The 56,923-nt window shown below is 59.6% G+C and carries 49 protein-coding genes and 6 pseudogenes (2 of these 55 cut by a window edge); 30 read left to right on the forward strand and 25 right to left on the reverse strand.

Features of this window, described 5'->3' with window-relative positions; genetic code table 11:
* Nucleotides 1-23: the 3' portion of a DUF421 domain-containing protein gene (locus HU736_RS05565; protein WP_186700979.1), read on the forward strand. Its footprint begins 421 nt before the window's first position; 23 of the gene's 444 nt are visible here — the last part of the coding sequence; its start codon lies off the left edge, out of view; its stop codon occupies nucleotides 21-23.
* A gap of 260 nt (nucleotides 24-283) precedes the next feature.
* Here HU736_RS05565 and HU736_RS05570 read toward each other — a convergent pair whose 3' ends face one another.
* A complete protein-coding gene (locus tag HU736_RS05570) occupies nucleotides 284-580 on the reverse strand; it encodes a DUF6555 family protein (RefSeq protein WP_103437543.1) in 297 nt (98 codons plus the stop codon).
* A 296-nt stretch (nucleotides 581-876) separates the two neighbouring features.
* On the opposite strand from HU736_RS05570, the gene cyoA reads away from it, so the two are divergent.
* The 5 genes and pseudogenes from cyoA (at nucleotide 877) to HU736_RS05590 (ending at nucleotide 5,943) form a co-directional block, all read left to right on the forward strand.
* On the forward strand, nucleotides 877-1,800 hold the full coding sequence (gene cyoA / locus HU736_RS05575; protein WP_103437544.1) for a ubiquinol oxidase subunit II: 924 nt from the start codon (nucleotides 877-879) through the stop codon (nucleotides 1,798-1,800).
* A 5-nt stretch (nucleotides 1,801-1,805) separates the two neighbouring features.
* Nucleotides 1,806-3,776: pseudogene (gene cyoB / locus HU736_RS05580) on the forward strand (cytochrome o ubiquinol oxidase subunit I); the annotation flags it as partial.
* Nucleotides 3,777-3,782: 6 nt separating this feature from the next.
* Nucleotides 3,783-4,394 (forward strand): cytochrome o ubiquinol oxidase subunit III, encoded by a 612-nt coding sequence (gene cyoC / locus HU736_RS21775; RefSeq protein ID WP_103437546.1) that lies wholly within the window; start codon nucleotides 3,783-3,785, stop codon nucleotides 4,392-4,394.
* Complete coding sequence (gene cyoD / locus HU736_RS05585; protein ID WP_103437547.1) at nucleotides 4,394-4,732, forward strand: cytochrome o ubiquinol oxidase subunit IV; 339 nt, start codon at nucleotides 4,394-4,396, stop codon at nucleotides 4,730-4,732. Before cyoC ends, cyoD begins: the two co-directional genes overlap by 1 nt.
* An 86-nt stretch (nucleotides 4,733-4,818) precedes the next feature.
* On the forward strand, nucleotides 4,819-5,943 hold the full coding sequence (locus HU736_RS05590; RefSeq protein ID WP_186700977.1) for a mechanosensitive ion channel family protein: 1,125 nt from the start codon (nucleotides 4,819-4,821) through the stop codon (nucleotides 5,941-5,943).
* Between the two features lie 45 nt (nucleotides 5,944-5,988).
* Here the strand turns inward: HU736_RS05590 and HU736_RS05595 are convergent, their stop codons facing one another.
* Complete coding sequence (locus tag HU736_RS05595; protein WP_103437549.1) at nucleotides 5,989-6,207, reverse strand: hypothetical protein; 219 nt, start codon at nucleotides 6,205-6,207, stop codon at nucleotides 5,989-5,991.
* Between the two features lie 188 nt (nucleotides 6,208-6,395).
* Between HU736_RS05595 and HU736_RS05600 the strand changes: the two genes are divergently transcribed.
* Nucleotides 6,396-6,905 (forward strand): ferritin-like domain-containing protein, encoded by a 510-nt coding sequence (locus HU736_RS05600; protein ID WP_103437550.1) that lies wholly within the window; start codon nucleotides 6,396-6,398, stop codon nucleotides 6,903-6,905.
* Between the two features lie 39 nt (nucleotides 6,906-6,944).
* Here the strand turns inward: HU736_RS05600 and HU736_RS05605 are convergent, their stop codons facing one another.
* The 3 genes and pseudogenes from HU736_RS05605 to HU736_RS22145 form a co-directional block, all read right to left on the reverse strand.
* The gene (locus HU736_RS05605) at nucleotides 6,945-7,823 is read right to left on the reverse strand and encodes a manganese catalase family protein (RefSeq protein ID WP_103437551.1); all 879 of its coding nucleotides are present in this window, start codon (nucleotides 7,821-7,823) and stop codon (nucleotides 6,945-6,947) included.
* 61 nt (nucleotides 7,824-7,884) lie between these two features.
* Nucleotides 7,885-8,307 (reverse strand): con-10 family general stress protein, encoded by a 423-nt coding sequence (locus tag HU736_RS05610; protein WP_186700976.1) that lies wholly within the window; start codon nucleotides 8,305-8,307, stop codon nucleotides 7,885-7,887.
* 262 nt (nucleotides 8,308-8,569) lie between these two features.
* Nucleotides 8,570-8,717, reverse strand: a pseudogene (locus HU736_RS22145) (EAL domain-containing protein); the annotation flags it as partial.
* Nucleotides 8,718-9,010: 293 nt separating this feature from the next.
* On the opposite strand from HU736_RS22145, the gene HU736_RS05615 reads away from it, so the two are divergent.
* Nucleotides 9,011-9,154, forward strand: coding sequence for a hypothetical protein (locus HU736_RS05615; RefSeq protein ID WP_181003803.1), 144 nt, complete (start codon nucleotides 9,011-9,013; stop codon nucleotides 9,152-9,154).
* A gap of 56 nt (nucleotides 9,155-9,210) precedes the next feature.
* Complete coding sequence (locus HU736_RS05620; protein WP_186700975.1) at nucleotides 9,211-10,542, forward strand: SDR family oxidoreductase; 1,332 nt, start codon at nucleotides 9,211-9,213, stop codon at nucleotides 10,540-10,542.
* Nucleotides 10,543-10,681: 139 nt separating this feature from the next.
* On the opposite strand, the gene HU736_RS05625 is transcribed toward HU736_RS05620, so the two are convergent.
* Nucleotides 10,682-11,068: an NUDIX domain-containing protein gene (locus HU736_RS05625; RefSeq protein WP_103437554.1), complete on the reverse strand. Its 387-nt coding sequence runs from the start codon at nucleotides 11,066-11,068 to the stop codon at nucleotides 10,682-10,684.
* A gap of 265 nt (nucleotides 11,069-11,333) precedes the next feature.
* On the opposite strand from HU736_RS05625, the pseudogene HU736_RS05630 reads away from it, so the two are divergent.
* Together HU736_RS05630 and HU736_RS05635 are read left to right on the forward strand one after the other, a co-directional pair.
* Nucleotides 11,334-11,522: pseudogene (locus tag HU736_RS05630) on the forward strand (con-10 family general stress protein); the annotation flags it as partial.
* A 154-nt stretch (nucleotides 11,523-11,676) separates the two neighbouring features.
* Nucleotides 11,677-12,675, forward strand: a complete 999-nt coding sequence (locus HU736_RS05635) for an SDR family oxidoreductase (protein ID WP_411564744.1) — start codon at nucleotides 11,677-11,679, stop codon at nucleotides 12,673-12,675.
* On the opposite strand, the gene HU736_RS05640 is transcribed toward HU736_RS05635, so the two are convergent.
* Genes HU736_RS05640 through HU736_RS05650 form a run of 3 tightly spaced genes read right to left on the reverse strand, consistent with a single transcriptional unit; the run spans nucleotide 12,664 to nucleotide 16,296 of the window.
* Entirely contained in the window at nucleotides 12,664-14,352 is a 1,689-nt protein-coding gene (locus tag HU736_RS05640) for an alpha-amylase family glycosyl hydrolase (RefSeq protein WP_186700974.1), read from the reverse strand. The two genes, HU736_RS05635 and HU736_RS05640, sit on opposite strands and share 12 nt — an antisense overlap.
* Nucleotides 14,309-15,883: an alpha-amylase family glycosyl hydrolase gene (locus HU736_RS05645; protein ID WP_186700973.1), complete on the reverse strand. Its 1,575-nt coding sequence runs from the start codon at nucleotides 15,881-15,883 to the stop codon at nucleotides 14,309-14,311. Before HU736_RS05645 ends, HU736_RS05640 begins: the two co-directional genes overlap by 44 nt.
* Before the next feature lie 32 nt (nucleotides 15,884-15,915).
* Nucleotides 15,916-16,296 (reverse strand): termination factor Rho, encoded by a 381-nt coding sequence (locus HU736_RS05650; protein WP_186700972.1) that lies wholly within the window; start codon nucleotides 16,294-16,296, stop codon nucleotides 15,916-15,918.
* A 290-nt stretch (nucleotides 16,297-16,586) separates the two neighbouring features.
* Between HU736_RS05650 and HU736_RS05655 the strand changes: the two genes are divergently transcribed.
* Both HU736_RS05655 and HU736_RS05660 read left to right on the forward strand, forming a co-directional pair.
* A complete protein-coding gene (locus tag HU736_RS05655; protein ID WP_186700971.1) occupies nucleotides 16,587-16,919 on the forward strand; it encodes a hypothetical protein in 333 nt (110 codons plus the stop codon).
* A gap of 86 nt (nucleotides 16,920-17,005) precedes the next feature.
* Nucleotides 17,006-21,109, forward strand: a complete 4,104-nt coding sequence (locus HU736_RS05660; RefSeq protein WP_186700970.1) for a CheR family methyltransferase — start codon at nucleotides 17,006-17,008, stop codon at nucleotides 21,107-21,109.
* Nucleotides 21,110-21,436: 327 nt separating this feature from the next.
* Here HU736_RS05660 and HU736_RS05665 read toward each other — a convergent pair.
* Nucleotides 21,437-21,726: pseudogene (locus tag HU736_RS05665) on the reverse strand (transposase); the annotation flags it as partial.
* 53 nt (nucleotides 21,727-21,779) lie between these two features.
* Complete coding sequence (locus HU736_RS21785; protein WP_225912978.1) at nucleotides 21,780-22,085, reverse strand: hypothetical protein; 306 nt, start codon at nucleotides 22,083-22,085, stop codon at nucleotides 21,780-21,782.
* 307 nt (nucleotides 22,086-22,392) lie between these two features.
* On the opposite strand from HU736_RS21785, the pseudogene HU736_RS05670 reads away from it, so the two are divergent.
* The 4 genes and pseudogenes from HU736_RS05670 to HU736_RS05685 form a co-directional block, all read left to right on the forward strand.
* Nucleotides 22,393-22,828 (forward strand): annotated as a pseudogene (locus tag HU736_RS05670) (methyl-accepting chemotaxis protein); the annotation flags it as partial.
* Between the two features lie 438 nt (nucleotides 22,829-23,266).
* Nucleotides 23,267-25,390, forward strand: coding sequence for a TonB-dependent siderophore receptor (locus HU736_RS05675; RefSeq protein ID WP_186701011.1), 2,124 nt, complete (start codon nucleotides 23,267-23,269; stop codon nucleotides 25,388-25,390).
* A gap of 257 nt (nucleotides 25,391-25,647) precedes the next feature.
* Complete coding sequence (locus HU736_RS05680; RefSeq protein ID WP_186700969.1) at nucleotides 25,648-26,241, forward strand: GNAT family N-acetyltransferase; 594 nt, start codon at nucleotides 25,648-25,650, stop codon at nucleotides 26,239-26,241.
* Entirely contained in the window at nucleotides 26,238-26,597 is a 360-nt protein-coding gene (locus HU736_RS05685) for a cupin domain-containing protein (protein ID WP_186700968.1), read from the forward strand. The genes HU736_RS05680 and HU736_RS05685 overlap by 4 nt, the downstream gene beginning before the upstream one ends.
* A 93-nt stretch (nucleotides 26,598-26,690) precedes the next feature.
* Here the strand turns inward: HU736_RS05685 and HU736_RS05690 are convergent, their stop codons facing one another.
* The 3 genes from HU736_RS05690 to HU736_RS05700 form a co-directional block, all read right to left on the reverse strand.
* Complete coding sequence (locus HU736_RS05690) at nucleotides 26,691-29,102, reverse strand: TonB-dependent receptor (RefSeq protein WP_186700967.1); 2,412 nt, start codon at nucleotides 29,100-29,102, stop codon at nucleotides 26,691-26,693.
* A gap of 85 nt (nucleotides 29,103-29,187) precedes the next feature.
* Nucleotides 29,188-30,135 carry a FecR domain-containing protein gene (locus tag HU736_RS05695; protein WP_186700966.1) on the reverse strand — a complete coding sequence of 316 codons (948 nt, stop codon included), beginning with the start codon at nucleotides 30,133-30,135 and terminating at the stop codon, nucleotides 29,188-29,190.
* Nucleotides 30,135-30,644 carry a sigma-70 family RNA polymerase sigma factor gene (locus tag HU736_RS05700; protein WP_181107512.1) on the reverse strand — a complete coding sequence of 170 codons (510 nt, stop codon included), beginning with the start codon at nucleotides 30,642-30,644 and terminating at the stop codon, nucleotides 30,135-30,137. Before HU736_RS05700 ends, HU736_RS05695 begins: the two co-directional genes overlap by 1 nt.
* A 236-nt stretch (nucleotides 30,645-30,880) precedes the next feature.
* On the opposite strand from HU736_RS05700, the pseudogene HU736_RS22150 reads away from it, so the two are divergent.
* A pseudogene (locus tag HU736_RS22150) lies at nucleotides 30,881-31,006 on the forward strand (TRAP transporter large permease subunit); the annotation flags it as partial.
* Between the two features lie 110 nt (nucleotides 31,007-31,116).
* Here the strand turns inward: HU736_RS22150 and HU736_RS05710 are convergent.
* The 6 genes from HU736_RS05710 to pstS all read right to left on the reverse strand — a co-directional run bounded on the left by HU736_RS05710 (nucleotide 31,117) and on the right by pstS (nucleotide 36,304).
* Nucleotides 31,117-31,758, reverse strand: a complete 642-nt coding sequence (locus tag HU736_RS05710) for a hypothetical protein (RefSeq protein ID WP_186700965.1) — start codon at nucleotides 31,756-31,758, stop codon at nucleotides 31,117-31,119.
* The gene (locus tag HU736_RS05715; RefSeq protein WP_186700964.1) at nucleotides 31,755-32,456 is read right to left on the reverse strand and encodes a hypothetical protein; all 702 of its coding nucleotides are present in this window, start codon (nucleotides 32,454-32,456) and stop codon (nucleotides 31,755-31,757) included. Before HU736_RS05715 ends, HU736_RS05710 begins: the two co-directional genes overlap by 4 nt.
* A 54-nt stretch (nucleotides 32,457-32,510) precedes the next feature.
* Nucleotides 32,511-33,272, reverse strand: a complete 762-nt coding sequence (gene pstB / locus HU736_RS05720) for a phosphate ABC transporter ATP-binding protein PstB (protein WP_217862385.1) — start codon at nucleotides 33,270-33,272, stop codon at nucleotides 32,511-32,513.
* 74 nt (nucleotides 33,273-33,346) lie between these two features.
* A complete protein-coding gene (gene pstA, locus HU736_RS05725) occupies nucleotides 33,347-34,240 on the reverse strand; it encodes a phosphate ABC transporter permease PstA (protein WP_103437565.1) in 894 nt (297 codons plus the stop codon).
* On the reverse strand, nucleotides 34,240-35,205 hold the full coding sequence (pstC, locus tag HU736_RS05730; RefSeq protein WP_101319855.1) for a phosphate ABC transporter permease subunit PstC: 966 nt from the start codon (nucleotides 35,203-35,205) through the stop codon (nucleotides 34,240-34,242). Before pstC ends, pstA begins: the two co-directional genes overlap by 1 nt.
* 67 nt (nucleotides 35,206-35,272) lie before the next feature.
* Nucleotides 35,273-36,304: a phosphate ABC transporter substrate-binding protein PstS gene (gene pstS / locus HU736_RS05735; RefSeq protein WP_103437566.1), complete on the reverse strand. Its 1,032-nt coding sequence runs from the start codon at nucleotides 36,302-36,304 to the stop codon at nucleotides 35,273-35,275.
* A 378-nt stretch (nucleotides 36,305-36,682) separates the two neighbouring features.
* On the opposite strand from pstS, the gene HU736_RS05740 reads away from it, so the two are divergent.
* Genes HU736_RS05740 through HU736_RS05750 form a run of 3 tightly spaced genes read left to right on the forward strand, consistent with a single transcriptional unit; the run spans nucleotide 36,683 to nucleotide 39,730 of the window.
* Nucleotides 36,683-37,933 (forward strand): MFS transporter, encoded by a 1,251-nt coding sequence (locus HU736_RS05740; protein WP_186700963.1) that lies wholly within the window; start codon nucleotides 36,683-36,685, stop codon nucleotides 37,931-37,933.
* A 7-nt stretch (nucleotides 37,934-37,940) separates the two neighbouring features.
* Complete coding sequence (locus HU736_RS05745; RefSeq protein WP_103437568.1) at nucleotides 37,941-39,194, forward strand: arsenic transporter; 1,254 nt, start codon at nucleotides 37,941-37,943, stop codon at nucleotides 39,192-39,194.
* A 44-nt stretch (nucleotides 39,195-39,238) separates the two neighbouring features.
* Complete coding sequence (locus HU736_RS05750; protein ID WP_186700962.1) at nucleotides 39,239-39,730, forward strand: DUF1543 domain-containing protein; 492 nt, start codon at nucleotides 39,239-39,241, stop codon at nucleotides 39,728-39,730.
* 9 nt (nucleotides 39,731-39,739) lie between these two features.
* On the opposite strand, the gene HU736_RS05755 is transcribed toward HU736_RS05750, so the two are convergent.
* Nucleotides 39,740-40,591, reverse strand: a complete 852-nt coding sequence (locus HU736_RS05755) for a response regulator transcription factor (protein WP_186701010.1) — start codon at nucleotides 40,589-40,591, stop codon at nucleotides 39,740-39,742.
* Nucleotides 40,592-40,624: 33 nt separating this feature from the next.
* Nucleotides 40,625-42,115, reverse strand: coding sequence for an aldehyde dehydrogenase (locus HU736_RS05760; protein WP_186700961.1), 1,491 nt, complete (start codon nucleotides 42,113-42,115; stop codon nucleotides 40,625-40,627).
* Nucleotides 42,116-42,356: 241 nt separating this feature from the next.
* Between HU736_RS05760 and HU736_RS05765 the strand changes: the two genes are divergently transcribed.
* Nucleotides 42,357-43,739, forward strand: coding sequence for an aspartate aminotransferase family protein (locus tag HU736_RS05765; RefSeq protein ID WP_186700960.1), 1,383 nt, complete (start codon nucleotides 42,357-42,359; stop codon nucleotides 43,737-43,739).
* Nucleotides 43,740-43,877: 138 nt separating this feature from the next.
* Nucleotides 43,878-45,245 carry an APC family permease gene (locus HU736_RS05770; RefSeq protein WP_186700959.1) on the forward strand — a complete coding sequence of 456 codons (1,368 nt, stop codon included), beginning with the start codon at nucleotides 43,878-43,880 and terminating at the stop codon, nucleotides 45,243-45,245.
* 69 nt (nucleotides 45,246-45,314) lie between these two features.
* Here HU736_RS05770 and HU736_RS05775 read toward each other — a convergent pair whose 3' ends face one another.
* The 3 genes from HU736_RS05775 to HU736_RS05785 all read right to left on the reverse strand — a co-directional run bounded on the left by HU736_RS05775 (nucleotide 45,315) and on the right by HU736_RS05785 (nucleotide 48,605).
* Nucleotides 45,315-46,208: a dihydrodipicolinate synthase family protein gene (locus HU736_RS05775; RefSeq protein WP_186700958.1), complete on the reverse strand. Its 894-nt coding sequence runs from the start codon at nucleotides 46,206-46,208 to the stop codon at nucleotides 45,315-45,317.
* Between the two features lie 45 nt (nucleotides 46,209-46,253).
* On the reverse strand, nucleotides 46,254-47,489 hold the full coding sequence (locus HU736_RS05780) for an aromatic ring-hydroxylating oxygenase subunit alpha (protein WP_186700957.1): 1,236 nt from the start codon (nucleotides 47,487-47,489) through the stop codon (nucleotides 46,254-46,256).
* Nucleotides 47,490-47,636: 147 nt separating this feature from the next.
* Nucleotides 47,637-48,605 carry a LysR family transcriptional regulator gene (locus tag HU736_RS05785; protein WP_186700956.1) on the reverse strand — a complete coding sequence of 323 codons (969 nt, stop codon included), beginning with the start codon at nucleotides 48,603-48,605 and terminating at the stop codon, nucleotides 47,637-47,639.
* A gap of 329 nt (nucleotides 48,606-48,934) precedes the next feature.
* On the opposite strand from HU736_RS05785, the gene HU736_RS05790 reads away from it, so the two are divergent.
* The 7 genes from HU736_RS05790 to HU736_RS05820 form a co-directional block, all read left to right on the forward strand.
* On the forward strand, nucleotides 48,935-50,089 hold the full coding sequence (locus HU736_RS05790) for a quaternary amine ABC transporter ATP-binding protein (protein WP_186700955.1): 1,155 nt from the start codon (nucleotides 48,935-48,937) through the stop codon (nucleotides 50,087-50,089).
* 29 nt (nucleotides 50,090-50,118) lie between these two features.
* Nucleotides 50,119-51,072: a glycine betaine/L-proline ABC transporter permease ProW gene (gene proW, locus HU736_RS05795; RefSeq protein WP_186700954.1), complete on the forward strand. Its 954-nt coding sequence runs from the start codon at nucleotides 50,119-50,121 to the stop codon at nucleotides 51,070-51,072.
* 63 nt (nucleotides 51,073-51,135) lie between these two features.
* Complete coding sequence (gene proX / locus HU736_RS05800) at nucleotides 51,136-52,158, forward strand: glycine betaine/L-proline ABC transporter substrate-binding protein ProX (protein WP_225912980.1); 1,023 nt, start codon at nucleotides 51,136-51,138, stop codon at nucleotides 52,156-52,158.
* 57 nt (nucleotides 52,159-52,215) lie between these two features.
* Nucleotides 52,216-53,562: a dimethylsulfonioproprionate lyase DddP gene (dddP, locus tag HU736_RS05805; protein WP_186700952.1), complete on the forward strand. Its 1,347-nt coding sequence runs from the start codon at nucleotides 52,216-52,218 to the stop codon at nucleotides 53,560-53,562.
* A gap of 157 nt (nucleotides 53,563-53,719) precedes the next feature.
* Nucleotides 53,720-54,733, forward strand: coding sequence for a GlxA family transcriptional regulator (locus HU736_RS05810; RefSeq protein WP_186700951.1), 1,014 nt, complete (start codon nucleotides 53,720-53,722; stop codon nucleotides 54,731-54,733).
* A gap of 46 nt (nucleotides 54,734-54,779) precedes the next feature.
* Complete coding sequence (locus HU736_RS05815; RefSeq protein ID WP_186700950.1) at nucleotides 54,780-56,096, forward strand: NAD(P)/FAD-dependent oxidoreductase; 1,317 nt, start codon at nucleotides 54,780-54,782, stop codon at nucleotides 56,094-56,096.
* Nucleotides 56,097-56,164: 68 nt separating this feature from the next.
* Nucleotides 56,165-56,923, forward strand: partial view of an MFS transporter gene (locus tag HU736_RS05820; protein ID WP_186700949.1) — the 5' portion only. 570 nt of this gene lie beyond the right edge of the window; only the first 759 of its 1,329 coding nucleotides appear in the window; it begins with the start codon at nucleotides 56,165-56,167; the stop codon falls past the right edge of the window.

Here is a 56,923-nt window from a genome sequence, read left to right on the forward strand (position 1 = left end):
TATCGATCATACCCGTCGAGTAAATCCCTTCATTTAGCTCTCACCAGGCTTTCCTTAGTTCTTCTGGCTTGCGCCTAGAAAGCTCATGGATAAACAGGTCGTCAACTGTCTTACGTGCAGGCATGTCGTGTCTCCTAAAGTATCACCGGGTTTCTTCGAAGGCTGCTGAGATACTATGAACGTCTTCACAGTACGCCCAAGCGCCTCGCGACATACCGCTCCCACCTCGGTTTTTAAAACGCCAGGACGGATTATCCCTGGCGTTTTCGTGCTACCGACGGCCTTATGCGTTGCTCGTGCCGCTGTTCGAGAACTTCTTGACATCGATAGGCGGAGCGACAAACTCGGCCCCTTGGCCTGACGCCCGCCAACGTACATCGGAAATGCCATACCGTTCCGCCATGGGCCGGCTGACCTTCTTTAGATTGTGCTGGCCAAATCTGGGAATGATCCCCACCCCCGCATCGCAGCTTGCCCAGTGCCAGGCCTCGGTGTTGTTCATCCGCTCAAGCCGGATGATGAAGGTCCGGAATTCTCCATGTAGCTCATACTCGATTACGTAAAGCTGCGGTTCTGCCATAGGAATCTCCTCCATTGATTCAGGCTAATGGAGCGAACGAACGCAAAAAAATTCAGCGATTCTGACTGACCGGTCATCGCACCTGTAGCGTCGCATTCGCGTGGCGGAACGAAAGCGCTACGACTTGCAGTTTTTTGGGTACTTCCACGTTGAACAGCCTGCCGGCTTGTGCAAAGCGTTCTTTTTGGATGATTGCCATTCGTCGTCTATGGGCGAATTGCAGTCAACCTTCCTGCCCTGCTCATCCTTCTAAATGAACAAGCCAAAACATTCGCCAACATTTACGGGACAAGGACATGGCAAACGTATCCACAAAGGGCACCCGGCTGCTCGGGCTGATGCTGCTGGGGCTCGTCATGTTGCAGGTGGCGGGCTGCGACATGGTGTTGTTCAACCCCAAAGGCCAGGTGGGGTTGGAACAACGCAACCTGATAATCCTGGCCACGCTGCTGATGCTGATTGTGGTGGTCCCGGTCATGATCATGGCGTTGGTCTTCTCGGTGCACTACCGGTCCTCCAATGAGAAGGCCCGCTACACCCCGGAGTGGAGCCATTCTCGGGCCATCGAAGCGGTGGTGTGGGGTGTGCCACTGGTCATCATCATCGTGCTCGGTATCGTGACCTGGCGCTCTACCCATGCTCTGGACCCGTATCGACCGCTCGAATCCGACAAGCCGTCGGTCAAAGTCCAGGTGATCGCCACCGATTGGAAGTGGCTGTTCGTCTACCCCGAACTCGGCATTGCGTCCGTCAATGAACTGGCAATGCCCGTGGATACGCCTGTGGACTTTCGCGTGACCGCTGATGGCGCCATCACCTCGTTCTTCATCCCTGCACTGGGCGGCCAGATTTACGCCATGGCTGGCATGCAGACGCAGTTGCACCTGATCGCCAATCACCCAGGCACCTACACCGGCATCGCCGCCAACTACAATGGCCCAGGGTTCTCGGACATGCACTTCAAGGCGCTGGCGCTTGACCAGGCTGGCTTCGATGCCTGGGTCGCCAAAGTACGCAGCTCAGAACGTCAGCTCGACCCGGACGGCTATGCCCGGCTGGCCAAACCGAGCGTCGCTCACCCGGTGGAGCATTACGCTGCGGTCACCCCTCAGCTGTTCCAGTCACTCATCGACAAGTATCAGGGCGTCAACCGTTCTCGCGAGGTCGAGCGGCGTTTGAGCGACCCGCAAGGTGAAACGCCGCAAGGCAGCAAGGAGTAACGCACATGTTCGGAAAATTGAGCTGGGACGCCATCCCCCTCGACGAGCCCATCATCATGTATACCCTCGCCGTGGTCGGTCTGATCGGCATTGGCGGGGTCGGTGCCATCACCTACAAGCGCAAATGGACGTACCTTTGGAAGGAGTGGTTCACTTCAGTCGATCACAAGCGCATCGGTGTGATGTACATCGTTGTCGCCCTGGTGATGTTGCTGCGCGGTTTCGCCGACGCGTTGATGATGCGCACGCAGCAAGCGATGGCATCGGATGGCTCACCCGGCTATCTACCGCCGGAACACTACGACCAGATTTTTACCGCCCATGGCGTGATCATGATTTTTTTCATGGCCATGCCGTTTGTGGTCGGCCTGATGAACATCGTGGTGCCGCTGCAGATCGGCGCGCGTGATGTGGCTTATCCGTTCCTCAACGCAGTGAGCTTCTGGCTGTTCGTCTCGGGCGCCTTGCTGGTGAATATCTCGCTCGGTATTGGTGAGTTCGCCCGCACCGGCTGGGTCGCCTACCCGCCGCTATCGGGCATCGGTTACAGCCCTGGGGTGGGGGTCGACTATTACATCTGGTCACTGCAAATATCCGGCATAGGCACTTTGCTGACGGGGCTGAACTTCTTCGTCACTGTTCTCAAAATGCGCACGACCGGCATGACACTGTTTCGCATGCCGGTATTCACCTGGACGGTGCTGTGTACGTCGATCCTGATTCTGGCAGCCTTCCCGATCCTTACCGCCACCTTGTTCATGCTTAGCCTGGACCGCTACTTGGGCATGCATTTCTTCACCAACGAGATGGGCGGCAACCCGATGATGTACATCAACCTCATCTGGGCCTGGGGTCACCCGGAGGTTTACATTCTGATTCTGCCAGCCTTCGGCATCTTCTCGGAAGTGGCGTCGACGTTTTCACGCAAGCGCCTGTTCGGCTACCACTCACTGGTGTGGGCGACCATCGTGATCACCGTGCTGTCGTTCATCGTCTGGGTGCACCACTTCTTCACCATGGGCGCAGGGCCGAACGTGAACGCCTTCTTCGGCATCATGACCATGATCATTGCCGTGCCCACCGGGGTAAAAATCTTCACTTGGCTGTTTACCATGTACCGCGGTCGGGTCCGTTTTGAAACGCCGATGTTGTGGACCGTAGGTTTCATCGTCACCTTCAGCATTGGCGGTATGACCGGTGTACTGCTGGCCGTGCCGGGCGCCGACTTCTTGCTGCACAACAGCCTGTTTCTGATTGCGCATTTCCATAACGTGATCATTGGGGGAGCAGTATTCGGTTACCTCTGCGGCCTCACCTACTGGTTCCCCAAGGCCTTTGGTTTCAAGCTCTATGACCCGCTGGGCCGCGCAGCGTTCTGGTGCTGGCTGGCCGGCTTCTACTTTGCCTTCATGCCCTCCTACTTCCTCGGTTTCATGGGCATGACCCGGCGCCTGAACCACTTCAACGTGCCGGAATGGCGCCCCTTCCTGTTACTGGAAATGGTTGGTGTGCTGATCATCCTCTGTGGCGTGGCCTGCCAGGTCATGCAACTGGTCGTGAGCATTCGCAAGCGCCACGAAAACCGCGACCACACCGGTGACCCATGGGACGGACGCACACTGGAATGGGCTACCGCGTCGCCGCCGCCGTTCTACAACTTCGCCGAGCAGCCGGTGGTCCACGGTATCGACGCGTACTGGGGAATGAAGGAGCGTGGCGTCAAGACATTGATCGAGGCGGATTTCCGCAAGATTCACATGCCCTGCAATACCAGCCTGGGCGTGGTGATCGGCGTGCTCAGCACTGTCCTGGGCTTCGCGTTGGTGTGGCACATCTGGTGGCTGGTGATTACCAGCCTGCTTGCCACAGTCGCAGTTTTGGTCGTACGTAGCTACGACCAGCATACCGAGTACTACGTCACGGCCGAGGAAGTCGAACGCGTAGAAACCGAACGGCGCCAACTGATGGCGGAGGCCAGAACCATGTCGCATATCGTTCTGAATGAGTCTGTCCATCAGCAGGAGCACGGTTACGAGGATGCCGGCTCTCTGAGCCTGTTCGGCTTCTGGATTTACCTGATGACCGACTGCATTTTGTTCGCCACCTTGTTCGCCACCTATGCCGTACTGGGCCAGGCGGTGGCCGGTGGTCCCAGCGCGGCGGACATCTTCGAACTGCCCTACGTGCTTGCAGAAACCTTTCTATTGCTGTTCAGCAGCATTACGTATGGCTACGCCATGCTGGCCAACCATCGCAAAGACAAGCGTCGAGTGCTGCAGTGGCTGGGCATCACCTTTGTGCTAGGCCTGGGGTTCCTCGCCATGGAGATCAACGAGTTCCATCACTTGATCGCCGAAGGCTACGGCCCGCAACGCAGCGCATTCCTCACCGGGTTCTTCACGCTGGTCGGTACCCACGGCCTGCATGTGCTGGTTGGCTTGGTGTGGATGGCCCTGCTGATGATTCAAGTGCAACAGCGCGGCCTGTGCTGCGTCAACTCCACACGGCTTAGCTGCCTGAGCCTGTTCTGGCACTTTCTCGACATCGTGTGGGTGTGTGTATTTACCGTCGTCTACCTGTTCGGGGTGATCTGATGAGCAGCGAAAGCCAGGTTCACAGCAGTGCCGGCGCCAGCCAATCCAGCCACAAGACCTACAACATTGGCTTCGTGCTGGCCGCATTGTTGACGCTGATTCCGTTCGCACTGGCCCTGTATCCCAGCCTCTCGCGCAGTGTCACCTTCTTGCTGATATTGATCTGCGCAGTGATCCAGATCCTCGTGCACATGGTGTTCTTCCTGCACCTGACTACCGCCCGTGAGCAACGCTGGAGCTTGGTAGCCTTGGTGTTTACCGTCGTGATCATCGTGCTGCTGGTGGGGCTCTCGCTGTGGATCATGTACTACGTGCATTACAACATGCTGGGTTTGTGAAATCCGATCGACCTGCGGCGCCTCATTGACGTCCAAGCACATTGACCTGCTTATCAATCCAGGGCAACCAAGGAGGCTAACCGCCAATGAATGATCGACTCATTGCATTGTTCACCGACACCACCGTATTCGGTATCTCCATTCTCAATGTGCTTGTAGCACTGTGCGTGGCACTGCTTACGTTTCTGGTGGCCCGCGCTGCCATCAGTTTTCTGTTGCGTCGGGTCCGGCGCTGGTCCGAGCACGATGGCGCGTTGAGCCAGGTATTGGCCAAGGTATTGTCAGGCACCAGCAACTCTTTGCTGTTCCTCGCCTCGTTGTTGGTGGGCCTGAGCATGCTCGACCTGCCAGAGCGCTGGCTGACTCGGGTCAGCAGCCTGTGGTTCGTGGTTGCCGCCTTGCAGATCGGCCTGTGGGCCAACCGCGCCATTGGCCTGGGGTTGAGCCGCTATTTCGCCCGCCACAATGCCACCGGCCTGAACCAAGGCAGTGCGTTGGCCACCCTTTCGGCCTGGGGCGCGCGGGTGCTGCTATGGTCCGTGGTGCTGCTGGCAATGCTGTCGAACCTGGGGGTGAACATTACCGCCTTTGTCGCCAGTCTGGGCGTGGGCGGCATCGCGGTTGCCTTGGCCGTGCAAAACATCCTCGGCGATCTGTTCGCCTCGCTGTCGATTGCGGTGGACAAGCCCTTCGAAGTCGGGGACTTCATCGTCATCGGACCGCTGGCTGGCACCGTCGAACACGTTGGCCTTAAAACCACGCGCATCCGTAGCCTCGGTGGCGAGCAGATCGTGATGGCCAACGCCAGCATGATCAGCAGCACGATCCAGAACTACAAGCGCCTGCAAGAACGGCGGATCGTGTTTGAATTCGGCCTCTCTTATGACACGCCTACCGAGGCGGTGAAAAAAGCGCCGGCCATCGTGGAAGAAGCCATCAAAGACCAACAGCAGGTACGCTTCGACCGCGCACATCTGCGCGGCTTCGGCAAGGAAGCGCTGGAGTTCGAATGTGTCTATATCGTCAAGGACCCAGGCTACAACCTGTACATGGATATTCAGCAGGCCATCAATTTTCGGCTACTGGAGCGCTTCTCCACGGTAGGGGCCAAATTCGCCGTGCCGGTACGCGCAATCAAAGTCACCGCCTTGCCAGAGGAAGCCAACCGGCTGAGGGAAGGCCGTGAAGAGCGAGGCCTCAGAGGCGCTTGAACAAGGGCATGAGGGGGCATCTCGCCCCCTTGCCCGCGGCCTGATTCAAGGCTGTTGATAATGGCCGGGCGACGTGCCCGGTTCATGATCGTGTTTCTGCCGCTGCACTTGTACGTCCGTGAAAGAGGACGCTTCGTTGCGGTGCAAGCCTTGCAGGTACTCGCGGGCAGCCTCCCGGCTAAGGTCTTCTTCGTCGCTGCGAAATTCGCAAGTGCCGGGCTGGTTGTCGAGGATGTAGCTGATCAAATACAGGTACTTGGCCATCGCTGGGTTCTCCGAGGCTTGCAGACGGGGACGACTCATTGGGTTGATTCAGGCTGGAGCGTTGGCGTTCAGCATGGCTGACGACTGGCTATAATTTGATGCTTTGGGTGCCATCTGTCGTTTCAATCGATCATTACAGCACTGACGTTTTCCCAACTGTACCCATCACTGGAAGTGAGGTACTTGAAATGACAACGGTACAAGACAATCTGCTGGACTGGCTGCGCGACGCACATGCCATGGAGCAACAGGCCGAGAGCATGCTCAAGGGCCAGGCCGAACGTCTCGAACATTATCCGGAGCTCAAGGGACGTATCGTTCAGCACATCGAAGAAACCCAAGGGCAACAACGCCTGCTGCTCGAATGCATCGAGCGATTGGGGGGCAGCACTTCGACGCTCAAAGACCTTGCCGGCAAGCTCATGGCGTTCGGCCAGGCTGTCGGTGGCATGGTCATGAGCGATGAAGTGGTCAAGGGCGCCATGTCTGGCTACGTATTCGAAAACATGGAGATCGCGTCGTACACGGTATTGATAGAGGCGGCCGAAGCGGCCGGTGACACCGCCACCGCGCAAGCCTGCAGGTCCATACTCAAGGAAGAAGAAGCGATGGCTCAGTGGCTCAAGGATCACCTGCCGGAAATTACCCGGGCGTTCCTGGCCCGGTCTGCCAACCCGGACACCGAGGCCAAACGCTAGAATGAGGCCCGCAGCGGACACTTTCCGCTGCGGGTATTTTCAGGCCGGCTGGTCGCCGTTGACCTTGCCCAGTTCAGCGCCGGTCAAGGGTTGTGCTTCGGGATTGGATTGAGTTCTGACTTTCATGGCATCGGCAGCCGCAGCCGAAGCCTGGTCAAGCTGAACACTTGCCATGCCATCGCCGCCATCCACGGCAGGTTCGGGCTGGTCGACGTAATTCCAATCCGGTCCCTCGTTCCACGACCCCCGCACTTCTGCCCCATCAGACATATTGAAGTAGGTGCGGTTGAAGGCCGGATCACCGGGCAGCTTGCCCTGCGGGAAGTTCGGTTGAATCGAGTGCAGGGCCTTTTCGAACGACATCTGGTGGGCGATTTCCCGGCTCATCAAAAAGCCGAGGGCATCCTTGATACCGGGGTCATCAGTGACATTGATCAGTCGCTCGTAAACTATCTTCGCCCTGGCCTCGGCGGCAATGTTCGAACGCAGGTCGGCAGTAGGTTCGCCGATGGTGTCGATGTAGGCGGCAGTCCAAGGGATGCCGCCAGAGTTCACCAGGGCCGCACCACCGCCATACAGCAAGCTGGTGATATGCGAGTCGTTGCCGGCGCCGGTCAGCGAGCGATACAGCTCACCTTCCGCTTCAACCCCCTCGGCCAGGCGCCCCTTGGCCCCCTTGTTGAGCATGACCACGATCGAGCCAATAATCTCCAAGTGGCTCAACTCTTCCGTGGCAATGTCGAACAGCATGTCCTTGCGCCCTGGGTCGTCCTCCGTCACCGCCTGGGTGAAATAGCGCATGGCCGCAGCCAGTTCGCCCTGCGGGCCACCGAATTGTTCCAGCAGCAGGTTGGCCAGACCAGGGTTGGGCTCGGCGACCCGCACGGTATATTGCAATCGCTTGTTGTGCATGAACATTGGCAAAATCCTCATCAGCTCGCCGGGGCGGCCAGAGCCGCCCCGGTCGATTCAACGGTGATCAGCGATCATCATCGCTCTTGCGCCCGCCGCCATGGCTGTGCTGGCCGCCTTTGCGGCCTGCCTCCGAGGCTTTTTCCCGGTCGTTGGCAAAGTTGCCACCAGAGGCCTGGCCACCTTTCTGGCCTGCTTCGGAGGCACGCTCAGGGTCGTTCTTGAAGTTGCCGCCTGATGCTTGACCACCTTTGTGACCCGCTTCGGACGCACGTTCAGGATCGTTCTTGAAATTGCCGCCCGACATTTGGCCACCTTTATGACCTGCTTCGGATGCACGCTCAGGATCGTTCTTGAAATTGCCGCCCGACATCTGGCCACCTTTATGACCTGCTTCGGATGCTTTCTCCCGATCATTGGCAAAGTTGCCTGGGTTGGTGTTGGCGTTGCCGCCCTGGTTGTTACGGTCATTGTCTTGGTTGTTAGCCATGATCTTTCACCTCATGTTGTTTAACACAGGATGTTCTGTGTTCACTAATGACCTGCAGCAACGGCTTGAAGGTGAAAGAAATTGTGCGATCCCTGACGAAACGCTCGAAGATATTGGGCACAAAACATTCGGGCAAGATAAGCCGTAGCTTCATTAATCAGTGCATCGGGGCATTTCAGCTCTCGGCTGTCGAGCGAGCATGAGCCGTATCAGGGTGTCGATGTCGACCGGTTTGCTGAGCAGGAAACCTTGCACTTCATGCACTCGCACTCTTGCCTAAGGATTGAACGAAACGTTTGTCGAACTGAATGCTGTCCAACGGCTAGGTTCAGATAGCCCAGCGAAGAGTAACCGGTGCCGAAGTCATTCATGTGCAACCGAACGCCCGATTCCTTCAGTGCGTCCATCGACCATGGCGTAGCGGCTGCCGTCATTCATCGAGTACGAACACGCCGTCAGCGGTAAACAGCGTGGGGCCTACGTTGTCTTCATCAAAAGCCCACTGCACACGTTTGATCAAGTGACCCGGCAATCCGGTAGAGAGACACCAACCCGACGATCAGTACCACCATCAACAGGCCGGTAAACACTACGATCAGTTGCCGGACCTCGGCAAGGGTTGAATTGCCGAACAATCAGATGGAACAGCCAGAGCATGACGGCTGCCTAATGGAAGGCAAACCTACTGCACAGGAGCCACCCCATGGAAGCCCCCAACGAACACGACCCGTATATCGATGATGTCCCTCAGAACCCAGGTGAACCCGCGCCCAAACCTGACCCTGGCCAACAGGCTCCCGATTGGCCTGACGATCAGGTGCCACCCGAAGAGCAGTCCGATGGCTGATGCGCCTGGGCAATGCCCACGCCATAACCCATTGAAACCAGGCAGAGGTGTCAGCCATGATCGATAAAGCAACGGGTATGAAGCCAGGAGAACGCTATTGCGTCGAGAACGTTGCACGTGCGCATCAATTTGCAGGCTTTTTTCTGGACGGTAAATATTATCTGGGGCCCGAGCTGCTGAGCGCCGTTGGCTGGCTCGACGGGCAGCGGTTTATCTATGACAGCCTGAATGCCGAGGGCGAACCGGTTTTCCCCGATCGGGTTGCCGGTCGCATTGAAAACCTCACGTTGAAGCTGGTCGACGGGACGTCACTCGAACTGACGCGAATCGAGGCTGATATGTCTGCTTCCAGTGTGGACGATGAATTGCCGGAGGCTGATCAGCCCTTGAGCGAGCCAAACGGCAAAACGTTCACAGGACCACTGCGTGGCAAAGTGGTGGTTATCACCGGTGCATCCAGTGGCATTGGCCGCGCTGCAGCGCATGCGTTTGCCTGCAAAGGCGCACGCCTGGTCCTCGCTGCACGCGATGAGAACGCCCTGTTCGAAGTACTCGATGAATGCACCGAGTGCGGTACCGATGCCGTTGCGGTGAGCACTGACGTTACCCGAAGCGCGGATATGCAAGCGTTGGCAGCGCGCGCCGCCGAATTCGGCAAAGGCCGCATCGATATATGGATCAACAATGCAGGCGTGGGTGCCGTGGGGCGTTTCGACCAAACACCCCTTGAAGCCCACGAGCAAGTGATTCAGACCGATCTGATCGGCTACTTGCGCGGCGCCTATGTAGCCTTGCCTTACTTCAAGGCGCAGCGAAGCGGCATCTTGATCAATACCTTGTCGCTGGGAAGCTGGGTCGCTCAACCCTATGCGGCTGCGTATTCCGCCAGCAAGTTTGGCTTGCGCGGCCTGACCGAAGCCCTGCGCGGCGAGCTCGCCGAGTTTGCAGATATTCATGTCTGCGATATCTATCCCGCCGTGATGGATACCCCGGGGTTTCGTGACGGTGGCAACTACATCGGGCATGCACTCAAGCCGCCAGGGCCAATCTATGACCCCGAGCGCGTAGCCAAGGCAATGGTGAACTGTGCGATCACACCGAGGGCTTCCACGACGGTGGGAAGCGCAGCCCGCGTAGCGCACCTGGCCAGCTATATCGTTCCACGGCTTGGCCACATGGCAGGCTGGCTGGCGCGTCTCGGATTGAGCCACAGCCCCGCCGTCAGCGTTTCATCGGGAAACCTGTTCGCCCCGCCAAGCGGCGAGCGCCAGGTACATGGCGGATGGCGTGAAGGCCAGCAAAAAGTCCCCCTATTAGTGGGTGTCGCCGTGTCGTTGCTGGTGGGCGCCTGCGCCTACGCGGTGCTGCGCAACCGCACTGAAAGATAACGCCCGTTGTTCATCACGCAACGGGTGGGAGCACGGCAATATCATTCAGCTCACGGACCCGACCGGCCAGCATGTGCATAGCCCTGCAGCGTCCCCGACGCCAAACGATGCCAACAGCCGCTCAAGTCCTTGAGCCGTGTCAGGCGATCAGTGCGGGTAGCTCGCGTGCCAGCAGTGCGGCAGCAGCGGGCTTGAGCAGTGACGGTGCCAATTTTTCGCGCTGTACCCACTTACACGCCACGATCTCGTTTTGCGGCACAGGGTGGTCTCGCTCATCGATCTGCATCGTGAAGATGTGATGAACAATATCGCCCGCACGAAGGGTACACAGCGGGACCAAGCGCTCACGGCAAATGCCTGTTTCCTCTTGGAGTTCGCGAATGGCCGCATTCAACGGGGCCTCGTGCGGCTTGACGCCGCCCCCTGGAAAATTCCATTTGCGCGATTTGCGGCGCACCAGCAACACCCTGGCCCCGCGAAAGCACAACACTGTTGCTCTTGACCTGAGCTTGCCTGGCTTGGACATGCCCACCTCCTTCACCAATCTATATGACGGTGGACTGGTTCCCTACAGCTCAGGTTCAAGTCAAAAGCGTGTTGACGTTGCCTAATACCTTGATGCCAAAGCATTTGAGCGCCATAGATTGCCGACTTTATCTTTAGTGCAACTCATCGGCAAATGTCCACATCACCCGAGACAATCGCGCCGCGCCTACCGTCCTAGTTGAACACAGACTTTCCTGTGTGCTGACATGAGGTGAAAGATCATGGCTAATAATCAAAGTAACCGTGGCAATCAAGGCGGCACTGCTCAAAACAACCCAGGCAATTTCGCAAACGATCGGGAAAAGGCGTCCGAGGCCGGGCGCAAAGGGGGGAAAGCTTCAGGCGGCAACTTCGCCAATGACCGTGAACGTGCATCCGAAGCCGGCCGCGTTGGTGGCCAGCACAGCCACGGTGGTGGTCGCAAAAGTGAATGACCTCGCGTGACTGAGGCCAGGTCAGCATGCTGACCTGGTTTCACGCTGGCATGGCTGATCAGTCCGAGCCTTGGCGCGGGCTGATCAGCGCCCTCTCCCATCGACGCGTTGAAGCCGTGCATTGAACCCCTTCGGCCAAGGCGTCTCTACAGCAATGAAGCCGTTAATTCAGGCAATCAGAATGAACAGTGATCGTTCGGTCGTGGTGATCTGTGGGGCGAGCGCCGGCGTCGGCCGCGCTACTGCCCTTGTGTTTGCAGCGGCGGGCTATTCCTTGGCGCTGATTGCACGGGGCACCGAAGGTTTGGCACAAACTGTCGAAGATGTGCAGGTCTATCCCGTGCGCACGCTGGCTATCAGCCTGGACGTAGCCAATGCGCATGAGCTCGATGAAGCTGCCCGACGCGTGGAGGCCGAGCTTGGACCCATTGCCATCTGGATCAACTCAGCCATGGTGACGGTTTTCTCGCCCGCAGAGCAGCTCGCAGCAGACGAGCTCAAACGGGTCACGGACGTTACGTATCTGGGCACAGTGCATGGCACCCTGGCTGCGCTCACTGTCATGCGGCCGCGTAATCGAGGCCTGATCATTCAGGTTGGCTCGGCATTGGCCTATCGGGCAATACCTCTGCAAGCCGCTTATTGCGGGGCAAAATTCGCGGTAAGAGGGTTTACCGATGCGCTGCGCTGCGAGCTGCTTCATCAACGCAGCGCGATCAAACTGTGCATGGTACAGCTACCGGCCATCAACACACCGCAGTTCGATTGGGCATGCAATAAATTGAATAGGCGGGTATGCCCTGTTCCGCCTGTCCATGATCCCTATGTGGCGGCACGGGCCATTCTAAGTGTGGTCGATGCACCACCGCGCGAGCTCTGGGTCGGCCTACCCACCCTAGGTGCCATCGTAGGCACGTTCTTCTTCCCCGCCCTGCTGGATCGCAAGCTGGCACGGGACGCCTGGACCGGTCAAATGGAAGGCCCAGTGCAACAACCTGCTCAAGCAGACAATTTGTTCGAGCCGGTACGCGGACTACATGAGGTCGCCGGACGCTTCACCCGCGGGGCGCGAACCCGCGCGTTGGCCTTGACGGCGCGGGGCGCCATCCTGGCGCTGTTCCTGACCGCCGCATTGATCGGCTTATTGGTCTGACCCGCCCTGCACGCGTTTGAACCAACGGTATCCATAAGGGTTGAGTTCTTGCGAGGCGTGTCGCGATTCGGCGTATTCGGCGTATTCGGCGTATTCGGCGTATTCGGCGTATTCGGCGTATTCGGCATATTCGGCATATTCGGCATATTCGGCATATTCGGCATCGGCCATGATCGGCTTCAAGCCTTGATGTGCTAGCGTTACCTTGGCACGCGTGCCGCCCAGATTAGCGACCATCAATACGTTGACCTGCTCGCCGTAGGCAATGGCAAACACGGCCGGGTGGTCAACCCTGACCAACCGCATGGGCTGACTGGCAATTTCCGGCAGGCCAGCGCGCACGCGCAATAAAGCGTTGACCCTTGCATAGAGTGACTCCTTGGCCTGGAGTTGGGCGGCCACATTGATGATCGAATATGCAAAAGGCCCTTGGTCGATGAGGGGCGCGGCCAGTTCGCCAGTGGTAGAAGAGAACCCTGCGTTGCCCCCTTGCGTCCATTGCATCGGCGTGCGCACCGAGAGACGCTCGGGCAGGTTGAGGTCGTCCCCCATTCCGATTTCATCGCCATAACGCAGGATGGGCGTCCCCGGCAATGACAACAGCAGCGCGACGGCAAGTGCCTGATGATCGATGTTGCCTTGGAGCATTGGCGCCAGCCGACGCCGGATTCCGCGTCCATACACACGCATGTTCGCCTCAGGGGCGAACACGCGCATTACTTCAGCACGCTCTTGCTCGCTCAGCCGCTCCAGGTCCAATTCATCATGGTTACGCAGCCACACCGCATAACCAGCGTTTTCGGGCGCTGGCGGCCTCTGCTCGATCGCCCGGTAGAGCGGTTCGGCGTGTTGCCTGGCCATGGCAAGGAACAGATGATTGTTGAGCCAGAAATCCAGCACCAGACTCATTCGCTGGCCATCACCTAAATAATGCGGGAAACGCTCAGGCTCGACATCCACCTCGCCCATCAGAACACCCTCTGGGTTGATACGGGTGATCCAGCGATGCAGCCGCTGCAACAACCAGACACCTTCGCCCTCACGGCCGCGGCCCGCCTGCTCGACCATATGCGATGCGGCATCGAGGCGAAAACCATCGATGCCCAACGCCAGCCAACGCGACATGATGCGCTCGATTTCCCTGATTACATGCCGATTGCGCAGGTTCAAGTCTGGCTGGTAACGGTAGAAAAGATGACGATAATACTGACCTGCCTGATCATCCCACTGCCAGATGCTGTCTTCGACGGAAGGAAAGATCGGCTGATTGCCATCGTCAACAGGCGTGTCGGACCAAATGAAATAATCGCGGTATGGGCTGCTTCGGTCGTTGCGCGCTGCGACGAACCAAGGGTGCTGGTCGCAGACGTGCTGCATGACCAGTTCCAGGATGATACGCATGCCTCGTCGCTTGGCCTCGTGCACCAATTCAAGAAGCTGCGTTTCACTACCGAAGCGCCTGTCCAGCGCCCGATGGTCGGTCACGTCATAGCCGGCGTCGCGCCAGCAGGCTTCGTAGATGGGGGTCAGCCACAACGTACCTACCCCCAGCGCTTGCAGGTAATCCAGCTTCTCGATAATGCCACCCAGATCACCACAGCCGTCGCCATCACTGTCAAGAAATAACGAGGGATCAATCTGGTAGATGATCGTGGTCAGATGCCAATTCGTTGTCATGACGCCCTCTGTACAGAATGACCGCCTGCTCGCCCGCCAGCCGCCCAGTGAACGGGCAGCCTTCACCTTGCCTATCACTGGCAAGCTGGACTTGCCATTGCCCGGAGAGGGCAAAGACCTGTTCGGTGTCGCTGAAATTTATGCACACCACGCGCTCGTCGTCATCACACCAGCGCCGATAGGCCAGCACTTGCGGATGCGAAGGTAATTCCTGCCAGGCGCCTGTTGTCAGCGCCAGGCTGGCGCGGCGGCAGGCAATCAACCGACGGTAGAGCTCCAGTAACGAACCTGCCCGCCCGGACTGGGCCTGCACCGACGACGCCCCTGCTTGGGGAGCAAAGGGCAGCCAGGTCGACCCTCCCGCCCAGCCGTGCGGGGGGCGGAGCGTCCAAGGAATCGGCGCCCGACTGCCATCACGTCCGCCTGGGTCGACCCGCGTCTGCGCGTCGACGAGCACATCTTCCAGCCCGAGTTCCTCACCCTGGTAGATGAAAGGCGTGCCCCGCAAACTCAGCAAGAGCACTGCCGCTGCACGGGCGCGTAGCTCGGAGCCGCCATAACGGGTCCGGTGGCGACTGTTGTCATGATTGGACAACACCCACGTCGGCCAAGCCTGCAAGGGACCCAACTCGCTTTCCACTTCGCGGATACACAGACGAAATATGACCGGATCCCAGGTGGCATCCAGCGGCGGAAAATTGAATGACATATGCAGCTCGTCACTGGCACCGTAATAGGCGGCAACCTGACGTGTGGAGCGTATGTTGACTTCACCGATCAACACACGCCCCGGGCTATACCTGTCGACCAACCGACGCAAGCCTCGCAGTATCTCGTGGCTGTAGGGCTGGTCGTTGATATGCACCATCGCTTCACCCGCCAGGCAGCGCGAGTCGTCGGCGAAGTGGGGGTCCTTGCCGATACAATGCACCACATCCACCCGAAAGCCGTCCACGCCACGGTCGAGCCAGAAGCGCAGAACCTCATGCATGGCAGCGACGACCTGGGGGTTTTGCCAGTTCAGATCGGGTTGCTGGGGTAAAAAGAAATGCAGGTAGTATTGTTGGCTTTGCTCATCCCAACTCCAAGCGCTACCGCCTCCAATGGCTGCGCGCCAGTTATTGGGTTGGTCGCGCCAGATGTACCAGTCACGCTTGTCGCTATCGCGGCTGGCACGTGAAGACATGAACCACGGATGCTGATCTGAGGTGTGGTTGGGAACGAAGTCGAGGATGATCTTCAGGCCACGTCGATGGGCTTGATCGATCAGCGAGTCAAGGTCATCAAGCGACCCGAACAAGGGGTCGACATCAAGGTAATCGCAAATATCATAGCCCGCATCGCACATAGGCGAGCGGAATATCGGAGAAAGCCATAACGCATCGACCCCCAACGCCTGCAGGTAGTCGAGCCGGGTGCAGATGCCGCGAATATCACCCACACCATCGGCGTCGCTGTCGGCGAACGAGCGTGGATAAATCTGGTAGATCACAGCGTGCCTCCACCACGGTGAGCGAACGGCGCCCGTCATGTAAACTCCTTGCAGCAACCCATGCTGGCGATTCAGCCGCGTTTTTGCAGCGCCTCTATCAATTGCGCCTTGGACATGCTTGAGCGCCCCTTGATGTTTTTGCTGCGGGCTTCCTTCATCAGACTTTCCTTGGTCTGGCTTTGCAGCGAAGATCCCGAGGTGCGCTCGTGGCCCTCTCGGGTTTTAGCTGCGCGCCTGGCCGAATCGGAGCGCGCGGTTTTCTTCTCGTTCGCCGGCGTGTGCTTGCCCGAACCGCCCTTTTTCTCTCCGCCACCGGACTGTTTATTGACAGTGGCCCAAGCGCGGGACTCTGCTTCATCTTTGGAAACGCCTTTGTGTTCATAGCTTTCTTCGATGTGTTCAGCTTTGCGTTTTTGCTTCTCGGTGTATTTGTCTTTGTCTCCACGAGGCATGACCGTTGCTCCTGAAAGGCTCTAGGTGAACGGTTGAACACCTGCCCTTCGGCAGAGTGCCAAAAAATGGACAAACGGCTGCAGCAGATACCTGTCCCTGCGGACTCTGATTCGGGAATATTCAGTTGCCTGTTCGCTTCTGTTGCATGCTCGAGCCATATGCAACTTATCGGTTGAAAAAATCGATGCGTTAAGCGCTCACACGTTTCAGATTTTCGAACACATTCCATAGCACCCCGCTGATGCGTAGCCAGTCACATGGTAAAGGGTATTATATGGAGAACGCGGCGATGCAGCCTGATGAAGCGAATGAACTGAAACGATGCCGAGCCTTTGCGCTTGAGCAAAATCAACGCCTGCTCGGCGAGGCGCATCGACGCATCGAGGAAGCGGAACAACTATTGACTCACCCCCAATTGGATGCGGAGCAGTTCGAACGCTATAAACGACTGAAAGCTTCAGCGCTGCGCTGTTATGCAGATGCATTAGAACACCTCGCTATTATCGACAGGGACTTCCCTGAGCCCCCGGCCAGCAACGACGTTGCACACACCTTGGCGCCGGCACCGGCCGCCACGAACGACGAGCATTATAACGTTCGTACGCTTACGTTCAGCGATTGAACAAAGGGCCGTCCTTACAAGCCTGTTTTTTGCGCGTCGGGCTGAGCTAGACTGGCCGCTTTTGTCCTTCCGATGAGAACCTTGCTATGAGCGCTGACGAGAACAAAACCGCATTACCGCAGCGCAAAGGCGTAATGCCGAGCGAGCTGCCGTTTCCAGTGGTTGGCATCGGCGCGTCGGCCGGTGGCATTCAAGCGCTCAAAAGATTTCTCGAGAATATGCCAGCCGAAAACGGTATGGCATTCGTGGTGGTGCTCCATCTCTCACCCGATCACGAAAGCGTCATTGACAGAATCCTCGCTTCGAGCACCAAAATGCCAGTTCAACAAGTGACCGGGCGTTGCGAGATCAAGCCTAATCACGTGTACGTGTTGTCGCCGGCCAGGCAATTGGCGATGAACGATGGCTACCTGCATGCCAGCGCTGCAACCCGACCTCAGGGGGCGCATGTAGCCATCGATTTGTTCTTTCGAGACCTGGCAGACGTTCACAAGCACCGTGCATTTTGTTTGGTGCTCTCGGGAACCGGTTCGGACGGCGCGGTGGGTTTGTCGCGAATCAAAGAGCAAGGCGGCGTGACGCTTGTGCAAAACCCGGAGGATGCGGAATTTGATGGCATGCCACGGGCTGCAATCGAAACGCAGTTGGTAGATGTCATATTGCCAGTTGCCGAGATGCCACAAAAACTACTCGATCTGTGGCGCAACGCTCAAACGATTCGACTCCCTGCCTCCAATGCTGTGCAGCCTTGCCACGCCGTCGCGGTTTCCCCCGAATATGACGATGAACAACTGCTGGGGCAAATACTCGCTGTGCTGCGTAACCGTACCGGGCATGATTTCAAACACTACAAGCGCGCGACAGTGCTGAGGCGACTCGAGCGTCGCCTGCAGGTGACCACGCAAGCTGACCTGGCCGCCTACCTCAACTACATTGAAGCGCATGCCGAAGAAGCCAAAGCCCTACTAGGCGACATGTTGATTGGCGTCACCAATTTCTTCCGAGATCGCGAAGCGTTTGAAGCCTTGGAACGAAGCGTTCTCGGCGAAATTTTCGCACGAAAGCCTCAGAACCCATCCCAGCGAGAAGAGGTTCGCGTCTGGTCGGCAGGTTGTTCGAGCGGTGAAGAAGCCTATAGCCTCGCGATCTTGGCAATGGAGCATCAGTCGCTGGAAAGCAGCGAGCGCAAAATTCAACTGTTCGCCACCGACGTGGATGAGCGCGCCATTGCCAAAGGCCGTGCCGGGCAGTTCTCCGAAGCCATTTTGACCGACGTCCCACCTACCCGTTTACGCCACTACTTCGTCAAGGAAGGATCGCATTACCGGATCAACAAGGAAGTGCGCGATATCGTTTTGTTTGCCAAGCACAACATCCTGGCGGATCCGCCCTTCTCGCAAATCGACTTGATTGTCTGCCGCAACCTGATGATCTATCTGGACCGCGAGGTTCAGCGTGAAGTCCTGCAGATGTTCCATTTCGCGCTTCGTACCGGGGGTTACCTGTTTCTGGGCTCATCCGAGTCCGCCGATGTGTGTCCTGAATTATTTGTCGCCATTGATAAGCGTAATCGTATTTATCGCGCGAAACTCAGCAGTACGGAACGGCGTTCACCTACCATTCCACGCGCAGGCTATATGCGCAGCAGCACCGATGAGTCGGTGCCAGTGGTGCCCAAGCGTGCCGGGAAAATTTCCTTTGCCGATATCCATCGGCGGGCGCTGGAAAGCATCCAGCCGCCCAGCCTGGTGGTCGACGGCAATTTGGATATTCTGCATCTGGATAACGGGGTGGGGCGCTTTCTGCGTTATGTCGCCGGTGAAGTTAACCGTAATCTGGTCAATTTGATCGATCCTGCGCTGCGTCTGGAGTTGCGCACAACGCTTTACCAGGCCCAGCAAAGCGGTAAGCGGGCGAGTTCGCGCGTGGCGACACTCGGCGACGAACGTGTACGGGTGCTCATTGAGCCATACCGCGACGAAGCCACCGATCATGACGTGTTCCTGGTCGTCTTTCAGGCTGGCCCGCCGTCTTCGCCTGAGCGGCGAGAGGCATCGTCGAGCGCAGACGATCATGCTTTGGCCGTGCTGGAAAAGGAACTGCATCAAACCAAACTGCAGCTTCAGGATACCATTGAACAGTCGGAAGTCTCGAGTGAGGAACTCAAAGCCTCGAACGAGGAAGCCCAAGCCATCAACGAAGAGCTGCGCTCAGCCACGGAGGAATTGGAAACCAGCAAGGAAGAGCTACAGTCGATCAATGAAGAACTATTGACCGTCAACTACGAGCTGAAGACCAAAGTCGAAGAAACCGACAAAGTCAACGACTACCTTAGCAATTTGATAGCGTCCACCGACATCGCGACCATCTTTGTCGATAAAAGCATGCGCATTCGCTGGTTCACGCCCCGTACCACCGACATTTTCAACATGTTGACCAGCGACACGGGCCGTTCCTTGCTCGACATTACCCACCGGCTGGATTATCCGCAGCTTACCGACGATGCGGCGGCTGTCTTTGAAACGTTGAATATCATCGAACGCGAAGTCCCCAGCAACAACCAGCGCTGGTATATCGCCCGCTTGCTGCCGTACCGGTCAAATGAAAACCTGATCAATGGGACGGTCCTGACGTTCATCGATATTACCAAGCGCCGCGCCGCTGAAGAAAGTCTGCGACTGGGGCAGGAACGCATGCGCTTGGTAGCGGAAAGTACCCACGATTTCGCCATCATTGTCATGGACGAACACGGCATGATCAGCGACTGGAACACGGGCGCAGAGATGATTTTTGGTTTTGTCAAAGAGGAAGTTATCGGCAAGTACTTTGAGCTGATATTTTCCGCCGAAGACCGCGCGAGCGGCGTACCGGCAGAGGAGCTGCGCAAGGCCCGCCTGGAGGGCCGCTGCCTAGACGAGCGTTGGCATGTGCGTAAAGGGGGCGAACGCTTCTACTGCAGTGGCGAAGTCGCCACTTTGACAAGCGACTCACTCTCCGGTTATGTAAAAATTGCCCGCGACCTCACTGGGCACAAGCGCATGCAAGAACAGCAAAGCCGTATCCTTAAAGAAACCCAGACCAGCAGTCACATGAAGGACGAATTTTTCGCTGTGATGTCTCATGAGCTGAAGCACCCGTTAAACTTGATACAGCTCAATGCTGAAATCTTGCGACGCGTACCGGCAGTTCGGGCAGCGGAGCGCGCCAGCAAGGCCGTGAAAACCATCAGTGATGCGGTTGCCAGCCAAGCGCGAATCATTGACGACTTGCTGGACGTCGCCCGTATTCGCACAGGCAAACTGAAACTCAAAAAGCAGCCGGTTGAAATCACGGCCATCCTAGAAGAAATTTTTGCCGTCGCCTCCAGCGAGTGTCCTGAAGGCCACATCACGCTCGAGATCGAGCCTGAGGCCAGGGGTGACTGCTGGGTTAACGGCGATGTCACACGCCTTGAACAAGTGATTTGGAATCTACTCAATAATGCCCTCAAGTTCTGCACAGCGCATCCCGTCATCCAAATCATTGTCAAGCAAGTCAACGACACGGTAAATCTACAGTTTGTCGATAACGGGGTCGGACTGTCGAAACAGGATCTGGATCGTGTATTCAACCTGTTCAGTCAAGCCGCGCATCAGCATTCCACGCACAAGCGGGAAGGCCTTGGCATTGGCTTGTCTTTGGTTCGGCAGCTGGTTGAAGCCCATGGTGGGAGCGTTGCGGCCACTTCCGCAGGTATCGGCCTCGGCTGTACCTTTACGATCACTTTGCCGCTCTGTGCTCAGTCATCGGTCAATGGACCTTCCCAGCACCCGGTGCAAGCTGCGCGGTTGCACGGCTTCAGGATTTTGCTCGTCGACGACTCGACCGAAATAGTGGACATCACGAAACAGTTACTTGAAATGGAAGAAGCTGTGGTCACAGCATTTCATGATCCCTTGCAAGTGGTCGAGCACGCCAAAGCTACCCACTACGATGTCATCATCTCGGATATTGGCATGCCGGGTATGGACGGGCATCAACTGATTGGCGAACTGCGCAAAATCAACCATCTGCAGAAGACGCCTGCCATCGCTCTTTCGGGCTATGGTGACAAGGTTTCCTCTACTTTATCCGGATTTGATCAGCACCTGACCAAGCCTGTGCAATATGAGGTACTGATAGAAACGATCGAAGGATTACGCATTTCGTAAATTCACAATGTTAACCCACTGAGGCCCGACCGCGAGAATTGCCAGAGCTCAAAGGAGTCGATCATCCGGGCAGCCTAGGGGTTGCGCCGTGGCCTCTCCTCTCCAGAAATAGCTACGTGCATGACGTTTATTGCTGCCAGTCCCGCTAGTTGAATTCGTTGCCAGCAACATACTTTGGTCAGTCTGGGGCTGGCATGCCCAAGCTTGGGCGTTAATCGTGCTGCAGGTGGTGCTGCGCCTCATGAACCTCAGGGGGTTCGAGAAATATTAAAAGCAATTCTGAGAATACACGCCGCGGAGCTGACGGATCAGCGCCTACGCTCAAGATCTTCCGCCATCAAGAGCGCGGTAGCTTTTTTTAGTATCGACTTCTCGCGTTCAAGACGCGTGATGCGAGCTTCTAACTCTTGGATTTTTTTGCTGCTCTGGCGTCAACGCTTTGATGGCCGGCGTGATGCCGCCGCGCTCTGCTGAAGCTGATTGATCCACCGGCGCAGGGCCGACTCGACCAAGCCGAGTGAACGGGCTGCTTCAGCATGGCTGTAGCCTTGTTCGAGCACCAGGCAGGCTGCTTCGCGCTTGAACTCAGGAGTAAAGATACGACATGCTTGCTCCAACTGGAATTTCCAATTCGTTAACTGAAGATATTGGCCTCTTCCTTGTTGTGCCGCTATCTTCCACTCGCCAAGGCTGGCTTAGATTTGATGGAGGATGGCTCACAAGCAAATCGGCGAGCGCGCCCCACGCCCCAAGCTAGCGCCCTGGTCATGGACTCTCCAGGCCGGGAATCGTACGCTTCTTCAATCAGCGTGACCCCAGATGGCGCGTAGACACCAATGAACATCTGCGTGGTACCTGTGCGGGATAATCTGACCTGCACGTCGATCTGGGTGCCGTCGTCCAGAATTTCGTCATGAGTACGGTGGTGAAGGCTAGGGTCGGCCCAGTCCCAGTACGTTTGTCCTCGAGTTCTCATATAGCCTCCTTAGAATTTCGCTTGTCTTTCCTACTAGGTACTTAAAATAGCGAACCTATCCCTGTAGACAACCGAAATCGCTGGAATTGAGAACTGAATCTGACAATCGGCGAAAATCTATACACTTACGGACTTTTGTATAACTTTACCCAATAGTTTTACATATCTTTGTGATACTGATAGCGAAGCTCATCCATTCTTCAAATGCTTTGGGCTGCGCTTGCAACTCCTCCTCTCATGAAAGGGAAGGATTGCGATGGGTTGGTCATGCCGGCTCAATCGGTCGGCTTATCCGGTGATCGAACATATTCAACGTGAGGCCGGGCACATCTATGCCGACTCGGGCGACAATTATCTGTTCATGGCGCAATCACGCTTTGATCCTGCGGTCGCACGCGGAAACCGCGTTGTCGCGTCACGTTTCGAGGACGGCACGTTTACCCACGCAGACAATCTGAAAAGTGGCGTACACACGCCCTACAAGACCGTGCAGATTCAACGGCACACTGAGTTGGAACTGCGCTTCACCGACCGGGCGATCCAAGAGTTGCACCCAGGTGTGCGCTAAACAGTCCGCATGGGCTCCAATCTGTTCGTGACGTATCCCGGTTATTCGGACTATCGGCACATCCCGCTGGTGGCAAGGGAGTTACGTTCCAATTGCCAGGATCACCTGATCGCTGGGAATGATGTGCGAGGCCGATCTGGAGGAAGTTTACCGTCGACGCTCACTCAGTTATGGCAAGTGAGCAACATCAGCAACGGACAGGTGGTGGCTGCTTGATAGCGCAGCAAGGGCGCCAGCGATGCAGCGCACCCCGTTGATGTGTCCAGCCATGGCCCAATCAGGTAATCAATGATCACGACGCCGTGGCCGGCAATCTCCTTTCAGGCAGCATCCAAGCTTCGGAGCATATAAAGGCCACAGCTTGCAGCAATGACTTATTAATAACTATTATCATCGCGCTAGTGCAAATACTTCTTGTTTAGATGTAAAGTTCGCGCGCTGCTGCTGACTGCCACCGCGCACTGCCGTGAAGGGCCACAGATCGTCCTCCGCTTCGCGCGAACATAATGAGAAGACCAAAGGATGTTCCTTCGCCATGCGCCAAGTTACGCACCCAAGCCCCGAACGTTCCGCCCGACACCCAGCCTTCAGCGTTACGGCACTGGCACTGGCCATGGCCAGCCTCTGCTCAGGCAGCCTGCAGGCCGCTGAGGCCAATCCGGGACCCGCGCCCGTGGAGATTGACGCCACCAATGTTACCGGGCAAAGCCTCGAACGGCCCACCGAGCATGTGCTCGGTTACGTCGCCAAACGCAACATGAGCGCGACCAAGACCGACACGCCGATCATCGAAACGCCGCAGTCGCTGTCGGTGGTCACGAGCGACGAGATCCGTGACCGCCAGGCAGAAACGATGGCCCAGGCGCTGAGCTATACACCTGGGTTCACCGCCAGCTCGACCGCTTTCAACCGCACAGCAGACCGTTTCCGCATCCGCGGCTTCTCGGTCGAATCCGCCACCGGCGGCTCGCTGCGCGACGGCCTGCGTCTGCAGACCAACTCCTACGACGACATTCAGGAACCGTACGGCCTGGAGCGCGTCGAGGTCATTCGCGGCGCTGCCTCGGTGCTCTACGGCCAGCTCTCGCCCGGTGGCATGGTAAACGGCGTCAGCAAGCGCCCAACCGAGGCGCCGCTGCATGAGCTGAATCTGCAGGCGGGCTCCAATGACCGCAAGCAGCTCTCCGCCGATTTCAGCGGCCCACTGGCCGGTAGCGACACCCTCAGCTATCGCCTTACCCTGCTTAGCCGCAACAGCGACACCCAGCAGGATCATCTGAACGACGACAGGTTCTACATCGCCCCGGCGCTGACCTGGCGCCCTGACGAAGACACATCACTTACTCTGCTGTCCTTCTACCAGAAGACCGACACGCGTTTCCCCGCGCCTCTGGCCTATCAGTTGGTCGAAGGTGTGGGCAAAGGTGCTTTCACTATCGGTCGCCACGACTTTATCGGCGAGCCGGACTACGACGACATGAACGGCGAGATGTCGGCCCTGGGGTACGAGTTCAGCCACAACTTCAACGAGCACTTCACGGCAAATCACAAGCTGCGTTATTCCGAGTCCGATGTGAAGTGGAGATACCTGCAAGCGCAGACGTCCGCGACTGCTATCCGCAATGCCGCCAATACCGGCATCCTTGCACGGCAATACAGCGATCGCCATGAGCGTGCGCGGACCTTGGCCACCGATACCAACATCGTATCCAAGTGGCAGGTCGGCAGCGTCGAGCACACTGCTCTGGTCGGTTTCGACGGCTACGATATCTCTTACGACTCGCATAACTTCCGAGGGTCAGCCCCCAGCCTGGACTTGAGCCGCTACAACTATGGTCAACCCGTAGTGGTCAACAGAAACCCCGCCACAGACCGTGGCTCGCAGCTCGATACGCTGCAAAAAGGTGTCTATTTCCAGGATCAGATCAAGTTCGACGACAAGTGGGTGCTGCAGTTGGGTGGCCGCCACGATTGGGCCGACCAGCAGCAGAAGGCGCACCGCAATGGCGCCAAAGCCAGCCAGAGCGACGAGGCCACCACTTGGCGCGCCGGCCTGGTTTACCTGGCGGACAATGGCCTGGCGCCCTACATTAGCTATAGCGAGTCGTTCTTCCCGGTTTCCGTTGCGCAAGTCACTGGCCAGAGATTTGATCCCACCGAAGGCAAACAGTACGAAGTGGGTGTGCGCTATCAGCCCAAGGACAGCAATCTGCTGCTAAGCGCAGCAGTCTATGAGCTGACCCAGACCAATGTACTCAAGCAGGATCCAGCCACCGAAGCGTACCGCCAGACCGGTGAAGTGCGCTCACGCGGCCTGGAGCTGGAAGCCAAGGCGGATATCACCTCGGCACTCAGCATGATCGCTACCTACGCCTATACCGATGCACGCACCACCAAGAGCGCTATCGCCGCCGAAGTGGGTCAACGTACCGACGAGACCCCCTACCACCAGGCAGCCCTGTGGACCAGCTATGACTTCGTCAACTGGGGCCTTGCGCAACTGACTGTGGGCGCCGGCGCCCGTTACATGGGTACAACACAGGCCTCGGGCGTCGATTCGGCCACCCCGGCCTATACCCTGTTCGACGCCATGGCACGCTACCGAATCGACGACAACTGGGCCGTGACCGTCAACGCCAACAACCTGACCGACAAGCGTTACGTACAGTGCAGCTTCACCTCCTGCAGCTACGGTGACGAGCGCACCCTGCTGACCTCGGTGAACTTCACCTGGTGATCTGCACCGCCGCGCGCTGAGCAAGCAACTTGCTGCGGCGCGCGGCCTTACCTGCCTAATGCAAGGCAGCGCGACCTATCAAGAATAGCCAGGCACAGCGACTCCTCAGACAACCATGAGCATGAGCGCAACGTCGCATGTCGTGCTGACGGTGTTCGCCCAGAGCATGATGGGTAGCGTCCAACTCGCCTACCCTGCCCGCTGCTAAAGGCGCAATCCTTCAAAACTAGCCACCCGAGCCCATGGAAGCACCCCACATGTCTATCGACTTCAGACCCGCTCACGCCTCGGACGCGCACGATATCGCGCGCTTCTTTCAACTGACTTCGGAGGGCATGGCCGATTACATCTGGAGCAAGCTTGGCGCACCAGGGGAAGCGTTGCTGAGTGTCGGAGCGGCCCGCTATGCCAGGGAGCAAGGAGACTTTTCCTACAAGAACTGCCTGATGGCCACGTCCAACGGGCGCGTCATCGGCATGATGCATAGCTATGCGTTGCGCGCGAGCCACGACGCGCCTGCCGAGACCGACCCGGTCCTCGCGCCTTATGCCGACATGGAAATACCCGACACCTTGTACATCTCCAGCCTGGCGCTGGATGAGGCATGGCGCAGCCAGGGGCTGGGCGTCGAGTTTCTCCGCCACGCGCAGCAGCGCGCTGACGACGCTGGGCTGGATGGGCTATGCCTGATCGACTATGCAGAAAACCACGGTGCCCGCCGCTTTTACGAACGTCACGGTTTTCAAATCGTTAAAACCTGCCAGATCGTTGCGCACCCGATGCTGCGCGTGACCGGTGAAGCCCATTTGATGTATCGCCCTATCCACAACGTGCCCGAGAACAATCAATGAACAAGAATCTCACCGTATTCCGCGAACTGGATATCCAACCGGTCCTCGACCTGCCCTTTTTCGAAGAAGTCCTGGAAGGCACCCCGCACACGCTGACGTCCAAGTACTACCACGATGAACAGCAAGGTCGCATTTGCGGAGAATGGCAAGCCAGCATCGGCGCGTGGCGCATCGACTACAAAGTCTGGGAGTTCTGCCACGTCCTGAGCGGCCGCTGCGTCATTGAGCTTGAGGGCTGCGCCCCGGTCACATTGGCCGCTGGCGACACGTTCATTATCGAACGTGGCGCCAAGGGCAAATGGACCGTGCTGGAAGACATGAAGAAGAACTTCGTGATTCTCGTACCTGCGGGCTAGGTTCTGCACGAAAACCAACCTGACCACGACTCGGTCACGGACACCCGCCCGGCGCCACACTCCCGTGCCGGGCCAGCCCTTCAAGCCTATCGATCAAAACCCAACAGTCGCCGAAACCAGATACGTCCGCGGCGTCGACAAGCTCAAACCCGGCTCACTGTCATCCGACGCCCCGGCCGAAACCCAATAGCGATCATCCAGCACATTCTCGACGCTGGCTCGTACCGTCACATCCTTGTCCGAAACCTTGAAGGCGTAGCGCCCACCGAGGTCGAAGCGCTCCCAGCCGTCGATTTTCTTGCTGTTGGCCTGATCGAGGAACTGTGAGCTGGAGTGAATGCCGCGCGTGGTCAGGGTCAATCCTTGCAGCGCAGGTACGTCCCATTCAGCGCCCAGGCTGACGTTGTACTCAGGCGTGGCCGGGGCGCGGTTGCCGTCGGCAATGCCGCCGACCGTGCCGGTCAACTCGCTGTCGATGAACATCACGCCACCGAGCAGGCGGACGCCCTCGAGCGGCTCGCCGAACACACTCAGCTCGATGCCCTTGTTTTCACGCTTGCCGTTGGGGCCAAACACGCGCGTGGCAGCGTTGGTTTCGTAGGCAGGTTGCTTGATGCGAAAGGCGCTGGCGGTCAGTCCGAACGTACCGAGGTCGTACTTGGCGCCTACCTCGATCTGGCGGCTGATGAAGGGCGCGAAAATGTCGTCAGAATTGCGCGAGGTCGAGGGTGCAATCTTGCCCTGGCTCAGGCCTTCCATGTAGCTGGCGTAAAGCGACAACTGCTCGCTGAGCTTGAACACCACACCACCCGACGGCGAAAACTTTTCCTCGTCATAGCCGGTGAGGCCTTTCGCGCCATTGCGCCAGTCGTCGACTTCGACCCGCTGCCAGCGCGCGCCCAGGGTCAGCAATACACGGTCGTCAAAGAAGCCGAGGGTATCGGCCAACGCCACACCGGTGAACCGGTTTTCGGTGTACACCTCGGCATCAGGGCGGGTCGGGGTGCCGGGTGTCGGGATGGCGACCGGGTTATACAGGTTGCTGGGGCTTGCGGCATAGCGTGCGCCGCCGTTGGTGAAGTCCATGTAGAAGTAGCTGGCTGACAGGTTCAGCTCATGGCTGACCGGGCCGGTAGTGAACCAGTTACGCAGTCCGGCCATTGCCGTGCGCACCGATTCGTCGCGGGTAAAATCGCGCGGCAGCACACTGAAATCGCCGGCGTCATTGCTGACCGGCACGTTGTGGCGCAAAAAGTCGTGGTTGCTCTCGCGCGCGCCGAACGCGGCATAGGCCATCAGCGAATCGCTTAGGTCATATTCGCCGTTCACTGTGCCGAAGGTGTCCTCGGTACGCGCCTTGGTCCAGGCCTGGGCGTAGTTGCGGTGTACATCCTTGGCGTCTGGCACCTTGGCGTCGGCACCGATCAGCACTCGCTCCTGCGGGGCGTCGGTGTCGCGCTGGGTGTGGCCGAGGTCGGTGGACAGGCGCAGCCTTTCACCGCGAAAATCCAGGCCCAGCACCGCCATTTCACGGTTGACGCTCTGGTGATCCCAGGTGGTGTCACCGGACTGCTTGACCGCGTTGAAGCGCATGCCGAACTGATCACCCTCACCGAAGCGGCGGGCGATATCCACGGCGCCGCCCACCTGGCTGTCCGAGGCGTAGCTGCCGGTAAACTCGGTGAGCGGTTTGTCCCCTGCCCGCTTGGGCACGACGTTGATGCCTCCGCCGACGCTGCCGCGCGGCGAAATGCCATTGATCAGTTGGCTGGGGCCTTTGAGGATATCGACGCGGTCGGCCATTTCCATGTCGATGGAATACGTTGGCAATACACCGTACAAGCCGTTGTAGGAAACATCGCTGTTGAACAGGCTCAGGCCACGGATGGTGAACTGCTCGAAGCGGCCACCTGCAGGGTTGGTCGCGCGCACCGAGGGGTCACTGGCGACCAGATCGTTGAGGGTGCGCGCCTGCAGGTTCTTCACCGTCTGGCTGGTGTAGGTGGTCATGCTGAACGGCGTGTCCATGAAGTCACGCGAGCCAAGCAGGCCCTGCGAGTTGCGGCGAGCGACCTGGCCACCGGCGTAGGGCACGCCGTCATCGGCCATGTGCCCGCTGCTGATCGTGGTCGGCGCAATTTCCAGGGTACTGGCATCTTGCGTTACTGGCACCACGGTGTACGCATCAGCGCCTGTTGACTGCAGCCGCAATCCGCTGCCTTGCAGCAATTGGGCGAAGCCTTCCTCGACGCTGTAGCTGCCCGAAAGCCCGGCACTGGAGCGCCCATTGACCAACTCAGGGCTCACCGACAGGCTCACCCCTGATTGCGTGGCAAAACGGGTCAGCGCGACACCCAGGCTACCAGCTGACACTGCGTAACTGCGCCGGCCAACGTCATCGGCCCAACTGACCGGGACGAAAAGTGGTGTAGCACTCAGGCTCAGCACCAGGCTTACGCGCAATAAAGACTCACGGCCTGAACGGCCAGGCATCACGATGGACATAGGGGGCAAGCTCTCGTTTTCAGTTCACTTACCTGGAATGACCGGTGAGGCGGAAAAAAGGGACATGGGTTACGCCTGAGTTTTGTTACACATGAGCGTTGAGGGGTATCAAGGTGACCCAATAGCGGGTGCGTGACTGCACCTCGAGCGGCAGGCTCGCCGCCAGCAGAGACAGCACACGGTCGGTATCGTCCAGGCGAAAGCTGCCGATCACCCGCAGGTTTTCCAGTTCAGGCGCCCAACGCAACAACCCCGGGCGGAAGCGCCGCAGCTCGCGCAGGAAATCGCCCAGCGGCTGGTTCTGGGCAATCAGCACACCCTCGCGCCATCCGGGCAGCGAAGCATCGAAGCGGCCGACCTCACCCGCCCCGCCAGGCCGCAACCTGACCTCCTCACCTTCACGCAAGAACAGCGCTGGCCCCTGCAACGGGTGTAATTGGGCTGCACCGCTGGCGACTTTGATCTGGCAGTCGCGGTCATTGAGGCGCACGCACACATCGCTGCGGCCAACCACAACCCGACCGTACGGCAAGTGAATGGTCAGCCCAGCGCTGTCATTCACCCTGAGTGCCATCTCACCGCGCACCAAGGTCAGCTCACGCTTACTCAGGTCGACATTGACCGCGCTGTCGGTGTTCAGCTGCAACAGGCTGCCGTCGGCCAGTTGCAGGGTTTTCTGTTCGCCGATGGCGGTGTGCACATCGGCCAGCCACACCTGTACGGGCACCTGCCGGGCGATCAACCAGGTGGTTGGCAAGACTGCGGCAATACCCAATGCGCGCTTGATTGCGGCACGGCGCGCAAGGTCGGGACGATCCAGTGAAGCCATGGCCAAGGCCGGCGGCAGCGCTTCAAATCGCTGGCGCAGTTGCTGCGCTTTCTGCCAGATGTGTTCATGGTTGGCGCTGCTTTTGCGCCAGTGCTGGAGGCGGATGTGATCTGCTTCGGTGGCCGTGCCTGACTCCAGCAACGCCAACCAGCGCGCCGCTGCGCGGGCAACCTCTTGCATCTCGCTGGTGGGCGCCGTGCGCATCAAAGCTGCACCAGCAAGCAGTGTTCGTAAGCTTGCGCCATATAGCGTTTGACCGTGCGCTCCGACACGTCGAGCCGCTCGGCGATCTCGCGATAGCCCAGGCCGTGCAATTGGCTCCAGAGAAATGCCCGGCGCACCAGCCGTGGCAGGCCATCCAGCAGTTCGTCAAGCGCCTGTAGCGTTTCCAGCAGCAGCCAGCGCTGCTCTGGAGACGGCACGCACTCCTCAGGCAGTTGCGCCAGCGCTTCGAGGTAGGCCGCCTCCAGGCTACGCCGGCTGTAGAAGTTGCTCAGCAGACGCTTGCCCACGGTCAGCAGATAGGCCCGTGGCTCGCGTAACTCCTCGAGCTTTTGCGCGCTAGAGAGTACCCGCAGGAAGGTATCCTGACTCAGATCAGCCGCATCCCAGCTATTGCCGACGCGGTGGCGCAACCAGTTCTCCAGCCAGCTGCGGTGCTCGCGGTACAGGACGCTCAGGCGCTGATCGGGTGGCGTAACGGCGTCAACCATGGGGTGAGGCTCTGCACTTCAATGAATGGTATTGATTCTATTTAACAATAGCGTCCGATACCAAGTCATTTCTCTTCGCAGCACGCGCAAGCATCAGCGGGCGTATTGGGATCCAGAGCGGCTCATCGGGCAGGATCGCGGGTCAGTAAGGGTTTCGGCCCAGGAATCATTGATCGTCTATGCCCACCTTGGCCTCAAACCCCGCGTGATGCTCGACCTGTTCGCCTTGACTTGCATTCATGGACACGCTGGCGATGCTGATCACCACCGCCCCTCTGATCGTGCCCATCGTTGTCAGCCTCGGCTTCGATCCCGTGTGGTTTGGCGTCGTGCTGATCGTCCTGTGCGAAATGGGCCAGATCATTCGCAGGCAACCGTCGCTGCGCTTTATCCTCCGCATACGGAACAGGATGCTCTTTCGATGGCTGCTACCGCGCCGGCTCCGCGCAGATACACGGCCAGCTTCGACAACCTACTGGCCAAGCGACTGATTTGCGGACCACTGCGGCGCCACACTTTGGCGAGTCAGCTGGCCGTAGCGCTGCGGTTGATGCCAAGCCAGCTGCGCATGCACCTTGGCAGTGGCATCCAGGACCTTCTGCGTCCAGTTGTCATCCTGCGGAGAGACGACCACGACGCGGAAACCGTGATCGATACCCTCAGCCCGAACCCCGTCAGAATCATCCACATGCAGATCGATGTCGAACAGGCCCGGATGCTTGGACGGCGGCCGTGACAGCCCATGCTCGGCCATCATGTGCAAATGCCGGTCATTGTTGACCACGCCGTCGACGCGGATGCCATAGAGCAGCAGCCAGCGTTTGATGTAGGCCGGGGTGCGGCCGGACGAGGTGTAGATCCAAACGCTGCAATTCTGCCGGCGCAGGTCGCGAATCAGCTCACGAGTACCAGCGCGCAGCGGTTCACCCAGCCAGTCATGCATGAACCCTGGCAGCTTGCTGCTCTCGGCCGGGCAATTGTGGTGGTGGCAGGCCAAGGTGTCGTCGATATCAAACGAAATACGAACCTGTGGGCGGCCCAGCAGGCGCGTTGCCGCTTGCCAGCCACGAGCAATGCCGGCCTGGCACTTTTGCAGCACTGGCGAGCGGCTCATCGGTGAGTCCCCTGATAACGGCGCGCAGGCGGCGTATTGAGGAAGAACACCGTAGCGGCCGGTGCTTTCGCCTCGAGGAAGGCGGCGTACTTCTTTTTGATCTTGGGCAATTCGTACAAGGCTTTGACACCGTGTTTGGCGGAGTTGCGGATGACCGAGGACGGGTTGAAATAACCCTCGGCGTTGTCCAGCGTCAGCACAAACGGCGGCAGCCCTTCGCGCATCAACAGGTAACTGACCAGGAGCGAGCCCGTGCGGTTGTTACCTTCGATAAACAGCTGCGGCTTGCTGAGGATGCACACATACACACCGGCTGCGCGCTTCCACACCGAATCGCTGTGGTACGAGCAGTACCAGTTGTACAAATCCTTGATGCCGCCTTCGACGTTGTTGAAGAAGTGTTCTTCAGTTGCAGCCAGGTGCTGAGCGAACTCCACCCGCCGTGCCGGGTCGCGGCCACAGAGCACGGTGGCGTTGATCTCGAGCATCAGGTTCAGCTGCTGCAGGTCGAACAGGTCGATGCCGCGGGCAACATAATCGTCTACCAGGGCATAGCCTTCCAGCACATTCTGCAGCACCTCGTCGGTGAACGGATCGCGCTGCTCGGTGAAGTGCTGGCTGAGCTCGCCGAAGCGGCTCTGCACCTCCCGCAGTGCGCGCTCTATAGCGCGTAGATCAAGACGACGTGTTGCAGACATTGGCAATCCCGAGAAACAATTTAACAAAGGCGACAGCGCTGAGACTGGCTCGAATCAACTGAACTTGCCGCTGATGTAGTCATTGGTCAGCTGCTCACGCGGGCTTTCGAAGATCTGCGTGGTCGGCCCCATCTCGACCAGATAACCAGTGCGTGTGCCTTGGGAAATGTCCACCGAGAAGAACGCCGTGGTATCAGCAACACGGATCGCCTGCTGCATGTTGTGGGTCACCAGGGCGATGGTGTAGTCCTTCTTCAGCTCGACCATCAACTCTTCCACCCGGCGGGTAGCAATCGGGTCCAGCGCCGAGCATGGTTCATCCAGCAGCAGCACTTCAGGCTCGGTGGCAATGGCACGGGCAATGCACAGCCGTTGTTGCTGGCCACCGGACAGCGACAGGCCGCTGGCCTTTAGCTTGTCCTTGACCTCGTCCCACAGTGCAGCGCCCTGCAGCGCGTGCTTGACGCGATCGCCGAGGTCACCCTTGTAACGGTTCAGGCGCAGACCAAACGCCACATTGTCGAAGATGCTCATCGAGAACGGGTTGGGCTGCTGGAACACCATGCCGATATACCGACGCACGACGACCGGGTCGACGCCCTTGCCATACACATCCTGGCCGAGGAAGTGCACATGGCCTTCGAAGCGGAAGCCTTTGACGAGATCATTCATGCGGTTGAGGCTACGCAGCACAGTACTCTTGCCGCAGCCAGACGGGCCGATGAAACCGGTGATCTTGTTCTTCTCGATCGGCACATGGCTGTCGCGCACAGCGAGGAAGTTGCCGTAGAAAATCTTGTCCAGTTTGCAGTCCATTACCACGGGTGCCTGGCTGACAAACGGAGCGGCTTTTCGCGCAGTGGATACGTTCAATTCAGTTGCTCCTGAGTTCAGTACTTGGGCTTGCCGAAGATACGGCTGACGACATTGACTACCAGCACGATCATCACCAATACCAACGAGGCGGCCCATGCCAGTTCGAGCTGATTGTCGAAGGGCATGCCGGAGAAGTTGTAGATAAGTACGGCAAGCGATGCCGTCGGGTTCATCACGGCCAGGCTGCCGTCATGGTAGATCCAGTAGTTGCTGAACAGCGCCGTGAACAGCAGCGGTGCGGTCTCGCCGGCAGCGCGGGCAACCGCCAGCATAACGCCGGTGAGGATCGCCGGCAGGCCGGTGGGCAGCACGATCTTCCAGATCACCTGGGCGCGGGTGCAGCCCATGCCGTAGGCGGCGTCTTTCATGATCTTGGGCACCATCTTCATGGCTTCTTCAGCGGTCAGCACCACGATCGGCAGCATCAACACCGCCAGCGCCACGCCACCGGCCGGTGCCGAATAGGTACCAGTAGTCATGACCACCAACGCATAGGCAAACACCCCGGCCAGGATCGAAGGCAGGCCGGTGAGCATCCGTGCGGCGAAGCGCGAGGCGTTTGCCAGCTTGCTCTCAGGGCCCAGTTCGGCAAGAAACACGGCGGCCAGAATGCCAACCGGAACGGCGATGGCGGCAGCGATGCCGACCATGACGAAGGTACCAGCCATGGCGTTACCGAAACCGCCACCCATTTCGAAACCGGTCGGTGGCAGTTCGGTGAAGACTTCCAGGCTCAGACGAGCACCGCCGCGCATGATCAGCATGTACAGCACGGAAATCAGCGGCACGCTGGCCAGAAACGCCGTGCACCAGACCAGCGTGGTCAGGCTCAAGCTACGCAGGGCGCGCCCTTCGAACCGGCGCTGCAGGCTTGGCACTGCAGCTGTTGGCGACGAGAGGTCAGTCATTATTTGTTACCCCGTTGCGCGTAAAGCATGATCATCGAGCCGAGCACGTTCACCAGCAGGGTGATGAACATCAGCACCAGTGCGGCGTACATCAGCACCTCGACCTCGTTCGGCCCGGCTTCCGGGAAGTTCAGCGCGAGCAAGGCGGCCAGGGTGTTGGCCGGGGCGAACAGCGACAGGGTGATGGTGTTGGCGTTGCCCACCAACATCGCCAAAGCCATGGTTTCACCCAGGGCGCGGCCAAGACCAAGCACCAGCGAGCCAAAGATGCCGGTTGCAGCGGCTGGCACCATCACCTTGAGGATAGCCTCCCAGTGGGTGGTACCCATGCCGTAGGCGGCCTGCTTGGTTTTCATCGGCACGCTGGTCAGGGCGTCCTGGGACACAGCGGCAATGGTTGGCAGAATCATGATGGCCAGTACCAGCGCCGCAGGCAGCAAGCCTGGGCCGCTCAGGGACGAGCCGAAAAAGGGGATCCAGCCCAATTCGCTGTTCAGCCACGCGGTCAACGGACGGATCGCCGGGATCACCACGTAGATGCCCCACAGGCCGTAAACGACGCTGGGGATCGCGGCGAGCAGCTCGACGATGGTACGAAACACCGCTGCAAGCTTTGCAGGGAGGAAGTCCTGGGTCAGGAAAATGGCCATGCTGACGCCGAAAAAGCCTGCGATCAGCAAGGCGATCAGGGCGCTGTAGAGCGTGCCCCAAATAGCGGGAAGAATGCCGTACTTGCCTTGGTTGACATCCCAGACGGTGCCGAACAGCACGTCGAAACCGTGCTTCTCCATACCGGGCAATGCCTTGCGGCCGACTTCGAAAACCAGCGCAACCACCAGCGCCAGGATCAGCACCACGCCGATGCGGGCGAGCGCGCGGAAGGCGCGGTCAACCAGAAAATCCTTGGTGGACGGTGGCCGGCACGCCGAGTCGGGGTTATCCGGTATGGCAAAAGGTGTGTTCATTGGCGAGTTCCGGGACAGGGAGCAAACGCTGCGGGCTGAAGGCTCAGTCCGCAGCGACCTGGCAGTGTTACTGGATGTTTGCAGAGGCTTTGCGTACTTGCTCTACAACCGACGGCGGCAGCGGGATGTAGCCCATCGAGTCGGCGATCTGCTGGCCCTTGGTCAGGCTGTACTCGACCATTTCACGCATCGCCTTGGCCTTGGCCGGGTTGCCGTTGTCCTTGCGGAACAGCATCCAGGTGTAGGAAGTGATCGGGTACGACTTGGCACCGTCCGGATCAGGAAGCCAAGCGACCAGGCTTTCCGGCATTTTCACCGCAGCCAACGCTTCGGCACCGCTCTCGGCGTTAGGCACGACGTATTTGCCGGCTTTGTTTTCCAGCTGGGCGAAGTCGACCTTGGCCAGCTTGGCGAAGCCGTATTCGATGTAGCCAATGGCGCCTGGGGTCTGGCGAACAGTAGCGGTTACACCGTCGTTTTTCGGCGACTTGATGAACTTGTCAGTGGCTGGCCAGTTGACGGTATTGCCTTCACCCAGTGCTTCTTTGAACGCAGGGTTGATTGCCGACAGGTGTTTGGTGAACACCGCGGTGGTACCGCTGGAGTCAGCACGAACAACTACGGTGATCGGCGTGGCAGGCAGCTTCAGATCGGGGTTGGCGGCAACGATCTGTGGGTCGTTCCACTGGGTGACCTTGCCGAGGAAGATGTTCGAATACACTTCACGCGACAGTTTCAGCCCCTTGGGATTGCCTGGCAGGTTGTAGGCCAGAACGATTTCGCCGGCGGTCATTGGCAGCATTTGTACGCCTTCGCCGACCTTGGCGATGTCTTCGTCTTTCATCGCCGAGTCACTGGCGGCGAAGTCGACGGTCTTGTTCAGGAAGTCCTGAACCCCTGCCCCGCTCCCCTTGGATTGGTAGTCAACGGTGACGCCAGCAGTGTTCTTGCTGAAATCCTTGAACCAGGTCAGGTAGATCGGTGCTGGGAAACTGGCGCCGGAACCGGTCAGGCGCACGTTTTCTGCGGCGAAGGTTGCCGAAGTGGCGCTAAGAGATACCGCAACGGCAAGTGCAGCAGACTTCATCAGGCGTATCATGGAAAAGGCGCTCCGTGTGATGGCCCGCACACATTGCAGCACTCTTGTTACAGCTTTGTGACGGTTGAGTGGCATACGCACTGTTTATCGCTGAAACAGGCGTTGCAGAGGTGCTGGTGTCGGCCGAGCCTCGCGCCATCACGCAGAACCCTTGTAGGAGCGGCCTTGTGTCGCGAAAGGCCCGCAGAGCGGGCCCGGAGATTTCGGCGGCGAAGCTGAGATCTGGGGCCGCTGCGCAGCCCTTTCGCGACCGCTCCTACAGGCGCTCTGAGTCTGGAACCTATTGCTCATTACACCAGTCATTCTGCTCAAGTGAGGTGTGACCTGACGGGTGTCGATAACGCTTCATCCCCACGCCCCCCCTGCGAGACTCAAACCTTGGACAACCTCCGGCAAACCGGCTCTCATGATCGTGCACTCGACTGGCTGAACTTCTTTCTGGCTGATGTTCGCGATGGCCTGGGGCCGTATCTGGCGATCTACCTGCTCGCCGTGCACCAATGGCAACCGGCGAGCATCGGCCTGGTCATGACTATCGCCGGGGTTACCGCGCTGCTGGCGCAGACACCGGCCGGGGCATTGATCGACCGCACGCCAGCCAAACGTGCAGTGGTGGCGATTGCCGCGCTGCTGGTTACCGGTAGCTGCCTGTTGCTGCCGCTGATCTCATCGTTCGGGCTGGTGGCGTTGACCCAGACCATCAGCGCCATAGCAGGCTCGGTATTCGCCCCGGCGATCGCCGCCATCACTCTCGGCACCACCGGCCCAAAGGCATTTACCCGTCGCGTGGGCCGTAACGAGACCTTCAACCATGCCGGCAATGCGTTCTCGGCGTTGCTCGCCGGCGGCCTGGCCTATGTATATGGGCCGGTGGTGGTGTTCTACCTGATGGCCGCGTTGACAATCGCCAGCATCATTGCCGTCAAACGAGTTCCGCCAGCAGCCATCGACCACCAGTTGGCCCGTGGCCTGTCCCACACGCCAACCGGCGACACCCAGCCAGCCGGACTGAGCCTGCTGCTGCACAACCACACACTGCTGCTGTTCGCCGTGTGCTGCGCGCTTTTCCACCTGGCCAACGCAGCAATGCTGCCGCTGGTAAGCCAGAAGCTGGCCCAGGTGGACCTGCGCCTGGCCACACCGCTGACCTCAGCCTGCATTGTCGCGGCGCAACTGGTGATGGTGCCGATGGCACTACTGGTTGGCGCCAAGGCCGAGCAGTGGGGGCGCAAGCCGTTTCTACTGGTGGGATTCTTGATCCTGCCTCTACGAGGCGCGCTATACGTCCTCTCGGACAATCCCTTCTGGCTGGTCGGCGTGCAGCTGCTCGACGGCATCGGCGCGGGGATCTTCGGCGCGCTGTTCCCGATCGTGGTCAAGGACCTGACCGAGGGTACCGGGCGCTTCAATGTCAGCCTCGGCGCATTGACCGCGGTGTTCAGCCTCGGCGCTGCACTAAGCCCGGGAATCGCTGGTTTGGTGGTACAGTCGGCCGGTTATGACGCAGCCTTCCTGACCCTGGCTGGCATCGCCGCTGCGGCGTTCGTGCTGGTACTGGTCGCGCTGCCGGAAACCTCCTCCCGCTCGGCCGAAGCGCCGACGGTCGTCCCTACTGTGGCAGGAAGCTGAATCCACCATGCCTGTTGTAGATACTGCTCTGATCATCTGGTTGGTGGCGGCCCTCGCCACTTGTGGCGTCATCCTGCGTCCCTGGCGCATCCCCGAATACGTCTGGGCCATGGGTGGCGCGCTGCTGCTCACCATGCTCGGCCTGATTGCGCCACAAAAAGCCTTGGCTGCGATGGCCGAAGGCGGCGATGTATACCTGTTTCTGATCGGCATGATGGTACTGGCCGAACTGGCGCGCCAGGAAGGCTTGTTCGATTGGCTGGCGCGCTATGCCGTAAGCCACGCCCGCGGCTCCGGGCAGCGCTTGTTCGACCTGGTCTTTCTGGTCGGCACCCTAGTCACCGTATTCCTCTCCAACGATGCCACCGCCGTGGTGTTGACCCCGGCGGTGTATGCGGCGTGCAAGGCGGCCAAAGCCGAGCCCCTGCCCTATCTGTTCATCTGCGCATTCATCGCCAACGCCGCGAGCTTCGTCCTGCCGATTTCCAACCCGGCCAACCTGGTGGTCTTCGGCAGCCAGATGCCGCCGTTGCTGGAGTGGCTGAGGCAGTTCAGCCTGCCTTCGCTGGCAGCGATCAGCCTGACCTACATAGTGCTGCGCCTGACCCAGCGTAAACAGATCATGAAGCCACTGGCGCTGACCGTCGACTCGCAGCCGCTGACTCCGGGGGCCAAGCTGTGCGCGCTGGGCATTGTCCTGACCGGGGCGCTGCTGCTGACCGCCTCGGCGCTGGACACTGCGCTGGGCCTGCCAACCTTTTGCGCTGGCCTGACCACCACCGCCTTGATTCACCTGAGCCAGCGCCGCAGCCCGATGCCGGTGCTGCGCCATGTCGCGTGGGGGGTACTGCCTTTGGTGGCCGGTTTGTTCGTGCTGGTCGAAGCCTTGGCCCAGACCGGCGTCATCGATCATCTGGCGCATGCCCTGGCGGCACTCGCCGAACAGTCGCCAGCGCAAGCCAGTTGGGCTGCCGGGGTCGGTGTGGCGATTGCCAGTAACCTGATGAACAACCTGCCCAGCGGGCTGATCGCAGGCTCGATGGGGCACATTGTGCAGTTGCCTGGGCAAACCACGGCGGCGCTGCTGATCGGCGTCGACCTGGGTCCCAATCTGTCGATCACCGGCTCACTGGCGACCCTGCTGTGGCTGGTAGCCATCCGCCGTGAGGGGGAGAATGTCAGCGCCTGGCGCTTCCTGCGGCTGGGCTTGCTGGTCATGCCGCCGGCATTGGCGGCTGCGCTGTGGGCCGTGACATTTTGAACAGGCGCTGGCGTAAGCCGCAGCGCCCAGCGCGAGGATAATTCATGCTTTACGTTGTCATGCTCGGCGGGCGCCACCCGCGCGCCAGCATCGAAGTCCACGATGTAGTCTTTGCCCAGGGCGACTCGCTCGAGCAGCTCTACCCTGAACTACGCAATGCCTGGTTCGGCAGCCTGAAAGGGCTGCACGTCGACTCCTGGCTGGAAGTGCACGGCACTGACAATTACCGCGTCGAGTTCAGCCAGGCAGCGCCGCAACCCGGGGCACTGCGCTTGTTCTTCCTCAATCTGGGCGGTTACGAGCGGCAGGTGTTCGGCGAAGCGCACCGTTATCTGCTGGTGGCTGCCAGGGACAAAGCCGAGGCCAAGCAGTTGGGTAAGCAGCGCATGGCCGCTGGCTGGTTGAAGCCGCATACCGACGCAATACTCGACGTTGATGATTGCCTGCCGATCGATCTGCTGGCTGGGCGCTATGTGCATCTGGTCGAGGGCGAGCATCAGGGTATTCGCCAGCGCAGCGACTACATCCTTATCTAAGCCACCCGCTCAGGGCCGGCGGCGCAGATAGCTTTCCAGCGGGTCTTTGCTCAACCCTTCCTGTGCCTGTGCGACCGAGGCGATAAACAGCGAGAACAGCTCGGACTGCTTGCCGATGTCGAGCTTGGCGTACAAGTGTTTGCGATGGGTCTTGACCGTGTCCTCGCTGATACCCAGTCGCTCTGCCAATGAGCGTATAGAGTGCCCACGCAGCATGTACTGCGCGACCAGGCATTCCCGCTCGGTCAGCAACGACGAGCCAAACTTCACCAACGCTGCATTGATCTGCCGCCCCAGCGCACTCTCGAAACGCCCACCAAGCATGTGCGCATCCAGGTCGCCCCAATGCCGACGCACCACCGCCAGCACCCACGGTGCGATGCGCTTGAGTTCGGCAACTTGCTGCCTGCTCAATCGCGAGGTGCTGGCCAGCGCAACGGCGATGGTCAGCTTCGGCCCGAGTGGCACCAGGTAATTGATCTCTTCCTCCAGCCGCGCATGCTGATAGAACGACAGGTAGTACTCACTGCGCTTGAAGTGGTCCGGCGCGACATCGCTGAGGCGATAGCAGCCGGGCGCAATGCCCTCCAGGCTCGCGCGGTAGAACGGGCACAGTAGATAGAAGCCTTCCAGATACTTGCGCACGCTGCCCTCAGGCATCCACGGCCCCTCATCGTCGCGCTCGAACAGCGTCGACGGCAGGCCTTCATGGGGAAACAGAAACACCGTGATGGCATTGGCCGGCGCCAGCAGGATCAGCGCTGAATACAGCGACTCGACAAAGGCCGAGGTGCCGATGCAATCGGTCACCTGTGCCATGTGCTGAAACCACTGTTCGGATCCAAGCCGGTCTGTACTCATCACGGGCGTCTCATGTGCGCCTTGGGTCAGCGCTTAACGCAGCTGGAACCAGGTAGTTTTCAGGTGGGTGTACTTGTCGAACGAATGCAGCGACAGGTCACGACCAAAGCCGGACTGCTTGCCGCCACCGAACGGCACGCTGACATCCAGCGCGTCCATGGTGTTGACCGACACCGTACCAGCCTTCAGCGCCCTGGCAACCCGGTGCGCGCGGTTGAGGTCGTCGCTCCACACCGAGGCCGCCAGACCGTAGACACTGTCATTGGCCAGCGCTACCGCCTGCGCCTCATCGTCAAAGGCGGTGACGGCCAGCACTGGGCCGAAAATCTCTTCACGGGCCAGCTTGCTGGCCGGTTTTACCTCGGTAAATACAGTGGGCTGGATAAAGTTGGATGAGCCATTGAACGTCAGTTGCTGGCCTCCGCAACGCAGCTGCGCGCCCTCCTCCTGCGCTTGCCCGATAGCACGCATGATCCGCGCGGTTTGCTCGCTGTCGACAATGGCCCCGGCGGCACTCGCCGGGTTGAGCGGATCACCCGGCAGCCACGCCTGCGCCTTGGCAATCACCCGCTCGACGAACTCGTCGTGAATAGCTCTCTGCACGTACAACCGTGAATTGGCCGAGCACACTTCGCCTTGATTGAAGAAGATCCCGAACGCAGCTTTTTCAGCTGCCAGATCGAGATTCTGGCAGTCGGCAAACACCAGATTCGGGCTTTTGCCACCGCACTCCAGCCAGACCTGCTTGAGGTTGGACTGGGCCGAGTACTGCATGAAGTACTTGCCCACCTGAGTCGAGCCGGTGAACACCAGGCAATCGACATCCGGGTGCAGCCCCAAGGCTTTGCCGGCTTGCTCGCCGAGGCCCGGGACAACGTTGAGCACCCCTTCTGGAATGCCCGCCTCCAGCGCCAGCTGGCCTAAACGCAAGGCGGAAAACGGCGACTGCTCGGCTGGCTTCAACACCACGCTGTTCCCGGCAGCCAGTGCCGGCGCCAGCTTCCAGGCCGCCATGTCCAGGGGGAAGTTCCACGGCACCACCGCAGCGATCACGCCCAGTGGCTCGCGGGTGATGGTGGCCAGCGTGTTGGCAGCCGTCGGCGCGACCTGATCGTAGAGTTTGTCCAGCGCCTCGCCATACCAGGCGAACACTCCGGCTGCGCCCGGCACATCAATGTTGTAGGCGTCCATCACCGGCTTGCCCATGTTCAGCGAGTCGAGCAAGGCCAACTCCTCACGGTGCGCCAGCAGCAGTTCGGCCAGTTTCAGCAGGATCTTCTTGCGCTCACCTGGCGCCATGCGTGCCCACGGCCCCTGGTCGAAGGCCTGGCGCGCAGAACGCACTGCCAGGTCCACTTCACGCTCACCGCAGGCTGCAACCTGCGCCAACTCCTGATTGGTTGCGGGGTTGATAGCGGTAAAAGTCGCCCCTGTAGACGACTGCACCGCCCGGCCGCCGATGAGCGCGGTGTCGATGAAGGTTTGGCGCTGGGCCCGCTGTTGCCAGTAGTTGAGGTCGAACACGCTGCACTCCTCTTGCGACCGTTTGCCGGTCCGTTGTTATTGACTGGAGACAATCGTGCGCCACTCGCAGCAGCAGGCAAATTCGCAAAAATGTGGTCCGGCCCCATGAAAAAGCTCTGCAGCCACACCAGTTCGCAGCTCACCCCAAAGGGTGATTTCGGTGGTTTTCGAGGTGTGGGAGCATTTCCGGGACATCAGCTGCATCCGCCCTGCGCGACTCCCAAAAAAGAGAACAAACGTCATGAACGCACCCTTCATCCCGCAACGAAACACCCAGGACTATCAACAGGCCGACGCCGCCCACCACATCCATGCGTTTCTCGATCAAAAGGCCCTCAACGCCGAAGGGCCGCGGGTGATGGTCCGCGGCGAGCGTTTGAATTTGTGGGACAACGACGGCAACCGTTATCTGGATGGCATGTCCGGCTTGTGGTGCACGCAACTGGGCTACGGCCGCAAGGACCTGACCAGCGCCGCTGCTGCGCAGATGGATCAGTTGGCGTACTACAACATGTTCTTTCACACCACTCACCCGGCGGTAATCGAGCTGTCCGAACTGCTCTTCAGCCTGCTGCCGGGCCATTACAGCCACGCGATCTACACCAACTCCGGCTCCGAAGCCAACGAAGTGCTGATCCGCACCGTGCGCCGTTACTGGCAGGTGCTGGGCAAGCCGCAGAAGAAGGTCATGATCGGCCGCTGGAACGGTTACCACGGCTCGACCCTGGCCGCCACCGCACTGGGCGGGATGAAGTTCATGCATGAGATGGGCGGGATGATCCCCGACATCGCCCACATCGACGAGCCGTACTGGTACACCAACGGCGGCGAGCTGACCCCCGCCGAATTCGGCCGACGCTGCGCGCTGCAGCTTGAAGAAAAAATCCTCGAACTGGGCGCGGACAACGTCGCTGGTTTCATTGCCGAGCCGTTCCAGGGCGCCGGCGGCATGATCTTCCCGCCTGAAAGCTACTGGCCCGAGATCCAGCGCATCTGCCGCCAGTACAACGTGCTGCTGTGCGCCGATGAGGTGATCGGCGGCTTTGGCCGCACCGGCGAATGGTTCGCCCACCAGCACTTCGGCTTCGAGCCCGACACCCTGTCCATCGCCAAGGGCCTGACCAGCGGCTATATCCCCATGGGCGGGCTGGTGTTGAGCAAGCGCATCGCCGAGGCGCTGGTCGAGCGCGGCGGTGTATTTGCCCACGGCCTGACTTACTCCGGCCACCCCGTTGCGGCGGCAGTGGCGGTGGCCAACCTCAAGGCCTTGCGTGACGAAGGCATCGTGCGCCGGGTCAAGGACGACACCGGTCCTTATCTGCAGCAACTCCTGCACGAGGCGTTTGCCGCTCACCCGCTTATTGGAGAGATTCAGGGCACTGGCCTGCTGGCGGCGTTGCAGTTCGCCGAGGACAAACCAACCCGCAAACGCTTCGCCCATGAAAACGACCTGGCCTGGCAGTGCCGCACCTATGGCTTTGAGGAAGGCGTGATCATCCGCTCGACCCTGGGCCGCATGATCATGGCCCCGGCGCTGATCGCCAGCCGCAGCGAGCTTGATGAGCTGGTCGAAAAAACCCGCCTGGCCGTCGACCGCACCGCGCGCAGCATCGGCCGCCTCTGACCCGAGCGCAACGCCCAGCCCGATCCGGCTGGGCGCCTTGCGTGCAGCGCTGCGCACCCTCTCGACACGGCTTCATCATCGGTAGCGAGTACACCTCGCCTACTGCAGCGTCCTGTATTCGCCTTCCAGGAGTTCGCAATGACTATAACAACAAGCTCAGCCGACACTCACTGTGCGCAAGCCCCGGCGTCTCGCCGCTTTCGCCAATCCATGGGCCTACCCGCGCTGGTGCTGTTCGGCCTGGCCTACATGGTCCCGCTGGCCGTGTTCACCACCTATGGCCTGGTCACCCAGATGACCAAAGGGCACTTGCCCACGGCCTACCTGCTGACCCTCGGCGCGATGTTGCTGACCGCTTACAGCTACGGCCGCATGGTCCAGGCCCATCCCTATTCTGGCTCGGTGTACAGCTACACCCGTAAAGCCTTCGGCAGCTACTTCGGCTTCATGGCCGGCTGGACTTTGCTGCTCGACTACATCTTCCTGCCGCTGCTCAGCTACCTGCTGATCGGCATCTACATGTCCGAGTACTTCCCGGCAGTGCCGGCCTGGGTCTGGGTGCTCGGCTCGATCAGCCTGGTGACCTTTCTCAACCTGATCGGCATCGAGTCGATTACTCGGGTCAACTGGATTCTGGTAGTGGTGCAGTTGGTGTTCATCGTGGTCTTCGTGGCGCTGTCGGTCAGCAGCCTGAGTGGCCAGGGCGAGCCAGTGTCGCTGTTCAAGCCGTTCTACCACGACGGTTTCAGTGTGCCGCTGGTGATGACCGGCGCGGCCGTGCTGTGCCTGTCATTCCTCGGCTTCGATGCGGTTTCAACCATGGCTGAGGAAACCAGCAACCCGCAGTACCGCATCCCGCTGGCGATCATGGTGGTGTCGCTGGTGGGCGGCCTGCTGTTCTTGCTGGTGTCCTATTTTGCCCAGCAGGTGTTCCCCGACTGGGCCAGCTTCGCCGACCCCGACTCGGCCTCGGTGGATGTCATGCGCCGGGTCGGCGGCGAGCTGCTGGTCAGCGCCTTCACTGCCACCTATGTCGCCGGCTGCTTTGCCTCGGCGATGGTGTCCCAAGCCAGCGTGTCGCGGGTGCTGTTCGCCATGGGCCGCGACGGCGCGCTGCCGCGGGTGTTCGGCCAGTTGCGGACAAAAAAACGCGTGCCGGCCAGCGCTATCATGCTGGTCAGTGTGATGTCTCTGCTGGCCCTGGTGCTGACCCTGGACACGGTGGCCAACATGATCAGCTTCGGCGCGCTGTTTGCCTTCTCGGCGGTGAACCTGGCGGTGGTCAAGCACTACCTGGTCGACCAGCAACTGCGCGGACCGCGCAATTACCTGCTGTATGGGGCCATTCCGGCATTGGGTTTTCTCAGTACCTTGTGGCTGTGGAGCAGCCTGTCGAGCATGTCATTCACGATCGGCTTGAGCTGGATGGGGTTGGGCTTGCTGTGCCTGCTTGGGCTGACTCGGGCGTTCCAGGTGAAGCTGCCGGAGTTGCAGCTGGCTGAATAGCCGAAGTACAACACTACCAACGGTGCCGTGTAGCGGGCACCGTTGCGATCTCTCTAAGCCCAGGATGGATCAGCCGTTGACCCGCTCATGCGCCAGCAACGGAGCCACTGCACTTTCCAGCGCGGCAAGCTTGTCGGCAGCCAGCCGCGCCAGTGGCCGACGTGGATCGCCAGCGCCGTAGCCGGTCAGCGCCGATGCCGCATACACCGACTGCACATAGTCGCCCTGCCAGATCAGCGACATCAACGGCTCAAGATCCCGCCACAACTCGCGAGCGAGCTCCCATTGACCCGCCAGCGCAGCGTCGACAAAACGCACACAGGAACGCGGGGCGATATTGGCCCCACCCCAGATCAGCCCAGCGCAACCTGCATATAGCGCATACGGCACCAGCGGGTCGGCGCCGTTCATGGTTGGCAAGCCGGTTCGAATCAGCGAAGCCTGCGCTGCCAGGTCGCCACTGCTGTCCTTGACCGACACAAAATTAGCGATCTCGTTGAGTTTGGCGAATAGCGCCGGGGTGACTTCTACTCCAACCGCCTGAGGCACGTTGTAGCCAATAATCGGCAGGCCGGCAGTGGCCACGCTGCGATAGAACGCGACAATGCTGTCGTCGTCGGTCGGCCCCTCGAAAAACGGCGGCAGCACCATGACCCCGTCCGCGCCACATTCTGCTGCATGCCGGGTGCGTTCCAGCACCTCGTCAAGCACCAACGCGGACGTCTGCACGATGATTCGCGCCCGGCCAGCAATCGCCTTGGCGCCGAAAGCGACCAGTTGCCTGGATTCTTCTTTGCTCAGGTACACGTGCATACCGGTGCCGGAGCTGAGCACAAAACCCGTCACCCCAGCTTCGAGGTAAGCCTCGATCAGCTGGGCAAAACGCGGGTAGTCGATCTTGCCATCACCCTCAAAGGGCGTGGTGATCGCAAGGTTGATCCCGGCAAACTGAAATTCAGACATCGAACCCTCCATGGGTGGATGGACCACGTTGAGCAACAGGCCGGTTCAGCCCACGGACTTGAGCGCAATCGGCCCTTGCAGGCGCGTCAGCATGGTGTCGCAGTACCAGTCATCGAACTGGCAGACGCCATTTTCAGCGTTCTCGGAAAACGGCCCGGGCTCATAAGTTGGCGACGACACGCCGGCCTGGGTGCCTTCAACCAGACGCCGGTCCTGATCATTGGTCGCCAGCCAGACCTTGGTCAGACGCTCGATGTCGTAGTCCACCCCTTCAACCGCGGTAGCCGGCACCAGCCATTTGGTCGTGACCAGGGTTTCAGTGGCGCTCAACGGCAGGATGCGGAAGCTCAAGGCATGGTCGCCGAGAAAGTGGTTCCAGGTAGACGGGTAGTTGAAGTAGAGCAAGGCGCCGATATCAGCTTCTCCGCTCTGATCGAGCCGGCCAGCGACTGCCGGCTGGCCATCCATGGTGTAGCTGACAGCGCCTGCCGACAACGGGATGCGGGTCATGCGATAGCGGCCCTGCGGATCCATCAGCAGGCGGCTGGGCATGCCGGCCTTCTCGCAACGGTCCCAGTGAGCGGTGAGTTCAGGGTCTTCAGCAGTCGCCACACCCGCCACCGAAAGGTTCTCCACGAAGGAGTTCATCAGCTCCGGGTGTGTGCCGTCACAGTGGAAGCACTCGCGATTGTTCTCGAATACCAGCTTCCAATTGCCCTTCTCGATCAGGTTGGACTCGAACGCCACTTTGCAGTTTTCCAACTGGTGCGGGGCGATAAAGGGGCTTACCGCGTTGCGGAAGCTGGTGAAATCAGGGGCTTTGTCGGCGACGCACACGTAGATATAGCTGTGCACGACTTCACAGTGAACTGGCTTGAGGTTGTATTGGCTTTTGTCGAAATCAGCGCCCATGTTGCCGGCGAACAGCAGGCTGCCATCCAGTTCGAACGTCCACTTGTGATACGGGCATACCAGCTTTGCCACCTTGCCCTGGGCATGCTCGCAAACTTTGGCGCCGCGGTGCCGGCAGGCATTGTGAAATGCCCGGACCTGGCCGTCCTTGCCCTTGACCACCGCAACGGGGTAGTCGCCGATCTGCAGGGTGAAATACTGACCTGGCTTGTCCAGTTCGACGGTGTGCCCGACGAAGATCCAGTCCTTGTGCCAGATATGTTCCAGATCCTGGCGGTAGACCTCGTTGTCGATATACAGCTCACGCGGTAATGCATGCCGCGCTTTACGCTTCTGGATCAGGCCAACCACAGATTGCTGACTGTTCATTATTATCTCCATCCACCAGCCTTAAACGGCACTGCTCGTATGCCGTATGAATGAGGCAAGGCTACGGGACGGTTACAACAGCCGACAAACTACATTTTCAACGAGCAAACGATAAAGGCAGGTTATCAATCAGAGGGCTGCAGTGCGCTACACGCACCACCGCGAAAACTTCGACAGCACCCAATCGCGCACCCGCCGAGAGGCTTCCTCGCAGTCGCAGTTTTCTCTGCAAGCAAGGTAGTGCAGGCTGTTGCGCAGGGTCACCTGCTGTTGCAGCGGTCGCACCAGCAGGCCCTTTTCCAGCAGCCCGCTGACCAGTTGATTCCAACCCAGCGCAATACCCTGATGGGTCAGCGCCATGTTGATGATCAAGTTGTAGTCATTGGCATGGAACACCGGTGGGCTGGCCGCAGGACGTTCGTCGATGTCGACATTCTGGAACGCCAACCAGACGCTCCAGTCGACGTGCTCGGCGACCCCGGCACGGCCATATGGACTGAGGTCGAGCAAGGCGCAATCGCGCAGGCCTTCGAGGCTGGCAATCTCGGGATGTGCAGCCAGATAAGCCGGCGAACAGACCGGATAGATAATGTCATGACACAGTGGGTAGATCTTGTAACCCTCGCCCACGTTACTGATCTTGGAGATGACAATATCCGGATCCACTCCAGGCTCGCGATTGACGAAGTTCTGCGTAGTGATCAGGTTGAGTTCGATGTCGGGGTTGTTGGCGCGAAACTCGGGCAAGTGATCGGAAAACCACAATGCAGAAAACGCCGGCGAGCAACAGATAGTCAGCACATGTTTCTGCGTCGGCGCTGAGCGAATACGGTCGGCCGCCTGGGCGATATTGACAAAGGACAACTGTGCCGCTTCGAAGAAGATCGCACCGGCTGGAGTAAGTTGCACCGTGCGCCCAACCCGCTCGAACAACTGCGCACCGAGAAACTCCTCCAATTCGCGAATCTGCCGGCTGATGGCCGCTTGCGATACACACAGCGCCTCGGCGGCGCGGGTGAAGCTTGCGTACTTGGCGGCCGCCACAAACGCCTTGACCGCCCGCAACGAAGGCATCCTCAGGAGCAAGGTGTCTGGATCAGCGTGTCTGTTAAGCATGGTAGCCAGCCTTCTGTAGGTTTTTTAAACGCCACGCAGCCTATCTCAGCACCCCGGTGACATCCACACAGGTGTCGCAAACGTCGCAGGATGGTCGGCCTGACAGCGATCAATAACCTTAGGTTATCTATAACGCCCTGTAAATGTCGTTGGATTTGCCGAGGGCTAGCTAATAAATTGGATGAAAGCCCAGTTCCTGGGGCTAACAATAAAAAATAGGAAATTGTCATGCATCGATATCCCTCTGGGTACTGCCCTTCCGTATTACCAAGCTGGCGACTCGCACTGAGAACGCAGGCTTGTAATTTCGCACGCACAGGAGGGGCGCAATGAGCCGCGCAGATGAAATAATTTCCGTTAACAACATCTATAAAGTGTTTGGCAATCAACCCGGTGTCGCCATGAATATGCTGACGTCGGGTGCAACTAAAAACGAAGTATTTGAAAAGACCGGCCAGGTCATTGGTGTTTTCGACGCAAGTTTCGCGGTCAAGCGTGGCGAGATTTTCGTGATCATGGGTTTGTCCGGATCGGGCAAGTCGACCATGGTGCGCCTGTTCAACCGCCTGATCGAACCCACCGCCGGGCAGATCTACCTCAACGGCCGTGAAATAACCGGGTTGTCCGATAAAGCCCTGCTGGACGTGCGCCGCAAGGAAATGGGCATGGTGTTCCAGTCCTTTGCCCTGATGCCACACATGAGCGTGCTGGAAAACACCGCCTTTGGCCTGGAAATTTCTGGCGTCAGCGAGCAGGAACGCCACAGCCGCGCCCGCGAAGCACTCAGCCAGGTCGGCCTCGCAGGTCAGGAACACAGCTACCCACACCAGCTTTCCGGCGGCATGCAGCAGCGCGTCGGCCTGGCCCGAGCGCTGGCCAATGATCCCGCCATTCTGCTCATGGATGAGGCGTTCTCCGCGCTGGACCCGTTGATCCGCCACGAGATGCAAGGCGAACTGATTCGCCTTCAGGCCGAGCAAAAGCGCACCATCATCTTCATCTCGCATGACATCGAAGAAGCCATCCGTATCGGCCATCGCATCGCAATCATGGAAGGCGGTCGCGTAGTCCAGATCGGCACCCCACAGGAGCTGATCAATCAACCGGCCAACGACTACGTACGCACTTTTTTCAAGGGCTTCGACAGCTCGCGGGTACTCAAGGCAGGCGACGTTGCCTCGTTTGATCCGGCAGCGGTGTGCCGGGTCAACGCCAAGGCGCCGCAGTTCCAGCTCGGCGTGCCGTTCGGCTATCTGCTCAATGAGCGTGGCGCTCTGCTGGGCGTAGTCGATACAGCCGCTGCAGGTACACCTGCACCGTGCAACCAGCATCAACTGCAACCGGTTTACACCGACACGCCGCTGCATGAAGTGCTCGATATCGCCGCCAGCCTGCCCTACCCGGTGCCGGTGCTGGACCGCGCAGGTGCCTTCCAGGGCACCGTTTCGAAAAACCAGCTGCTGCAGACCCTGAGCCGCCACTGAGCGACTGCGCCCCAACGAGGTAAGCCACCATGTCCGAGTTCAGTCTGTTGGACCCGTTCCAGTACGCCACTATTCCCTTGGGCGACTGGGTCGAAAGCACCCTGAAATTTCTGGTGCACAATTTCCGTGATGTGTTCCGTGCGATCCGCTGGCCAATCGATCAGGTGCTCAACGGCATCGAGTTCACCCTGCAGAGCATCCCGCCAAGCATCGGCATCATTCTCTCGTCCCTGCTTGGCTGGCAGCTGGCCGGCAAACGCATGGCACTGCTGAGCTTCGTCACCCTGACCCTGCTGGGCCTTATCGGCGTGTGGTCGGAGTCGATGACCACCTTGGCGCTGGTGCTGACCTCGGTGTTCTTCTGCGCGGTGATTGGCGTGCCGCTGGGCATCGTCTGCGCCCGCAGCAACCGCCTCGAGCAGGTCATACGTCCGCTACTCGATGCCATGCAGACGCTGCCCGCGTTCGTCTACCTGGTGCCGGTGGTGATGCTGTTCGGCATCGGTAATGTACCCGGCGTGCTGGTCACCATCGTCTTCGCCCTGCCGCCACTGGTCCGGCTGACCAACCTGGGTATCCGCCAGGTGCCCGAGGACAAGATCGAAGCTGCCCGCGCGTTTGGCTGCACACCGCGGCAGATGCTCACCCGGGTACAACTGCCGCTGGCAACCCCGACCATCATGGCCGGCCTCAACCAGACCCTGATGCTGTCGCTGTCGATGGTGGTGATTGCCTCGATGATCTCCGTAGGTGGCCTGGGCCAGATGGTCCTGCGCGGTATCGGCCGGCTGGACATGGGCCTGGCCACCGTGGGCGGTGCCGGCCTGGTGCTGCTGGCGATCTTTCTCGACCGCCTGACCCAGGCCATGGGCGCCAGAACCAGCGCTGATCCAAGCCTGCGCTGGTACCAGACCGGGCCCGTTGGCGTGGTGCTGCGCCTCTGCGACAGCGCTAAACCAGCAGAGCGGCGCAAGACCGCCTGACCTGACCGATTCGACCTGCCGCACTTGATGCTAATAACCAGAAGAAGGTACGCGACGATGTCCATGCCCATGCTCCCCCGCAGTTTGCTCCAGTGCGCCAGCGCGCTGGCCCTGGCCGCCGCTACGCTGTGCGCGCACGCCTCGGCTGACAAGCCCGGTGACGGCGTCAAGGTCACCCCGATCTTCCCGGCGATCGCTGAAGAGCGTTTTCGCGGCGAGGTCGCCATGGAGGGCCTGCGCGAGCTCGGCTACAAGGTTGAGGAGCCCAAGGAAACCGAATATGGCGTGATGATGATGGCACTGGCCAGTGGCGATGCCGACTTCACCGTGCACCTGTGGGACAAGCTGCACGACAAGTTCTACCAGCAGGCCGGTGGCGACGACGTCATGCTCAAGGCCGGCGATATCATGCCGGGTGTTCTGCAGGGCTACCTGATAGACAAGAAAACCGCTGAAGCGCACAACATCAAGTACATCACCGATCTGAAAAAACCGGAGATCGCCAAGCTGTTCGACACCGACGGCGACGGCAAGGCCGACCTGACGGGTTGCAATCCTGGCTGGGGCTGCGAGCTGGTGATCGACCATCACATGAAAGCCTATGGCCTGGACAAGACCGTCAAGGTCAACCAAGGCTCGTACTTCGCCCTGATGGCCGACACCATCACCCGCTACAAGGAAGGCAAGCCGATCCTGTACTTCACCTGGGTTCCGCAGTGGATCGCCACCGTGCTGGTCGAGGACAAGGATGTCGTCTGGCTGGAAGTGCCGAAAACCGACCTGCCGGACGGCAACAACAGCGTCGACACGATGTACAAGGGCAAGAACCTCGGCTTTGCCGTGGACAAGATCGTCGCGGTGGTTAACAAGGAATTCGCCGAGGAAAATCCAGCGGCGCTGAAATTCCTCTCGGTGGTGCAGATCAGCACCGCTGATGAGAGCGCACAGAACCTGCGCATGCAGCAAGGCGAGAAGAAGCCGGCTGATATCACCCGCCACGCCAAGGAGTGGGTTGCCGCCCACCGCCAGCAATTCGATGCCTGGCTGCAGACAGCGCGCGCTGCTGCTACTCAGAAGAGCAACTAACCTCACCCGTGAACGGCGCGGCAGGTTCGCCTGCCCCGCCAAGGATAACCTTGGCGCATGACTACCTCACCCTACTCGATTGCCAGCAACGCCCGCCGTATTGACCCGACCAGGCGAGCTGCCAATGCCTTCAAGGCCGACGGCTCGGTTGCTGATAACGACCGCGTCGAAACCGGCCCGACCGCATTGGCCTTCGCTGAATGGGCGCAGCTCGGCCTGCAGCCGCCGCACCTGGCACGCATGCGCGAATACCGCTTGCGGCGGATCCAGGAGCAACTGGTAGCCCGCGACCTGGGCGGTATCCTGCTGTTCGACCCGCTGAATATCCGCTACGCCACAGACAGCAGCAACATGCAGCTGTGGACCACGCACAACCCGGCGCGGGCCTGTTTTGTCGCTGCCAGCGGCCATGTCGTACTGTGGGACTTTCATGGCTGCGATCACTTGTCGGCGCACTTGCCGCTGGTCAGTGAACTGCGCAGCGGCGCCTCGTTCTTTTACTTCGAAACAGGCGACCGCACCGATGAGCATGCGCGGCGCTTTGTCGATCAACTTGAACAACTGTTGCGCCAACACGCCGGCAGCAACCGCCGGCTCGCCGTCGACCGCATCGAAATAGCCGGCCTGCGGGCACTGGATGCGTTGGGTATTGAGGTGTGCAGCGGGCAGCAAGTCACCGAGATGGCCCGCCTGATCAAAGGCCCCGATGAAATCAGTGCCATGCGTTGTGCAGTGGCGTCGTGCGAAGCGGCGGTGGGCGAAATGCACACGGCGATGCGCGCAGGTATCAGCGAGAACGACGTCTGGGCCGCCTTGCACGCCGGCAACATTCGTCGCGGCGGCGAATGGATCGAGACGCGCATCCTCAGCTCCGGCCCGCGCACCAACCCCTGGTTCCAGGAATGTGGCCCGCGGGTACTGAGCGATGGCGACCTGCTGTCGTTCGATACCGATCTGATCGGCGTATATGGCATGTGCGTCGACATGTCGCGCAGTTGGATTTGCGGCGGCCTGCAGCCAAGCGCCGAGCAGAAACGGCTGTATCGGATTGCCCATCAGCACATCAGCCATAACATGGCCTTGGTCAAACCGGGCGTGCGTTTCAGCGAGTTGAGCGCAAAGGCCCATCGCCTGCCCGAAGCCTGCCGCGCCCAGCGCTACGGCGTGCTGTTCCATGGGGTTGGCTTATGCGACGAATACCCCAGTATTCGGTACCCGGAGGACGTCGCTGCGTATGGCTATGAAGGTGAACTGCAAGCCGGTATGACGTTGTGTGTCGAAGCCTATATTGGCGAGGTCGGCGGGCGCGACGGTATAAAACTGGAAAATCAACTACTGGTCACCGAAACCGGACATGAACTGCTGACCCACTATCCGTTCGATGAGAGTTTCCTCAACGACTGACTATCTCCCCATGCGGATTTATAACGCCGGGTTATCCATAGTTGTCCGGAAATGTCGTTGGACGCTGCATTCCATGAAGCATAACTTTGTCATCAGCCGTAGCGCCTGAGCCAATCGCCTGCGTGCTACTGGCCACTTAGTCTGAGCGTTAGTCATCATGAAAAGTATAATAAAGACCTTCAGCAGTACGTTCGCCGAGCGCAATCTGCAGTCGCTGTCCACGCGCGATGAATGCACGCAAAAGGCCACTGTCGGTTTCCTGCTTCTGGATAACTTTTCCCTGCCGTGCTTCACCCAATCGCTCGACGTGCTGACCACCGCCAATCTGCTCAAGCCAGGTTCGGTCAGGGTGCACACGTTCAGCCATGACAACAGCGCGGTCATGAGCGACCTGGCTATCCCGATCCAGCCGAGCACACCGCTGACCGACGTGCGCATCGCCGACCTCGACCTGATGATCATCTGCGGCGGCCTGCGCACGCCCCGCGTGGCCCCACAGTGGTTGACTGCCTTGCTGCACACCCTGGCGCGGTTGCCGGTGGCCCTGGGTGGCCTGTGGAATGGCGCGTGGTTCCTCGGCAAGGCCGGCCTGCTGGATGGCTACCGCTGTGCCATCCACCCTGAGCAACGCACGGCCTTGGCCGAGCGCTCGCCGAATACCAATGTGTGCTTCGACAGCCAGGTTTGTGACCGTGATCGCCTGACCGCTGCAAGCCCTGCCGGGGCGTTCCAGATGACTATCCAGTGGTTGCGCCAGTGCACCAGTACAACCCTGGCCGATGCTGTCCTCGACATGCTTGATTATGACCAGTCACGCTTTCGCAGCGCGCTCAACAAGCGCCAGCCGCGCCTGAGTGCACCGCTGCGGGAAATCATCAGCTTGATGGAAGCCAACCTCGAAGAACCGTTGGAGCCTGAGCAACTTACTCACTATGTGAAGTTGTCGCAACGGCAAATGCAGCGCTTGTTTCGTGAACAACTGGCGACCAGCCCACAACGCTATTACCTGCAACTAAGAATCACCGAAGCACGGCGCCTTATTCAAAACTCCGGCGGCGCCCTGGTTGATATCGCAATGGCCTGCGGCTTTGTCTCATCCAGTCACTTCAGCAAATGTTACAGCGCCCTGTTTGGCTACCCACCTTCCAAAGAAGCGCGCTTTGAACTTTAACGGAAGGCAGCGCCTTCACTCGGTTGAATCAAACAGGATGTCCACCATGAAAGTAGCGTCATTACCGGGCGATGATCAAACCTGTGGCTGGTATCACCTGAGCAAAGGCCGCACGGTGCGCCCTGCCCATACAGGTCACAGCCGTGCCCGTTGGGTAATCGTCGGCGCAGGCTTCACCGGGCTGGCAACCGCCCGCCAGCTGGCGACGCACTTCCCCGACGAACACATCGTGCTGGTGGATGCCCAGGAAGTCGGCTTCGGTACTTCGGGGCGCAACGCAGGCTTTGTCATCGACCTGCCCCATGACATCGGCGCGCCGGACTACATCGGCGACATCGCCACCGCCAAGACCACCTTGCAGCTCAACCTCAGTGGTAAAAATTACCTGACCGAGCTGGTCGAACGCTTCAGTATCGACTGCCAGCTGAGCCACTGCGGGAAGTACCAGGCTGCCGTCGAAGATCGCGGCATCGCCGTGCTCGAGGCTTATCGCTCTGGGCTGGACAAGCTCGAACAGCCGTATCAGATGATCGACGCCGAGGCCCTGCCCGAGCACATCGGCACGCGCTTCTACCGCAAGGCGCTGTTCACCCCGGGCACCTCGCTGATCCAACCCTCGGCGCTGGTCAAGGGCCTCGCCGACAGCCTGCCGAGCAACGTTACTCTGTATGAGAACACGCCAATCAGCGAAGTCGAGTACGGCGCCCGCAGCGTGCTCAAACACGCAAATGGGTCGATCACTGCCGACAAGCTGATCCTCACCAACAATGCCTTCGGCATGAGTTTTGGGTTTCTCAAGGGGCGCATGTTGCCGGTGTTCACTTACGCCAGCCTGACCCGGCCGATGACCGCCGACGAGCAGGCCCGATTGGGCGGCAAGGCGTACTGGGGGGTGATCCCGGCCGACCCGTTCGGCACCACCGTACGACGCACGCCCGACCAACGTCTGCTGATCCGCAACAGCTTCAGCTTCAACCCGGACGGGCGCAGCGACCCCAAATACCTGGCGCGCTTCGCTGCCCGCCATCGCGCATCGTTCGAGCGCCGCTTCCCGATGCTTACGCAATTGCCGTTTGAATTCACCTGGGGTGGCGCCCTCGCCCTCTCTCGCAACCACGCGGGTTACTTCGGCGAGCTGGCTGGCAACGTCTACGGCGCACTGTGCTGCAACGGCTTGGGCGTGACTCGCGGCACGGCCACCGGCAAGTTGCTGGCGGACTGGCTGGCGGGGGAGCGATCCGAGTTGATCGATTTTGTCCTGCGCTCGCCTGGGCCAAGCGCCAACCCGCCGGCCGCGCTGGTGTCGATGGGGGTCAACCTGAACCTGTTGTGGGGCCAGTACCGCGCAGGGCAGGAAGGCTGAGCGCACTCAGTGCGGCGGTGCGTCCGCCGCTGCCGCGGCAACCCGAACACGCATGATCAGGAACAACAATGACAAGCCTTGCTCTCTCAGTTGAAGACGTCCCGCTCAACCCGTTCCACAAACTGCTCACCTGGCGCTCCGGAGGCGGCTCGTTCGTCGATGGCTATGTGCTCAGCATAATCGGCGTGGCCCTGGCACATATCTCCAGTGCACTGGCCATGACCACGCTGTGGGAAGGCTTGATCGCAGCCTCTGCCTTGATCGGGATATTCTTCGGTGGCTTTCTCGGCGGTTGGCTGACCGATCGCCTCGGCAGGCGGCGGCTGTTCTTCGTTGGCCCGGTATTGTTCGTGCTGGCCTCGGCGGCGCAGTTCTGGGCAGACAGCGCACTGAGCATTTTTTTGCTGCGCCTGGTGATCGGCATCGCCGTAGGCATCGAGTATCCGGTGGCGACCTCGTTGCTGGTGGAGTTCATGCCGAAGAAATACCGCGGCCCTCGCCTGGCCATGCTGACCATCCTGTGGTTCGCAGGCGCCGCCACCGCTTACATGGTCGGCGAGGTCATCCTGCGCCTGGGCGGTGATCAGGCCTGGCGTTGGGTGCTGGCAAGCTCCGCGGTGATTGGCCTGGCCCTGCTGCTGGTGCGCCTGGGCACCCCGGAATCGCCGCGCTGGTTGCTGAGCAAGGGCCGCACAACCGAAGCTGAAGCGGTGATCAAAAAGGTCTACGGCAGCGAGTTCGGGCTAAAGAACCTGCCGGAACAGGAAACCCGTTTCAAGGTCACCATCTGGAACCTGCTGTATGCCGGCTACGGCGCGCGGATGCTG

It is taken from the genome of Pseudomonas shirazensis, assembly GCF_014268785.2.
GTDB lineage: Bacteria > Pseudomonadota > Gammaproteobacteria > Pseudomonadales > Pseudomonadaceae > Aquipseudomonas > Aquipseudomonas shirazensis.

Bases quoted from the DNA above. Each gene is read 5' to 3' on its own strand.
- HU736_RS05605 (WP_103437551.1), bottom strand. From the start codon at position 7,823: ATGTTCATGCACAACAAGCGATTGCAATATACCGTGCGGGTCGCCGAG.
- proX (WP_225912980.1), top strand. From the start codon at position 51,136: ATGCCCATGCTCCCCCGCAGTTTGCTCCAGTGCGCCAGCGCGCTGGCC.
- HU736_RS21785 (WP_225912978.1), bottom strand. From the start codon at position 22,085: ATGAGAACTCGAGGACAAACGTACTGGGACTGGGCCGACCCTAGCCTT.
- HU736_RS05810 (WP_186700951.1), top strand. From the start codon at position 53,720: ATGAAAAGTATAATAAAGACCTTCAGCAGTACGTTCGCCGAGCGCAAT.
- HU736_RS05765 (WP_186700960.1), top strand. From the start codon at position 42,357: ATGAACGCACCCTTCATCCCGCAACGAAACACCCAGGACTATCAACAG.
- HU736_RS05645 (WP_186700973.1), bottom strand. From the start codon at position 15,883: ATGACGGGCGCCGTTCGCTCACCGTGGTGGAGGCACGCTGTGATCTAC.
- HU736_RS05785 (WP_186700956.1), bottom strand. From the start codon at position 48,605: ATGCTTAACAGACACGCTGATCCAGACACCTTGCTCCTGAGGATGCCT.
- HU736_RS05700 (WP_181107512.1), bottom strand. From the start codon at position 30,644: ATGGTTGACGCCGTTACGCCACCCGATCAGCGCCTGAGCGTCCTGTAC.
- dddP (WP_186700952.1), top strand. From the start codon at position 52,216: ATGACTACCTCACCCTACTCGATTGCCAGCAACGCCCGCCGTATTGAC.
- HU736_RS05750 (WP_186700962.1), top strand. From the start codon at position 39,239: ATGCTTTACGTTGTCATGCTCGGCGGGCGCCACCCGCGCGCCAGCATC.
- pstS (WP_103437566.1), bottom strand. From the start codon at position 36,304: ATGATACGCCTGATGAAGTCTGCTGCACTTGCCGTTGCGGTATCTCTT.
- cyoD (WP_103437547.1), top strand. From the start codon at position 4,394: ATGAGCAGCGAAAGCCAGGTTCACAGCAGTGCCGGCGCCAGCCAATCC.
- pstB (WP_217862385.1), bottom strand. From the start codon at position 33,272: ATGGACTGCAAACTGGACAAGATTTTCTACGGCAACTTCCTCGCTGTG.
- cyoA (WP_103437544.1), top strand. From the start codon at position 877: ATGGCAAACGTATCCACAAAGGGCACCCGGCTGCTCGGGCTGATGCTG.
- HU736_RS05620 (WP_186700975.1), top strand. From the start codon at position 9,211: ATGATCGATAAAGCAACGGGTATGAAGCCAGGAGAACGCTATTGCGTC.
- HU736_RS05675 (WP_186701011.1), top strand. From the start codon at position 23,267: ATGGCCAGCCTCTGCTCAGGCAGCCTGCAGGCCGCTGAGGCCAATCCG.
- HU736_RS05655 (WP_186700971.1), top strand. From the start codon at position 16,587: ATGCAGCCTGATGAAGCGAATGAACTGAAACGATGCCGAGCCTTTGCG.
- HU736_RS05640 (WP_186700974.1), bottom strand. From the start codon at position 14,352: ATGACAACGAATTGGCATCTGACCACGATCATCTACCAGATTGATCCC.
- HU736_RS05780 (WP_186700957.1), bottom strand. From the start codon at position 47,489: ATGAACAGTCAGCAATCTGTGGTTGGCCTGATCCAGAAGCGTAAAGCG.
- HU736_RS05595 (WP_103437549.1), bottom strand. From the start codon at position 6,207: ATGGCCAAGTACCTGTATTTGATCAGCTACATCCTCGACAACCAGCCC.
- HU736_RS05680 (WP_186700969.1), top strand. From the start codon at position 25,648: ATGTCTATCGACTTCAGACCCGCTCACGCCTCGGACGCGCACGATATC.
- HU736_RS05695 (WP_186700966.1), bottom strand. From the start codon at position 30,135: ATGCGCACGGCGCCCACCAGCGAGATGCAAGAGGTTGCCCGCGCAGCG.
- HU736_RS05790 (WP_186700955.1), top strand. From the start codon at position 48,935: ATGAGCCGCGCAGATGAAATAATTTCCGTTAACAACATCTATAAAGTG.
- HU736_RS05815 (WP_186700950.1), top strand. From the start codon at position 54,780: ATGAAAGTAGCGTCATTACCGGGCGATGATCAAACCTGTGGCTGGTAT.
- HU736_RS05715 (WP_186700964.1), bottom strand. From the start codon at position 32,456: ATGTCTGCAACACGTCGTCTTGATCTACGCGCTATAGAGCGCGCACTG.
- HU736_RS05650 (WP_186700972.1), bottom strand. From the start codon at position 16,296: ATGCCTCGTGGAGACAAAGACAAATACACCGAGAAGCAAAAACGCAAA.
- HU736_RS05610 (WP_186700976.1), bottom strand. From the start codon at position 8,307: ATGGCTAACAACCAAGACAATGACCGTAACAACCAGGGCGGCAACGCC.
- pstA (WP_103437565.1), bottom strand. From the start codon at position 34,240: ATGACTGACCTCTCGTCGCCAACAGCTGCAGTGCCAAGCCTGCAGCGC.
- HU736_RS05660 (WP_186700970.1), top strand. From the start codon at position 17,006: ATGAGCGCTGACGAGAACAAAACCGCATTACCGCAGCGCAAAGGCGTA.
- HU736_RS05590 (WP_186700977.1), top strand. From the start codon at position 4,819: ATGAATGATCGACTCATTGCATTGTTCACCGACACCACCGTATTCGGT.
- HU736_RS05755 (WP_186701010.1), bottom strand. From the start codon at position 40,591: ATGAGTACAGACCGGCTTGGATCCGAACAGTGGTTTCAGCACATGGCA.
- HU736_RS05615 (WP_181003803.1), top strand. From the start codon at position 9,011: ATGGAAGCCCCCAACGAACACGACCCGTATATCGATGATGTCCCTCAG.
- HU736_RS05775 (WP_186700958.1), bottom strand. From the start codon at position 46,208: ATGTCTGAATTTCAGTTTGCCGGGATCAACCTTGCGATCACCACGCCC.
- HU736_RS05745 (WP_103437568.1), top strand. From the start codon at position 37,941: ATGCCTGTTGTAGATACTGCTCTGATCATCTGGTTGGTGGCGGCCCTC.
- HU736_RS05600 (WP_103437550.1), top strand. From the start codon at position 6,396: ATGACAACGGTACAAGACAATCTGCTGGACTGGCTGCGCGACGCACAT.
- pstC (WP_101319855.1), bottom strand. From the start codon at position 35,205: ATGAACACACCTTTTGCCATACCGGATAACCCCGACTCGGCGTGCCGG.
- proW (WP_186700954.1), top strand. From the start codon at position 50,119: ATGTCCGAGTTCAGTCTGTTGGACCCGTTCCAGTACGCCACTATTCCC.
- HU736_RS05770 (WP_186700959.1), top strand. From the start codon at position 43,878: ATGACTATAACAACAAGCTCAGCCGACACTCACTGTGCGCAAGCCCCG.
- cyoC (WP_103437546.1), top strand. From the start codon at position 3,783: ATGTCGCATATCGTTCTGAATGAGTCTGTCCATCAGCAGGAGCACGGT.
- HU736_RS05690 (WP_186700967.1), bottom strand. From the start codon at position 29,102: ATGTCCATCGTGATGCCTGGCCGTTCAGGCCGTGAGTCTTTATTGCGC.
- HU736_RS05570 (WP_103437543.1), bottom strand. From the start codon at position 580: ATGGCAGAACCGCAGCTTTACGTAATCGAGTATGAGCTACATGGAGAA.
- HU736_RS05625 (WP_103437554.1), bottom strand. From the start codon at position 11,068: ATGTCCAAGCCAGGCAAGCTCAGGTCAAGAGCAACAGTGTTGTGCTTT.
- HU736_RS05710 (WP_186700965.1), bottom strand. From the start codon at position 31,758: ATGAGCCGCTCGCCAGTGCTGCAAAAGTGCCAGGCCGGCATTGCTCGT.
- HU736_RS05685 (WP_186700968.1), top strand. From the start codon at position 26,238: ATGAACAAGAATCTCACCGTATTCCGCGAACTGGATATCCAACCGGTC.
- HU736_RS05635 (WP_411564744.1), top strand. From the start codon at position 11,677: ATGAAGCCGTTAATTCAGGCAATCAGAATGAACAGTGATCGTTCGGTC.